Source organism: Micromonospora sp. AMSO31t (assembly GCF_008868175.1).
Lineage (GTDB): Bacteria > Actinomycetota > Actinomycetes > Mycobacteriales > Micromonosporaceae > Micromonospora.
This window is the reverse complement of sequence record NZ_WBKT01000032.1, coordinates 1-46,032: the sequence shown is the minus strand read 5'-3', so window position 1 is coordinate 46,032 and position 46,032 is coordinate 1. Positions and strand designations below refer to the sequence as shown.

Annotated in this window: 50 protein-coding genes and 5 pseudogenes; 25 read left to right on the top strand and 30 right to left on the bottom strand. The window is 72.2% G+C overall.

Annotated features, from left to right (window positions below):
- A pseudogene (locus F8274_RS10550) lies at nucleotides 1-228 on the bottom strand (hypothetical protein); the annotation flags it as partial.
- Nucleotides 225-734, bottom strand: a complete 510-nt coding sequence (locus F8274_RS10545) for a SigE family RNA polymerase sigma factor (protein WP_151462107.1) — start codon at nucleotides 732-734, stop codon at nucleotides 225-227. The pseudogene F8274_RS10550 and the gene F8274_RS10545, both read right to left, overlap by 4 nt.
- Before the next feature lie 174 nt (nucleotides 735-908).
- Here F8274_RS10545 and F8274_RS31875 point away from each other — a divergent pair, with 174 nt between their 5' ends.
- Nucleotides 909-1,373 (top strand): hypothetical protein, encoded by a 465-nt coding sequence (locus F8274_RS31875; protein WP_225853713.1) that lies wholly within the window; start codon nucleotides 909-911, stop codon nucleotides 1,371-1,373.
- 158 nt (nucleotides 1,374-1,531) lie between these two features.
- On the opposite strand, the pseudogene F8274_RS31870 reads toward F8274_RS31875, so the two are convergent.
- Both F8274_RS31870 and F8274_RS31865 read right to left on the bottom strand, forming a co-directional pair.
- Nucleotides 1,532-1,840, bottom strand: a pseudogene (locus F8274_RS31870) (EamA family transporter); the annotation flags it as partial.
- A gap of 166 nt (nucleotides 1,841-2,006) precedes the next feature.
- A pseudogene (locus tag F8274_RS31865) lies at nucleotides 2,007-2,306 on the bottom strand (EamA family transporter); the annotation flags it as partial.
- 95 nt (nucleotides 2,307-2,401) lie between these two features.
- Here F8274_RS31865 and F8274_RS10535 point away from each other — a divergent pair.
- The 3 genes from F8274_RS10535 to ychF are packed head-to-tail and all read left to right on the top strand — an operon-like array spanning nucleotide 2,402 to nucleotide 4,804.
- Nucleotides 2,402-2,905 (top strand): MarR family winged helix-turn-helix transcriptional regulator, encoded by a 504-nt coding sequence (locus F8274_RS10535; protein WP_151462106.1) that lies wholly within the window; start codon nucleotides 2,402-2,404, stop codon nucleotides 2,903-2,905.
- Nucleotides 2,906-2,935: 30 nt separating this feature from the next.
- Nucleotides 2,936-3,682: a peptidase E gene (locus tag F8274_RS10530; protein WP_151462105.1), complete on the top strand. Its 747-nt coding sequence runs from the start codon at nucleotides 2,936-2,938 to the stop codon at nucleotides 3,680-3,682.
- A 36-nt stretch (nucleotides 3,683-3,718) separates the two neighbouring features.
- On the top strand, nucleotides 3,719-4,804 hold the full coding sequence (gene ychF, locus F8274_RS10525; RefSeq protein WP_151462104.1) for a redox-regulated ATPase YchF: 1,086 nt from the start codon (nucleotides 3,719-3,721) through the stop codon (nucleotides 4,802-4,804).
- A gap of 20 nt (nucleotides 4,805-4,824) precedes the next feature.
- On the opposite strand, the gene F8274_RS10520 is transcribed toward ychF, so the two are convergent.
- Nucleotides 4,825-5,118, bottom strand: a complete 294-nt coding sequence (locus F8274_RS10520) for a tyrosine-type recombinase/integrase (RefSeq protein ID WP_225853712.1) — start codon at nucleotides 5,116-5,118, stop codon at nucleotides 4,825-4,827.
- 32 nt (nucleotides 5,119-5,150) lie between these two features.
- Between F8274_RS10520 and F8274_RS10515 the strand changes: the two genes are divergently transcribed.
- Entirely contained in the window at nucleotides 5,151-5,714 is a 564-nt protein-coding gene (locus F8274_RS10515; protein WP_151462103.1) for a hypothetical protein, read from the top strand.
- A gap of 375 nt (nucleotides 5,715-6,089) precedes the next feature.
- On the opposite strand, the gene F8274_RS10510 is transcribed toward F8274_RS10515, so the two are convergent.
- Nucleotides 6,090-6,692 carry a hypothetical protein gene (locus F8274_RS10510; protein WP_151462102.1) on the bottom strand — a complete coding sequence of 201 codons (603 nt, stop codon included), beginning with the start codon at nucleotides 6,690-6,692 and terminating at the stop codon, nucleotides 6,090-6,092.
- 1,456 nt (nucleotides 6,693-8,148) lie between these two features.
- On the opposite strand from F8274_RS10510, the gene F8274_RS10505 reads away from it, so the two are divergent.
- Complete coding sequence (locus F8274_RS10505) at nucleotides 8,149-8,385, top strand: hypothetical protein (RefSeq protein ID WP_151462101.1); 237 nt, start codon at nucleotides 8,149-8,151, stop codon at nucleotides 8,383-8,385.
- A gap of 240 nt (nucleotides 8,386-8,625) precedes the next feature.
- Here F8274_RS10505 and F8274_RS10500 read toward each other — a convergent pair whose 3' ends face one another.
- From F8274_RS10500 to F8274_RS10485, 4 genes and pseudogenes are all read right to left on the bottom strand, one after another.
- Complete coding sequence (locus tag F8274_RS10500; protein ID WP_151462100.1) at nucleotides 8,626-9,033, bottom strand: arsenate reductase ArsC; 408 nt, start codon at nucleotides 9,031-9,033, stop codon at nucleotides 8,626-8,628.
- A 13-nt stretch (nucleotides 9,034-9,046) separates the two neighbouring features.
- Nucleotides 9,047-9,562, bottom strand: coding sequence for a GNAT family N-acetyltransferase (locus F8274_RS10495; protein WP_151462099.1), 516 nt, complete (start codon nucleotides 9,560-9,562; stop codon nucleotides 9,047-9,049).
- A 20-nt stretch (nucleotides 9,563-9,582) separates the two neighbouring features.
- Nucleotides 9,583-10,290, bottom strand: a pseudogene (locus F8274_RS10490) (aquaporin); the annotation flags it as partial.
- The gene (locus F8274_RS10485) at nucleotides 10,287-10,655 is read right to left on the bottom strand and encodes a helix-turn-helix transcriptional regulator (protein ID WP_151462097.1); all 369 of its coding nucleotides are present in this window, start codon (nucleotides 10,653-10,655) and stop codon (nucleotides 10,287-10,289) included. The gene F8274_RS10485 and the pseudogene F8274_RS10490, both read right to left, overlap by 4 nt.
- A gap of 77 nt (nucleotides 10,656-10,732) precedes the next feature.
- Between F8274_RS10485 and F8274_RS31205 the strand changes: the two genes are divergently transcribed.
- The 4 genes from F8274_RS31205 to F8274_RS10470 all read left to right on the top strand — a co-directional run bounded on the left by F8274_RS31205 (nucleotide 10,733) and on the right by F8274_RS10470 (nucleotide 12,675).
- Entirely contained in the window at nucleotides 10,733-10,882 is a 150-nt protein-coding gene (locus tag F8274_RS31205; RefSeq protein ID WP_192579779.1) for a hypothetical protein, read from the top strand.
- A gap of 20 nt (nucleotides 10,883-10,902) precedes the next feature.
- Nucleotides 10,903-11,361 carry an ArsI/CadI family heavy metal resistance metalloenzyme gene (locus F8274_RS10480; RefSeq protein WP_151462096.1) on the top strand — a complete coding sequence of 153 codons (459 nt, stop codon included), beginning with the start codon at nucleotides 10,903-10,905 and terminating at the stop codon, nucleotides 11,359-11,361.
- A gap of 321 nt (nucleotides 11,362-11,682) precedes the next feature.
- On the top strand, nucleotides 11,683-12,177 hold the full coding sequence (locus tag F8274_RS32600; protein ID WP_370518217.1) for a HEAT repeat domain-containing protein: 495 nt from the start codon (nucleotides 11,683-11,685) through the stop codon (nucleotides 12,175-12,177).
- A 45-nt stretch (nucleotides 12,178-12,222) separates the two neighbouring features.
- A complete protein-coding gene (locus F8274_RS10470; protein WP_151462094.1) occupies nucleotides 12,223-12,675 on the top strand; it encodes a hypothetical protein in 453 nt (150 codons plus the stop codon).
- A gap of 24 nt (nucleotides 12,676-12,699) precedes the next feature.
- On the opposite strand, the gene F8274_RS10465 is transcribed toward F8274_RS10470, so the two are convergent.
- Together F8274_RS10465 and F8274_RS10460 are read right to left on the bottom strand one after the other, a co-directional pair.
- The gene (locus F8274_RS10465; protein ID WP_151462093.1) at nucleotides 12,700-13,461 is read right to left on the bottom strand and encodes a hypothetical protein; all 762 of its coding nucleotides are present in this window, start codon (nucleotides 13,459-13,461) and stop codon (nucleotides 12,700-12,702) included.
- A 142-nt stretch (nucleotides 13,462-13,603) separates the two neighbouring features.
- The gene (locus F8274_RS10460; protein WP_151462092.1) at nucleotides 13,604-14,569 is read right to left on the bottom strand and encodes a phosphotransferase enzyme family protein; all 966 of its coding nucleotides are present in this window, start codon (nucleotides 14,567-14,569) and stop codon (nucleotides 13,604-13,606) included.
- A 137-nt stretch (nucleotides 14,570-14,706) separates the two neighbouring features.
- Between F8274_RS10460 and F8274_RS10455 the strand changes: the two genes are divergently transcribed.
- Nucleotides 14,707-15,492: a DinB family protein gene (locus tag F8274_RS10455; protein ID WP_151462091.1), complete on the top strand. Its 786-nt coding sequence runs from the start codon at nucleotides 14,707-14,709 to the stop codon at nucleotides 15,490-15,492.
- Here the strand turns inward: F8274_RS10455 and F8274_RS10450 are convergent.
- The 4 genes from F8274_RS10450 to F8274_RS10435 form a co-directional block, all read right to left on the bottom strand.
- Nucleotides 15,484-16,257 carry a hypothetical protein gene (locus F8274_RS10450; RefSeq protein ID WP_151462090.1) on the bottom strand — a complete coding sequence of 258 codons (774 nt, stop codon included), beginning with the start codon at nucleotides 16,255-16,257 and terminating at the stop codon, nucleotides 15,484-15,486. The two genes, F8274_RS10455 and F8274_RS10450, sit on opposite strands and share 9 nt — an antisense overlap.
- Nucleotides 16,258-16,458: 201 nt before the next feature.
- A complete protein-coding gene (locus tag F8274_RS10445) occupies nucleotides 16,459-17,007 on the bottom strand; it encodes a GNAT family N-acetyltransferase (RefSeq protein WP_151462089.1) in 549 nt (182 codons plus the stop codon).
- A gap of 43 nt (nucleotides 17,008-17,050) precedes the next feature.
- The gene (locus F8274_RS31200) at nucleotides 17,051-17,419 is read right to left on the bottom strand and encodes a hypothetical protein (RefSeq protein ID WP_192579778.1); all 369 of its coding nucleotides are present in this window, start codon (nucleotides 17,417-17,419) and stop codon (nucleotides 17,051-17,053) included.
- Nucleotides 17,420-17,452: 33 nt separating this feature from the next.
- Nucleotides 17,453-18,169 (bottom strand): vancomycin high temperature exclusion protein, encoded by a 717-nt coding sequence (locus F8274_RS10435; protein WP_151462088.1) that lies wholly within the window; start codon nucleotides 18,167-18,169, stop codon nucleotides 17,453-17,455.
- A gap of 61 nt (nucleotides 18,170-18,230) precedes the next feature.
- Here F8274_RS10435 and F8274_RS10430 point away from each other — a divergent pair, with 61 nt between their 5' ends.
- Entirely contained in the window at nucleotides 18,231-18,689 is a 459-nt protein-coding gene (locus tag F8274_RS10430) for a hypothetical protein (protein ID WP_151462087.1), read from the top strand.
- A 12-nt stretch (nucleotides 18,690-18,701) separates the two neighbouring features.
- Here the strand turns inward: F8274_RS10430 and F8274_RS10425 are convergent, their stop codons facing one another.
- The 4 genes from F8274_RS10425 to F8274_RS10410 all read right to left on the bottom strand — a co-directional run bounded on the left by F8274_RS10425 (nucleotide 18,702) and on the right by F8274_RS10410 (nucleotide 20,643).
- Nucleotides 18,702-19,427, bottom strand: a complete 726-nt coding sequence (locus F8274_RS10425) for a bifunctional 2-polyprenyl-6-hydroxyphenol methylase/3-demethylubiquinol 3-O-methyltransferase UbiG (RefSeq protein WP_151462086.1) — start codon at nucleotides 19,425-19,427, stop codon at nucleotides 18,702-18,704.
- 1 nt (nucleotide 19,428) lies between these two features.
- Nucleotides 19,429-19,791: a PH domain-containing protein gene (locus F8274_RS10420; RefSeq protein ID WP_151462085.1), complete on the bottom strand. Its 363-nt coding sequence runs from the start codon at nucleotides 19,789-19,791 to the stop codon at nucleotides 19,429-19,431.
- 97 nt (nucleotides 19,792-19,888) lie between these two features.
- Entirely contained in the window at nucleotides 19,889-20,203 is a 315-nt protein-coding gene (locus F8274_RS10415) for a hypothetical protein (protein ID WP_192579777.1), read from the bottom strand.
- 131 nt (nucleotides 20,204-20,334) lie between these two features.
- Nucleotides 20,335-20,643, bottom strand: coding sequence for a 4a-hydroxytetrahydrobiopterin dehydratase (locus F8274_RS10410; protein ID WP_151462084.1), 309 nt, complete (start codon nucleotides 20,641-20,643; stop codon nucleotides 20,335-20,337).
- Nucleotides 20,644-20,827: 184 nt separating this feature from the next.
- Between F8274_RS10410 and F8274_RS10405 the strand changes: the two genes are divergently transcribed.
- Entirely contained in the window at nucleotides 20,828-21,265 is a 438-nt protein-coding gene (locus F8274_RS10405; RefSeq protein WP_151462083.1) for a (deoxy)nucleoside triphosphate pyrophosphohydrolase, read from the top strand.
- An 85-nt stretch (nucleotides 21,266-21,350) separates the two neighbouring features.
- Here F8274_RS10405 and F8274_RS10400 read toward each other — a convergent pair whose 3' ends face one another.
- The 6 genes from F8274_RS10400 to F8274_RS10375 all read right to left on the bottom strand — a co-directional run bounded on the left by F8274_RS10400 (nucleotide 21,351) and on the right by F8274_RS10375 (nucleotide 28,833).
- Complete coding sequence (locus F8274_RS10400) at nucleotides 21,351-22,454, bottom strand: succinate dehydrogenase/fumarate reductase iron-sulfur subunit (protein WP_151462082.1); 1,104 nt, start codon at nucleotides 22,452-22,454, stop codon at nucleotides 21,351-21,353.
- A 3-nt stretch (nucleotides 22,455-22,457) separates the two neighbouring features.
- Nucleotides 22,458-24,368 carry a fumarate reductase/succinate dehydrogenase flavoprotein subunit gene (locus F8274_RS10395; RefSeq protein WP_151462081.1) on the bottom strand — a complete coding sequence of 637 codons (1,911 nt, stop codon included), beginning with the start codon at nucleotides 24,366-24,368 and terminating at the stop codon, nucleotides 22,458-22,460.
- A gap of 10 nt (nucleotides 24,369-24,378) precedes the next feature.
- Entirely contained in the window at nucleotides 24,379-25,185 is an 807-nt protein-coding gene (locus F8274_RS10390) for a hypothetical protein (RefSeq protein WP_151462080.1), read from the bottom strand.
- A 238-nt stretch (nucleotides 25,186-25,423) separates the two neighbouring features.
- On the bottom strand, nucleotides 25,424-26,818 hold the full coding sequence (locus F8274_RS10385) for a TldD/PmbA family protein (RefSeq protein WP_151462079.1): 1,395 nt from the start codon (nucleotides 26,816-26,818) through the stop codon (nucleotides 25,424-25,426).
- The gene (locus F8274_RS10380; protein WP_151462078.1) at nucleotides 26,815-28,251 is read right to left on the bottom strand and encodes a TldD/PmbA family protein; all 1,437 of its coding nucleotides are present in this window, start codon (nucleotides 28,249-28,251) and stop codon (nucleotides 26,815-26,817) included. The genes F8274_RS10385 and F8274_RS10380 overlap by 4 nt, the downstream gene beginning before the upstream one ends.
- Nucleotides 28,252-28,284: 33 nt before the next feature.
- On the bottom strand, nucleotides 28,285-28,833 hold the full coding sequence (locus F8274_RS10375; protein ID WP_151462077.1) for a Uma2 family endonuclease: 549 nt from the start codon (nucleotides 28,831-28,833) through the stop codon (nucleotides 28,285-28,287).
- Nucleotides 28,834-29,069: 236 nt separating this feature from the next.
- Here F8274_RS10375 and F8274_RS10370 point away from each other — a divergent pair, with 236 nt between their 5' ends.
- The 5 genes from F8274_RS10370 to F8274_RS10350 all read left to right on the top strand — a co-directional run bounded on the left by F8274_RS10370 (nucleotide 29,070) and on the right by F8274_RS10350 (nucleotide 35,037).
- A complete protein-coding gene (locus F8274_RS10370; protein ID WP_151462076.1) occupies nucleotides 29,070-30,173 on the top strand; it encodes an ABC transporter ATP-binding protein in 1,104 nt (367 codons plus the stop codon).
- Nucleotides 30,170-31,192: an ABC transporter ATP-binding protein gene (locus tag F8274_RS10365; protein ID WP_151462075.1), complete on the top strand. Its 1,023-nt coding sequence runs from the start codon at nucleotides 30,170-30,172 to the stop codon at nucleotides 31,190-31,192. The genes F8274_RS10370 and F8274_RS10365 overlap by 4 nt, the downstream gene beginning before the upstream one ends.
- Nucleotides 31,189-32,196, top strand: coding sequence for an ABC transporter permease (locus F8274_RS10360; RefSeq protein WP_151462074.1), 1,008 nt, complete (start codon nucleotides 31,189-31,191; stop codon nucleotides 32,194-32,196). The genes F8274_RS10365 and F8274_RS10360 overlap by 4 nt, the downstream gene beginning before the upstream one ends.
- A 12-nt stretch (nucleotides 32,197-32,208) precedes the next feature.
- Nucleotides 32,209-33,195 (top strand): ABC transporter permease, encoded by a 987-nt coding sequence (locus tag F8274_RS10355; RefSeq protein ID WP_151462073.1) that lies wholly within the window; start codon nucleotides 32,209-32,211, stop codon nucleotides 33,193-33,195.
- Between the two features lie 105 nt (nucleotides 33,196-33,300).
- Complete coding sequence (locus F8274_RS10350; protein WP_151462072.1) at nucleotides 33,301-35,037, top strand: ABC transporter substrate-binding protein; 1,737 nt, start codon at nucleotides 33,301-33,303, stop codon at nucleotides 35,035-35,037.
- A 51-nt stretch (nucleotides 35,038-35,088) separates the two neighbouring features.
- On the opposite strand, the gene F8274_RS10345 is transcribed toward F8274_RS10350, so the two are convergent.
- Nucleotides 35,089-37,233, bottom strand: a complete 2,145-nt coding sequence (locus F8274_RS10345; RefSeq protein ID WP_151462071.1) for a prolyl oligopeptidase family serine peptidase — start codon at nucleotides 37,231-37,233, stop codon at nucleotides 35,089-35,091.
- Between the two features lie 87 nt (nucleotides 37,234-37,320).
- Between F8274_RS10345 and mshB the strand changes: the two genes are divergently transcribed.
- The 3 genes from mshB to F8274_RS10330 all read left to right on the top strand — a co-directional run bounded on the left by mshB (nucleotide 37,321) and on the right by F8274_RS10330 (nucleotide 39,289).
- On the top strand, nucleotides 37,321-38,247 hold the full coding sequence (gene mshB, locus F8274_RS10340; protein ID WP_192579776.1) for an N-acetyl-1-D-myo-inositol-2-amino-2-deoxy-alpha-D-glucopyranoside deacetylase: 927 nt from the start codon (nucleotides 37,321-37,323) through the stop codon (nucleotides 38,245-38,247).
- 17 nt (nucleotides 38,248-38,264) lie between these two features.
- Nucleotides 38,265-38,741, top strand: a complete 477-nt coding sequence (locus tag F8274_RS10335; RefSeq protein ID WP_225853711.1) for a hypothetical protein — start codon at nucleotides 38,265-38,267, stop codon at nucleotides 38,739-38,741.
- Nucleotides 38,742-38,824: 83 nt separating this feature from the next.
- Nucleotides 38,825-39,289, top strand: a complete 465-nt coding sequence (locus tag F8274_RS10330) for a hypothetical protein (RefSeq protein WP_151462068.1) — start codon at nucleotides 38,825-38,827, stop codon at nucleotides 39,287-39,289.
- Nucleotides 39,290-39,409: 120 nt separating this feature from the next.
- Here F8274_RS10330 and F8274_RS10325 read toward each other — a convergent pair whose 3' ends face one another.
- Nucleotides 39,410-40,243 (bottom strand): hypothetical protein, encoded by an 834-nt coding sequence (locus tag F8274_RS10325; RefSeq protein ID WP_151462067.1) that lies wholly within the window; start codon nucleotides 40,241-40,243, stop codon nucleotides 39,410-39,412.
- Nucleotides 40,244-40,310: 67 nt separating this feature from the next.
- Nucleotides 40,311-41,261: a GNAT family N-acetyltransferase gene (locus tag F8274_RS10320; RefSeq protein ID WP_151462066.1), complete on the bottom strand. Its 951-nt coding sequence runs from the start codon at nucleotides 41,259-41,261 to the stop codon at nucleotides 40,311-40,313.
- 79 nt (nucleotides 41,262-41,340) lie between these two features.
- Here F8274_RS10320 and fdxA point away from each other — a divergent pair, with 79 nt between their 5' ends.
- Both fdxA and dapC read left to right on the top strand, forming a co-directional pair.
- Complete coding sequence (gene fdxA, locus F8274_RS10315; protein WP_007464872.1) at nucleotides 41,341-41,667, top strand: ferredoxin; 327 nt, start codon at nucleotides 41,341-41,343, stop codon at nucleotides 41,665-41,667.
- Nucleotides 41,664-42,773 (top strand): succinyldiaminopimelate transaminase, encoded by a 1,110-nt coding sequence (gene dapC, locus F8274_RS10310; protein ID WP_151462108.1) that lies wholly within the window; start codon nucleotides 41,664-41,666, stop codon nucleotides 42,771-42,773. Before fdxA ends, dapC begins: the two co-directional genes overlap by 4 nt.
- A gap of 51 nt (nucleotides 42,774-42,824) precedes the next feature.
- Here dapC and F8274_RS10305 read toward each other — a convergent pair whose 3' ends face one another.
- Nucleotides 42,825-44,666 carry a M48 family metallopeptidase gene (locus F8274_RS10305; RefSeq protein WP_151462065.1) on the bottom strand — a complete coding sequence of 614 codons (1,842 nt, stop codon included), beginning with the start codon at nucleotides 44,664-44,666 and terminating at the stop codon, nucleotides 42,825-42,827.
- A 146-nt stretch (nucleotides 44,667-44,812) separates the two neighbouring features.
- Here F8274_RS10305 and F8274_RS10300 point away from each other — a divergent pair, with 146 nt between their 5' ends.
- A complete protein-coding gene (locus F8274_RS10300) occupies nucleotides 44,813-45,781 on the top strand; it encodes a DUF4034 domain-containing protein (protein ID WP_151462064.1) in 969 nt (322 codons plus the stop codon).
- Between the two features lie 78 nt (nucleotides 45,782-45,859).
- Nucleotides 45,860-46,032, top strand: a pseudogene (locus tag F8274_RS10295) (prephenate dehydrogenase/arogenate dehydrogenase family protein); the annotation flags it as partial.

The following is a 46,032-nucleotide window of genomic DNA, read 5'->3' as shown; positions in this document are numbered from 1 at the left end:
CGCCGACGGCGCGGCGGGGCGGGGAGCGTCCGCGCCGCCGGCCGCCAGCGCGATCGGCGCGCCGATCAGCACGGCGGCCACCACGCCCGCCGCGCCGAGCGTCACCGTGGTCCGCCGGCGGTTCCGGAACCGGCGCTCCGCCGGGGTCAACTGGTCCTGCACTCTGGGTGCCTCCTCGGCAAGGTCGGAGAGGGTGGTGCGGATGAGGTCCTCGAAGGGCGTGGTCACCGCCGTACCTCCAGGAGTTCGACGTCCGGCATGAGCTGGCGCAGCCGTGTCACCGCCCGGTGGGTCCGGCTGCGCACCGTGCCGACCGTGCAGCCCAGCGCCTCGGCGACCTGGGTCTCGGTGAGGTCCTCGTAGTAGCGCAGGACCAGCACCGTGCGCTGGGCCGGCGGCAGCAGCCGCAGCGCCGCCCGCATCGCCAGGCGTACGTCGATGCCGCCGCTGGGGTCCGGCTGGACCGCCTCGGCGGCCCCGGTGAGCGCCGTCTCCCGGCGTCGCCGCAGCCGCCGCCACCAGCTCACCTGCTCCCGGTACATGACCGTGCGGAGGTAGCCCTCCGGGTCGGCGTGCCGCAGCGTCCGCCACCTCGGGATGGTCTTGGCCAGCGCCGACTGGAACAGGTCCTCGGCCGCGTGCCGGTCGCCGGTGAGCAGGTACGCGACGCGCATCAGCGCCGGCGTGCGGCTGGTCACGAACTCGGCCAGCCGGGCCCGGTCGTCCTCGTCCACCCACCCTCCCGCTCGTCGTCGTCACCAATACAGACGCCCCAGCTCACGCCAGCTATCCCTGGCGTGGCAACGGATTCCGGCGACGAAAGTGTCGGTAGTGGTCGGTACCGTCGCGCCACCAACTCAAGAAAAGGTGCGGGGCATGGCGAGCGTGGCCGGGCGGGGTGTCCGCTGATGCGGTCGGGGCGGGCACGGCTGGACGCGGCGGTGGTGCAGGGCTTCTACGACCGGATGCGGGTGGTGGCCCCGGCCGCGTACGGGGCGATCGAGCGGGACCGGGCCGACGACCCGGGGCGGGCCTTCGCCGACACCGCGTGCGGCCGGTTGGTCAGCTCCCTCGACGCGCCCGGGCTGCGCGCGCTCGGCATGTGGGCCCACCACTGGTGCATGCGCTTCTACGACGACGACACGCGGGTCGGCCTGCGGCTGGTCCGGGAGCTCGCCGGCCGGGCCGGGCTGGGCTGGACGGTCGACGAGGTGCGCTGGCTGTTGGACCAGTCGCACGCGGCCGCGCCGTCCGCGGCGCACCGGTTCACCCTGCCGCTCGCGGCGGCGGCGGAACTGCCGTCCGGGGCGCTGCCCGAGGGCGTGGCCGCCGACGTCCCGCTCGACGACTGGCGCCGCCTGCGCGCCGGCTGACGGGCGCCTCCACCGGCCGCGGCCGCCCCGGTGAGCTGACCCGGCAGCGCCGGCTGGCCGCCCCGCTCGCCCGGCGTGGTCCGTCCGGAAAGCTGGCCGAGCACCATGGCGGCGACGGCCACCGCGAAGCCGGCGAGCTGGGTCGGGTTGAGCGCCTGCCCCAGCGCCAGCCAGCCGAGGGTCGCGGCGGTCAGCGGGCTGAGCGCGCCGAGCACCGACACCCGGGTCACCGGCAGCCGGGCCGCGCCCCGGAACCACAGCGCGTACGCCAGCGCGGTGCCGACCAGCCCGAGCCACGCGTACCCGAGCAGGGCCGGCCCGTCCGGCGCGGGCGGCGCGCCCTCGACGGCGGCAGCGACCGGCACGATCAGCAGGCCGCCGGCGACGAGCTGCCAGCTGGTCGCGGCGAGGGTGCCCACCCCGGGCGGCCGGCCCCAGCGGCGGGTGAGCACCAGGCCGGCGGCCATGGCCGCGGTGCCGGCCAGGCCGGCGGCGACGCCCAGGGGGTCGAGGCCGGCGCCGGGCCGCAGCACCACGAGGGCGACCCCGGCCGGGGCGGCCAGCGCGGGCGAGCAGCGCCGGCCGGCCGGGTCGGTCCCGGAGCAGGGCGACGGTGAGCGCGGCGACCAGCAGTGGCTGGGCGGCCCCGAGCACGGCCGCGGTGCCGCCGGGCAGCCGGTACGCGGCGACGAAGAGCAGTGGGAAGAACGCGCCGATGTTGAGCGCGCCGAGCAGGGCGGCCCGCCCCCACCAGATGCCGCGTGGCAGCCGGCGGGTCAGCGCGAGCAGCAGGAGGCCGGCTGGCAGGGCGCGGATCGTGCCGGACCAGAGCGGCCGGCCGGCGGGCAGCAGCTCGGCCGTGACCAGGTAGGTGGTGCCCCAGACGGTCGGGGCGACGGCGGTGAGCGCGATGTCGGTCCAGCGGCGGGTCACGACGGATCCCCTTTCCTCGGTGCTAAGTAGCTTAGCGCTAAGCTAGTCAGTGCCGAGGGAAAGCGGAAGTGCGAGGTGGGGCACAATCGACAGCCGTGGCAACGGACGACGTGGACCTGATCGTCGAGCAGTGGCGCCGGGAGCGGGCCGGCATGCGGCCCGAGCCGATGGCCGTCTTCGGCCGCATCTACCGGCTGGCCCGGCTGGTCGGCGACCGCCAGGAGAAGGTGTACGCCGGCTGGGGCATCGGCCGGGGCGACTTCGACGTGCTCGCCGCGCTGCGCCGGTCCGGCACGCCGTACACCCTGGCGCCGAAGGCGCTCGCGGCCGCGCTGATGCTCACCTCCGGCGGGATGACCGGCCGGCTCGACCGGTTGGAGCGGGCCGGGCTGGTCCGGCGCTCGCCCGACCCGGCCGACCGGCGGGCCCTGCGGGTCAGTCTCACCGACGCCGGCCGCCGGGTGGTCGAGGAGTCGGCCGAGGCCGGGCTGGAGGTGCAGCGGCGGGTCCTCGACGCGCTGCCCCCCGCTGACCAGGACCGGCTCGCCGATCTGCTGCGCACGCTGCTCGCCGCGGTCGAGGCGGATCGGGCAGGATGATCTCCATCAGCACCGACCGGAAGGACGGCCATGCCCGCCAGTGAACCGACCATCGTCGCCAGCAGCATGGGTTTCTTCAGCCGGCACCGCGGCCCGTGGGACGCCCGGCCCAGCCAGCTCTTCGACCTGATGGCCGAGCTGGCGCAGGCCGGCGAGGCGCCCCGGGTCTGCTACCTCAACCAGGCGGTCGGCGACCAGCCCACCTCGTTCACCGTCTTCTACGGCGCGTTCGCCGGCACCCGATTCCGCCCCTCCCACCTGGCGCTCTACCCGATGCCCAACGTCGAGGACATCCGCGCCCACCTGCTCGGCCAGGACATCATCTGGGTCGGCGGCGGCAGCGTGGCCAACCTCTGCGCGGTGTGGCGGGCGCACGGCCTGCCGGACATCCTGCGCGAGTGCTGGGAGGCCGGCGTGGTGCTGGGCGGGGTCTCCGCCGGGTCGATCTGCTGGCACCTCGGTGGCGCCACCGACAGCTACGGCCCCACCCTGCGCCCCTTCACGGACGGGCTCGGCTGGCTCCCGTACGGCAACGGCGTGCACTACGACAGCGAGGACCAGCGCCGGCCGCTCATGCACCGGCTCGTCGCCGACGGCACGCTGCCGACCAGCCACTGCACCGACGACGGGGTCGGGCTGATCTACCGGGGCACGCGGCTGGCCGAGGCCGTGGCCGACCGGGAGGGCGTGGCCGCGTACGAGCTGGCCCGCGCCGAGGACGGCACCGTGCGGGAGACCCGGATCGAGCCCCGGCTGCTGCCCGCCCGGCCCGCCTGACCGGTTCCCGCCGCCAACCGCGTAAGCTGGCTCGTCGTGAGTCTCACCATCGGCATCGTCGGCCTGCCCAACGTGGGCAAGAGCACCCTGTTCAACGCGCTGACCAAGAACGACGTGCTCGCGGCGAACTACCCGTTCGCCACCATCGAGCCGAACGTCGGCGTGGTCGGGCTCCCCGACGAGCGGCTCGCCACGCTCGCCGAGATCTTCTCCTCGCAGAAGGTGCTGCCGGCGCCGGTCTCGTTCGTCGACATCGCCGGCCTGGTCCGGGGCGCCTCCAAGGGGCAGGGCCGGGGCAACGCGTTCCTGGCCAACATCCGCGACGCCTCGGCGATCTGCCAGGTCGTGCGGGCCTTCTCCGACCCCAACGTGGTGCACGTCGACGGCAAGGTCTCCCCGGCCGACGACATCGAGACGATCAACACCGAGCTGATCCTGGCCGACATCCAGACGCTGGAGAAGGCGCTGCCCCGGCTGGAGAAGGAGGCCAAGCTCCGCAAGGACCGGGCCGCCGCCGTCGAGGCCGCCAAGAAGGCCGTCGAGGTCCTCGACGGCGGCACCACCCTGTACGCGGGCGCCGCCGCCGCCAAGATCGAGCTGGAACACCTTCGCGAGCTGCACCTGCTCACCACGAAGCCGTTCCTCTACGTCTTCAACGTCGACGAGGCCGAGCTGGGCAACGCCGAGTTCCTCGACGAGCTGCGCGGCCTGGTCGCCCCGGCCGAGGCGGTCTTCATGGACGCCAAGATCGAGTCGGAGCTGGTGGACCTGCCCGAGGAGGAGGCCCGCGAGCTGCTGGAGTCGATCGGGCAGTCCGAGCCGGGGCTGGACCAGCTCGTCCGGGTGGGCTTCCGCACGCTGGGGCTCCAGACGTACCTGACGGCCGGCCCGAAGGAGGCGCGGGCCTGGACCGTCCCGGTCGGCGCCACCGCGCCGGAGGCCGCCGGGGTCATCCACAGCGACTTCCAGCGCGGCTTCATCAAGGCCGAGGTGGTCTCCTACGCCGACCTGGTCGAGGCCGGATCGATGGCGGCGGCGAAGGCCGCCGGCAAGGTCCGGATCGAGGGCAAGGAGTACGTCATGCAGGACGGCGACGTGGTGGAGTTCCGCTTCAACGTCTGAATCCGGCGCGTTCCCGCAGGTCAGAAGAGTGTGCCCTCGCTCTGGGGCACACCGGGGGCACAACCCCACGCCTCATCGACCGCCCGACGGGTGCGCTCCTCCGAGTCCGGCATCAGGTGCCCGTACGTTGACAGGACCAGGGTCGCGTTCTCGTGCCCCAGCCGTTCGGCGACCGTGATGACCGACTCGCCCTGCATCAGCAGGACCGAGGCGTAGTGGTGGCGCAGGTCGTGGGTCGTGATGCTGTCCGGCAGGCCGGCTTTCCGGACGGCCGCGCCGAACGTGAGACGAGGACGTGGCGCTGGCGAGGGCACGGCAAGTAGGTGCGGCAGGGCGCGCGGCGGGTGTGGGCGCGCTGGCCCTCGCGGCCCTCATGATGGCGGGCGGCTGCTCGGGAGCGGCAAACACTGCGGAAGAGGCGTCGCGGCCACGCACAGCGTCGCCGTCTCCAGCTGCGGCGATACGTGTCGTTAAGCCGGAGAAGCTGCTCAGCGGCTGGCCGGAGTCGACAAGCGGGACGTTGCGCGATCAGGCCCAGCACAACACAGACACCTTCAAGCCGTTCCTCGACGGTGAGGCAACCAGCGAGGTCGGCGCCGCCTACGCCCTCCTCGATAACAGCACCACCATCCTTGTCAGCGGGGTGTCCGGCAAGGTCACGGATCCCAAGGGAAGCCTGGACAAGATCTTCGCCGCTCTGCCGAAACTGTCCGATATCCAGCCCATCCGACCAGGGCCGATGGGCGGCGAGGCTCGCTGCGGCAAGGGTGAGACCCAGGACGTCAAGGTCCACGTCTGTGCATGGGCAGACAACCGCACCATCGGCATGGTGACCCAACTCGGCTCGTCAGCTTTTTCACCGAACAAATTCGTGCAGGCTCGATCCCAGATCGAGCGGCCACTCACCTAGCGAGTCTGGCGGTTGGACTCCTGCCGAAGCGCCTCCGTGAGGTCCCGCCACGTGCCGGCCGAGGTCTTCATCATCCGGTCGACCATCGACCGGGCAGATGCTTCGTCGCGGAAGTCGTACGACACCTCTTGCCCTTCGTCGCCGCCGATGCGGCCGCGGACTCGCCAGAGCCGGCCGTCGGAGAGCAGTCAGATGTCACGCTGGGCCATGCGGCCCCAAGACCCGTTCCACCAGCGCCCGTGTACCTCCACCAGGGCAGCCTACTCGTACAGGTGTACGACCGGCCGGCTGTCGGCGATGTCGAGTCTCAGGACCTGCGTGACAGATCGATCTCAGGACCCGGTTTACACCGCGCTAGGCGATCTTGCGGTTCTGTTACGAGGTCTTCGTCTCGGCGTGAGGCAGCGGTAGGTCGATCTTCGCCGGCGCCCCGTCCGGAGACGTGAAGTCGAGTGTCAGGCGACGCGCCGTCGCTGGCGGTGGTGGCCGAAACCCCCAGTGCAGCGCCCACTCAGTCCCCATGCCTCCAAGCTGACCGGAGATCAGGCGATAGGGCGTGCCGACATCATCGGAGACCGCGAGAGAGATCCTCTTGAACTGTTCGGCGGGCCACGGCGGCGGCGGGGCGCCGTGCTCGGCTCGCTCCTCCCACTGCTGATACGAGGCCAGATAGTGTCTGAGCGCTGTCTCCCGAGGTGGGCCGGGCTCAGCGTCGAGCCTCACCTCGATGTGGTTGGCCACGCTCACCTGAACAAGTTCTGCGCGCACCCCAGCGACCCGACCCACGAGCACCGGGCGCGCAAGTGGCAACCGGATTCGCGGGACCTGGCGAACCGTCACGAGGTAGACGTGGTCAGAATCGTGGTAGTCGACATGGAAGGTCCCGTTGTCAAGCCGGTCGACAGAGCCAGCGCGAGGCACGGACTCCGAACCAGGTGGCCGGAAGAGCGCTCTGATCACGTCTTCGAGGTCCGTCATGCCCGACACGTTAGCCACCGTCATTCCCGGAGACTCTGCGGAACGCTTGTCACGCAGGTCCCGATACCGATCTGTCACGCAGGCCCCGAGACTGGGCAGCCGGCTGCCGGCGAGGTTGTTTAAATTTCTGTACGTCTCCAAGGCGGCCCGTAACGGGCCGCACGCGCCGCCGCCTGGGCGCGCGCCGGCCGCTGCCGCTGTCGCTCTGCGGCCGTCACGCCTGACGCCCGGCGGCTGGCGCGGAGGGCGGGAAGCCCGGTGGGCCGCCGCAGAACGACAGGACCGTTGATTGGTGAGGAGTGGGCCGGCAGCCGGCCGGGCCGCGCGGCCACGAGCCCGCGCGGCGTAGGGGAGCGCACGCCGGCCGCGTAGGCGAGCTGGCGGCGATCGCGGGGTTGCGGCTACTGCGCCTCCGGCGGGGGCGCTCGGGCTCCGAGATGGCTGCAAGCCCGTCGGCGAGTTGCGGTCCGTGGGTGGTTGCGCAAACCATCCCGCCAGCCGACGACCCGGGCGAGCCGAGCACACCACCGCCCGACCCGCCAGCGTCCGTCCGTGCGTCAAGGCCGCCTTGACATGGCGGGGCGGGCGGCGGCCCGCTCCCAGGAGGGCGGGTCGACGGCAGACGGGATGGCAACACCGCTCCGGGCTGCTGCCGCCGGTTAAAGCAGGGTGGCTGTGTCTGTCAAAGGCAGGACTGTTCTTGTGAATGTTGCAGAGACCTCCACCAGTGGCATTACCGCAGCGCTGGCCATTCTTCTTCCGGGCACCGCACTGCACTGCGGGATCGTGGACGTGGCACAGCCCCGACGGGCGCGGGTTGATGGGACATGGCTCGCCGCTGCGGGTGGTTGCGCGGCAGTGGGAAGCCGCAGGTGGTTCGGGTGCCGCCGCAGCAACGGCCGCGTCTCCCTCGGCGCGGGAATAAAGGAGACGGCCGGCGACGCGGCGGCGGGTGGTGGAGATGTCGACCAGGGCGACCGGATGGGGCACGATCCAGGTTCGAGGGCTACCCCAACGAACCCAGACTGCGACAGCTCCCGCGTCGGCTTCGCAAAGCAGTTTGCGCGACGACCACTGCTTGTCGGATCTGTCGATCTCGACGGCGATCGGTGGGGCTCCTAGGCGCTCACAGACAACGTCGAGGTAGCCGGGCCGATCTGGATGGGAACCGGGCAGGCCCGCGATGCTCGGTACTTCCCGTCGGACGCGCCAACCGTGTGCAACGCCCCAGTCCACGACGCCTCTCATCAGTGCCGCGGTCACTCGTGGTGCTGACCAGTCAGTGAAGGCGAGGGGCCTGAGCCACTTGGTCAGGGATTCGGCTGCCCGTGACGAGCGAAGCGCCAGATCCATAGAAAGAGACTAGCGTCTCTGTGTGACGGAACGGCTACTGCCGGATCTACCCTGTGACTGGGCATAGCCGGTGGCAACGCGAGGGGGTCCAGTGGTGGGATGGATGCAGTGGTTGATCGCGGTGGGGCTGGTCATTTTCGTTGGTTGGGGCATCGTCTTCTGGATCATGCAGCGTCGTGCGGGGAGCCACAAGGCACATTACTCAGATGGTTGCGCGAAGCCCCTGGTTGAGCAGGGGTACCGCACCGACGGGTCTCGGAAGAACATCCTTCCGCGACCCGGGGATGGCGAGGTCGACGACCTGGAGCACCTTCTCGAACATCGGAGGGAGCGCGGGTGAGTCACTAGGCCGCTAGGAAGTCCGATTCCCTCCCCTAGAACGTCGGCATGGCTTAGATTTTTGACGACCTTGTGCTGAACAGCAACAAGCAACGACGAGCGTGGGGCACACGACGCTGTCAACGTCGTTAACCAGCCGCGAACGGCTGGCAGGCTGAGACACCGCATGAGCAGGCGCTGAGGGTTGTTTCGCTGATGGCGGGACAGCAGCTCTTAGTTCCGCCAGAACGTCTGACGACGTTCAGCCCTGGGCCGCCAGGTCGGCGAGGAGCGCGGTAACCCTGCTCTTGATGTCGTCGCGGACTTGGCGGACGACGTCGATGGGTTGGCCGGCGGGGTCGGTGAGTTTCCAGTCTTCGTAGCGTTTGCCGGGGAAGACGGGGCAGGCGTCGCCGCAGCCCATGGTGATGATGACGTCGCTGGCTTCGGCGGTGTCCCAGGTGAGTCGGGCCGGGGTCTGGTCGGTGATGTCGATGCCGACTTCGCGCATGGCCTCGACGGCGACGGGGTTGATTTGGTCGGCGGGTTCGGAGCCTGCGGAGCGGACTTCGATGGTGTCGCCGGCGAGGTGGCGTAGCCAGCCGGCGGCCATTTGGGAGCGGCCGGCGTTGTGGACGCAGACGAACAGGACGGTGGGCTTGTCGCTCATCGGTGGGTTCCTGTCAGGTGATGGTGGGGCTGCGGCGTTCGATGAGGGTGACGTCGCGCCAGGTGCCGTGGTGGCGGCCGATGCGTTCGCGGGTGCCGACGGTGCGGAAGCCGCAGGCGGTGTGCAGGGCCAGGCTGGCGGTGTTGTCGGGGAACACGCCGGACTGGATGGTCCAGATGCCGGCCTGCTCCGTGGAGGCGATCAGGGCGTCGAGCAGGAGTCGACCGACTCCCAAGCCGCGGGCGTCGGGGTGGACGTAGACGGAGTGCTCCACCACCCCGGCGTAGACGCACCGGTCGGAGACAGCGGAGCAGGCGACCCAACCGAGGACGCGGCCGGTGGCGTCGACGGCCACCCAGCGGTGGTCAGGCAGCCGGGTCGACGCGAACTGCTCCCAGGTGGGCGGCTCGGTTTCGAAGGTGGCGTGGCCCGTAGCGATACCGAGCCGGTAGATGTCCAGCACGGCGTCAGCGTGCTGCTCGCCCATTGCGGTGATGGTGACGCCGCTGGTCGGGGCGGGAGCGGTCATCGCTTCTCCTCGGCAAGCTGCGGCACGACCACGGCGTCGGCGGTGTCGGCGGCGTGCGGGTACCAGGCGGCGAGGGCGGCGACGGCGACCACGCCGCCGACGAGCTGGGCGGCGACGAAGCCGGGCACCGAGGTGGGGGCGATGCCGGCGAAGGTGTCGGTGAAAGCCCGGCCGATGGTGACGGCAGGGTTGGCGAACGAGGTCGACGAGGTGAACCAGTAGGCCGCGCCGATGTAGGCGCCCACGGCGGCGGGGGCGGCGGCGGTGCGGCCGGAGCGGGCGAGGGCGAAGACCAGGACGACCAGGCCGGCGGTGGCGACCACCTCAGCCAGCCACAGGTTCCCCCCGGTCCTGCCGGTGCGGGACCAGGCAACAGCCGGGAGGCCGAACATCAGATCGGCCAGGACAGCCCCGGTGATGGCTCCGCCGGTCTGGGCGGCGGTGTAGGCGGCGAGGTCGCGGCCGGTCAGGCCGGTGCCGGAGCGACGACCGAGCCACCAGTCGACGCCGGAGACGACGGGGTTGAAGTGCGCGCCGGATACCGGCCCGAAGGTCAGGATCAGCGCGCCCAGCGCGAGGGCCGTAGCGATCGCGTTTTCCAGCAGTTGCAGGCCGACGTCGGTGGGGGAGAGCCGGGCGGCGGCGATGCCGGAGCCGACCACGGCGGCGACCAGGAGGGCGGTGCCGGCGAACTCCGCCGAGGCCCGCCGGGGCAGGGCGAGGCTCACGCGGCGGCGGCCGGAGCGGCCGAGATGTCCAGCAGAGCCCCGAGCTGGCGAAACGCTTCCGGCTTGACCCGGTACCAGACCCAGGTGCCGCGCCGCTCCGAGTCGACCAGGCCAGCCTCGCGCAGCACCTTGAGGTGGTGGGAGATGGTCGGCCCGGACAGGTCGAACGCCGGGGTCAGGTCGCAGACGCACATCTCCGGTACCGAGGCGATCATCGACATCAGCCGCAGCCGGACCGGGTCACCCAGGGCCTTGAACAGCGGCGCGACCACCGCAGCCTGCTCGGGGTCCATCGGGCGGACCGCGATGGGGGAGCAGCAGGCGACCGCGTTGAGGTCCACCACCGGCAGCTCTTGTTTCGACATGCCTCTAGCTTGACAGAACTCAAAACAGGGTGCAACGTAGGTCTTGCTTCGAAGAACATCTAGGCAAGGGCGAAGCCATGATCAAGCTGTTCCGGCAGCGTCGTACCACGCGGAACCAGGGCGTCACGTTCTGCGAGCCCTGCGGCCAGGTGTGCACCGCGGCATGCCGCGCCGACGCCCGCTACGAGCGCAACCGCATCGCCGCTCTCACCTACATCGTCCGCTGAACCTGTCAGGAGGAATGACCATGTCCCGTGTCCAGCTCGCCCTGCGCGTGTCCGACCTCGAAGGCTCCGTGGCCTTCTACTCGAAGCTGTTCAACGTCGAGCCGGCCAAGCGTCGCCCCGGCTACGCCAACTTCGCCGTCGAGAATCCGCCGCTGAAGCTCGTGCTCCTAGAGGGTGAGGCCGACCAGCCCACCGTGATGGACCACCTGGGCGTCGAGGTGTTCAGCGCCGACGAGGTCAACGCCGCGACCAAGCGCCTCACGGACTCCGGCCTCATCACCCTGGAGGAGAACGACACCGAGTGCTGCTACGCACTCCAGGACAAGGTCTGGGTGCGCGGCCCCGGCAACGAGCCGTGGGAGGTCTACACCGTCAAGGCCGACTCCGGGCGGCTCCAGAAGGCCACCGAGAGTGCCTGCTGCACCCCGGCCGCCGAGAAGGAGCCGGCCACCAGCGGGGCGGCCGCGAGCTGCTGCTGATCGTTACGCCCTCGCGCGCCCGTCCTCGATCCAGAAGGCGGGCGCGCGGTACTGGGGGCACAACGGGGGCACAAGACGGTGTGAAACGTCGGTCACCAGCGCGAGGCGACGAGGACCGAGATTGCGCCCCGAGCACTGCACTGGCAGCGTTGCCGGAGGTCACGGAAATGCCGCTCTATGTTCCGCTTCAACGTCTGAAACCGGCCTGGGCGCGCGCCGGCCGCCCCTTGGGCCGTGCAGCATCAGGACGTACCCAGCACTTGAGAATCAGGTGGCCGAGGCGTGGTGGACTTTGACCTGACATCGGCGGATGTCATCCACATGCTGGAGTGCGAAACCGCCGATCGACGTCCTGTTGTTGACAGACTTCGACGTCAGGCTCCCGTTCGTGTCCTTGCTCAGGCGCTCAGAGTTGCTGAACGTCCTTTGACGCGCCAGTTGCTGTGCGACCTGCTTGGTTTCCGTGCCGCGAGGTCGGCTCTGCCCGAGTTGCTGGAGGCCCTTGAGGATGACAACCGGGCCGTCCGCGGCTCCGCTGGTGACGCAATTACCAAGGCCCTGGGATATGGCCGGATGCAGCCCCCTCCAGGTCGTCTCATTCGGCGCATCCTCCCGGCGCTCTTGACCTACTGGGAAAGGGAGCCCACGCCTCACGTGCGCAGTGTTCTCGCCACCGCGCTCGGTGTCGCTGGTGACACCTCGGTTCAACCTCTGCTCCGGGCTGCGCTTGGCGATCCTCATGAGCAGGTTCGTCTTGCTGCGGAGTGGTCGCTTGGGCGGTTAGGCGAAGCGTCTTCCTGCCCGAGGCCGTCCTGACCCCGGCGTCGGCTAGTCTGTGCCCGATCTTGGAGAGGGTGGGCGATGCGCCGCTGGCTTGTGACGCCTGCTGTCGTGGTTCTCGGGTTGATCCCCGCCGGGTGCGGCACATCATCCGTGGGTGCCCCGGACCCGGTCGACAACACAGCGCAGGTCTGTAGCGACTTCCGCACGGTCTTCGACCGTTACTCGAACGGCGATTCTCCGGAGCGGCTCGCCTATGTGCAGGCGGTGCAAGCGGACTACGCGGGCAACGGGAAGCCAGGCGCCGCAAGCGCGGCGAAGGTGGCCTACTTTCAGGCGTGGGCTCGTGACCTTCGTCCGGTCGCCGCCCGCGCGAGTAGCCGGGAGCTGGAAGCAGCTCTGAACCGGGCAGCCGATGCCCTCGTCGCGGTCGCCGATGGGCGGGCATCGGCCACGGCGGAGCTAACCAACACCTGGCAGCCGCTCCTCGACACCTGCCCGGAGTCGTCGCCCGGTGTCTCACCCACCCGCTAGACGCACCGCCTGGGCGGACGCCCGTCACACCGCCGGAGCGGGATCGTGCGCGGTGCCGTCCGGTGTGGTCTCGCCGTCCGGCTTCCGCCGCTTCAGCCGGGCCAGGCCGACGATGTTCAGACCGACACCCCAGATCAGGAGTACGACGAGCCACTGGGCCCAGTTCGCTGCGCTCATCCGGCCCGAGAGCAGGTTCCGGACCGTGGCGTAGGGGGTGAAGGCCTGCGCGGGCTGGAGGACGTCGATCCCGCCCAGCACGGCCCAGAGGCCCAGCGGCAGCACGATGGTGGCGAGGCATGCGAGGACAGCGGGCCGCAGTAGCAAGCCGAGCCCGGTCCCCACCAGTTGGGCGACGATCTGCACGAGCACGCCGCCCAGCGCGATGGTTGCGGCGTGGCGCCAGGGGGCCGGGGCGGTGCCCGACGATGCCAGCGCGAGAGCTGCGGCGCACACCAGGACGCCGAAGAGTCCGACGGCGGCGGCCAGGAGCGTCGCCGCCAGCAGGGTCGGTGCCGGCCGGGTGGTGCGGGGTGCCCGGCGCAGGTCGTGAGCCAGCAGGACGCCGAGGAACGGCACCGTCACCGACATCAGGCTCTGCACCATGTCCGAGAGGGTGGCAAAGGTGCGGTCCTCGGGTTGCCCTGCCGTGGCCATCGCCACGGCGGCCAGCAGGCCCAGCAGCAGAGTGATTGTGATCAGCCATCGCCGGGGCCGCGTCCCGACGGAACGCCGGAGCGCGTCGAGGGTCGCCCCACCAAAGGCGCCCGGCTGCTCGTCGATGTGCACGGTGTACTTTTCCACGTCCCTGCCCCCGTTCTGCCCTTTCCGTCAGACTCTCCTGTCCGGACCGGTCGGCGTTGTCCCGGACGCGGGATCGTGCTCGAACTGTGGCTGCTCCCGGCCCCCTCGCCGTCTGATGGGGTGCGGGTCAGGGCGCGTAGCCGGGGTCGGCGACGGTCTCGGCGATGCGGGTGAGCCAGTGCAGGTCGTTCGCGCGGGATTCCGCGCTGGCCTCGGAGTTGAGGATGCTCTCCAGGAAGACGGCGACATCGTCGAGGTGCCGTTCGCTGCGGTAGTAGCTCAGCAGGGTCTGGTCCGGCTCCAGCGGCCCGTAGCCTCGGCGGAAGAGTTCGGCGCGGTGCGCGTCGATCGGGTGGTCGCCGAAGTCCTGGCTGAAGACGAACATCAGGTCCCGCTCGCGCGGTGCGAGGATCGGCGCATCCCAGTCCACGACGTGCAGCGGACCGTCCCCGTCGGCGATCAGATTGCCGGGGTGGATGTCGGCGTGGCACACGACGTGTCGACCGTGCGTCACGCGGGAGGCGAGGTCGTCGACCGTCGCGGACAACCGCCGCAGCGCGGCGCCGTACCGGTCCCAGAAGGCGCCGAGAACCTGGCTCGCCGCGGCCCGCTCGCCGAGGGCCCGTAGCCGCTCGCCGGCGCTCGATCGCCAGGTCTCGACGGGCAGGACGGCGGCGAGGTCGGCGCTCGGCGTGACCGCGTGCAGCCGACCCAGGAACTCGCCGTACTCGATCCACTGGCTTTCGGTGAGGCCGCGGCCCCACAGGCTGCCGCCGTCGTGGAACGGGTAGAGCAGCAGCCGGTGGTTTCCGAAGCCGTGGCCGGCCCCGCCGTCCGGCAGGTCGATCGGCGCGACGACCTGCCGGACGCCGTGCGCGCGGAGGAGACCGGGCAGCAGGACGGCGGCGGGGGTGTACTCGCCGCGGCGCAGCTTCAGGAAGTAGCGCTCGCCGTCGGACGTGTCCACCCGGTACGCCCACGCGTTCCCGTCGAGTCCGACGGGCATGAAGACGAGGTCGGCGATGTCCACGCCCCAGGCGGCGGCCACCTCGGCCGCCAGCAACCGCTCGTCGACGTCCGGCTTGTCGAGCACGTCCGGAGCGTCGCAGCCGCTCGACCGGCCGGCAAGGCCATTTCGCCCGCCGATCGGGCCAGCGCCGGGACCGTGGTGCGTGCGCCGCCGCGTTCTGCGGGACGCGAAGTGTCGGGCGTCGCGGTTAGCCTGCTGGCGTGGCTGAATTCACCGACGCCGATCTGCGGGGCTCCCGGTTCGAGCACGTCGACCTCAGCGGCGCCGAGCTCCGCGCCGTCGACCTGTCCGGCGCCCGGTTCCGTGGCGTCGACCTGAGCGGGGTCGCCATGCGGGGGGTCGAGCTGGTCGGCGTCGACATCCACGGCGAGATCGAGAACCTGACGATCAACGGCGTCGACGTCGGGCCGCTGATCCAGGCGGAGCTGGACCGGCGGCACCCGGACCGGGCCAGGATGCGCCCGACCGATCCGGCCGGCTTCCGCGAGGCGTGGGACATCCTGGAGCGGCTCTGGGGCGCGACCGTCGACCGGGCCCGCCGGCTGCGGCCCGCGCTGCTGCACGAGTCGGTCGACGGTGAGTGGTCGTTCATCGAGACGTTGCGGCACCTGGTCTTCGCGACCGACTCCTGGGTCGGGCGGGCGATGCTCGGCGACCCGTCGCCGTGGGATCCGCTGGGCCTGCCGTGGGACGAGATGCCGGACACGCCGGGTGTGCCGCGCGACCGGGGCGCGCGACCCTCGCTCGACACGGTGCTCGCGCTGCGCCGCGACCGGATGTCCACCGTGCGCCAGGTCATCGAGGGGCTGACCCACGAGTCGCTGGACGGCCACACCGAGCCGGTGGAGGGCCCGGGCTGGCCGCGACCTCGCAGCTACCCGGTCCGGGAGTGCCTGCTGGTCGTCCTCAACGAGGAGTGGGAGCACCGGCTCTACGCGGAGCGTGACCTGGACGCGCTGGAGGCACGCGGGGCGGGTTCAGGCTGACCCGTTCACCAGCTTGCGGAGCGCGGCCACGGCGGCCCGGTCGCTGACCTCGGCGTAGATCTTCTTGTCCGGGCCGGCCAGGACCACGTACGGGCATGCCTGGTCGTCGCCGGTCATGGCCTTCTCGAGCAGCTTGCGGCCCGTCGACACCTCGTACACCCGAAGTCGCCAGCTCGCCCGCAGCAGCGTCAAGGTCAGCGGCTTCGGGTCGTCGTACTTGCAGCGGCGGATCGTCGTGCCGGTGCTGACCCGGTCCAGGCAGGCGACCATCTGCACCTTCGTGGGTGACTCCGGCGCCCAGGTCTGCTCCACCTTCTTCGACAGGCCCTGCGAGAAGTAGTAGGTGCCGTTCTGGTAGCGCAGGCCCGAGCCGTTCCCGATGAGCAGCACGACCGGGTGCGGCGCCTTGCCGGCGCGTTTCGGCGACTGCGGGTAGAAGACCCCGTCGTCGCACACCCGGTTCAGGTCGGAGATCTCCTCGGCCGGGTACGCGCTGGCCTCGGGCCCCTGCTGCACCGGCTCCTCACTGGCCTCCGGTTCGGCGGTCGCGCCGGGGCTGTGGTCGGTGGTGGGCGCCGGGGGCGCCTCCCGGGCCGGTCCGGAGGTGGTGGTCGTCGCGGAGCGCAGCAGGAGCACGCCGCCGGTCAGGCCGAGGCAGCCCACCAGCAGCACCACACCCACGATGACGGCGGCGACGACGAGGGTGCGGTTGCGCGGGCCGGGCGGCGGCGCCCACGGCACCGGCGGCTGCGGCGCGAACGGCACCGGCTGCTCTCCCGCCGGCGGCGCCCACTGCGGCGGCCCGTAGCTCGACGGCGGCTGCCCGAGTGGGTGAGGTGGGGAAGGATCGGCTGCTCCGGTGCCGGGCACCGGCTCCATCGCCGGTCCCGCGCCCGATTCGGCCCCCGTGCCGGTCATGCGCAGTTCCTCTTTCGATCGAGGCGAAGCGCGAATGTACCAGGACATTCAGCCCGGGTGGGGGCGCGTGCGTGGCGTGTGGAGCGTGATCCAGTAGCGCCGGGCGGCGCCCAGCCCGGTGTCCCGGATGTCCTCGAGGACGCCACCCTGGCGCTCGATGGTGCGTGCCGAGGCGGTGTTGCCGTCGGCGCAGACGAGCAGCACCCGCTCCAGGCCGAGCGCACGGGCCTCGTCGAGCATCCGGCCCAGCGCCCAGGTGGCCAGGCCCCGTCGCCGGGCCGAGGGCCGGATGCCGTAACCGATGTGGCCGGCGACCCGCAGCAGGACGTCGTCGAGTTCGTGCCGCAGCGCGATCCCGCCGAGCACCGTCTCGTCCTCGACGATCCACCGGTACGTGCACCGCACCCCGGCCGGGCCCGGAGTCCGGTCCGACTCGTCGGTCAACCGGGCGACCCAGGCCGCGAACCCGGCCGGGGAGACCACCTCGTCGGTGGGACGGAGCCCGAAACCGTCCTCGTGAGGGCCGGGACCCCACTCTCGACGGGCCGCCAGCCAGGCGGAGTGCAGCCGGACGGTGGGCGCGATCAGCGCGGGCATCCGACGACGATAGCGCCGGCGAGCGACCGGGGTGAAGGCCCGGCTAGTCGATCCCCTGTGGAGCGAGGATCCGGTCGTGCAGCACGTCCCGGCAGCGCAGCAGCCGCGCGGTGATCTCGTCGAACAGCGCCGGATCGGTCCGGCCGCCGCGCCACACGGCCCGCAGCGCGGCCTGGCCCACGGCCAGCTGGGTGGCCGCCCCCTCGACCAGGCTGGCGCACTCCACGCGGATCGCCGGGGGCGCGGACCGCGCCGCCTCGCGGGCCGCGCGCAGCGGCGCTCCGACCCGCGCGAAGATCTCGTCGGCGTCCGCCTCACCCGCGCCGAGCCGGGACAGCACGTGCTCCAGCTCGGTCGCCGCGACGGTCATCCGACCGACCGCCGCGAGGGTCCCCTCGGCCAGCTTCACCACGCCGCGACAGTACCGCCGGCGGGCGGCCGCATGTCACCCCGCGCGCAGGGCGTCGTCCACCCCGGTCTCGCGGCGGCCCAGGTGGACGGGATCGCGGCCGGAGACCACGTCCACCGTGGCCTTGACGCAGGCGCCGTACTCCCGGGTGGCGCTGACCCGCCAGCGTTCCGCGTACCGGCGGGCGGTGTCGTCGCCCACGCCGTTGGCGGCCACGCCGAGGTGCCGGCAGACCGACACGGCGCGGGGCAGGTGGAAGGACTGGGTCACCACGGTCGCCCGCTCCACGCCGAAGATGCGCCGGGCCCGGGCGCAGGAGTCGTAGGTGTCGAAGCCGGCGTGGTCGAGCACCACTTTCTCCGCCGGCACGCCCCGGTCGACCAGCCAGCGGCGCATGGCGTCGGGCTCGTCGTAGTCGTCGTTCATGTGGTCGCCGGAGACCAGGATGACCCGGACCTTGCCGGCGGCGAGGAGCCGCTGCGCGATCTCCAGCCGGGCGGCGAGGAACGGCGACGGGGTGCCGTCGGCCTCCACCTTGGTGCCCAGGACCAGGGCGACCGGGGCCTCCGGCACGTCGGCCTCGGTGAACACGTGGCCCTCCGCGCCGGCCCGGACCCAGGCCACGCTCGCCCCGGTGCCGGCGGCCAGCAGCGCCGCGCCGGCCACGACCGCCACCACGGTACGGCGGATCCGGCGTACGGTCGGTCTGCGGTCGGCGCACCATCCCCTGACCCTGACGAACAGCCCCCGCATGCGGGCGATTCTGTCAGGCAGCGGCGCCCACCGGGTTCCCGGCGGCAGGAGGAGGGACGACATGGCGACGAAGCGGCACCCGGCGCTCGCACGGCTCGATGTGCTGGTCGGCCGGTGGACCGTGCAGCCGGAGGTCGAGGGTCTCGGTGCCGGCTGGACGGAGTTCAGCTGGGTGGAGGAGGGCCGGTTCCTCCGCCAGCACAGCGACGCCGGTCCGGTGCCGGAGACGGCGCCGGCCGCCTGGCGGGAGAACAACCCGCTCCCGGCCACCCAGCTGATCGGCCTGGACGATTCGGACGAGGAGTTCGCGGTGCTCTACGCCGATGCCCGCGGCGTGCACCGGGTCTACCGGATGACGTTCGCCGGCGGCGTGTGGCGGATGTGGCGGGAGGCGTCCGGCTTCCACCAGCGGTTCATCGGCACCCTGGGCGAGGACGGCGCCGCCATCGACGGCCGCTGGGAGCGGTCCGCCGACGGCACCGACTGGGCGCTCGATTTCAAGCTCGCGTACCGGCGCTGACTCCCGCCCGGGTCACCGTGCCGCGCGGGCGAGCACGATCAGCTCTCCGTCGTCGCCCGCGCCGACCGGCTCCCCGGCCCAGCCGCCGAGCACCCGCTCGACGGTGAAGCCGGCCCCGGCGACGGCGGTCCGCAGCTCCGCCTCGGTGCGGAAGCGCAGCGTGCCGGGGTTGCGCAGCTCCGCGCCGTCGGGCAGCAGGTAGTGGTGCAGGAAGCTCACCAGGCCGTCGCGCACGGCGGTCAGCTCGGTCCAGGCGTCCACCGTCGTGCCGTCAGGCAGGGTGCGCCGGCGGAGTGTGTCGGTGGGGTTCCAGCGCTCCCAGCGCCGCGCGGCCGGGTCGCGCGAGTCGAACGCCAGCCGGCCGCCGTCGACCAGGGCCCGCCGCAGGTGGCGGAGGGTCTCCGCCCACGTCCCGTCGTCGAGGATCTCCTGCGCCACGTGGCTGGTCAGCACGGCCACGTCGTACGTCGCGTCGGGCAGGTCGGCGGCGGTGCCGGCGAGCCAGGTGACCCGGTCACCGCCGGGTTTGGCCCGGGCGGCGGCGAGCGACCCCGGCTCCGGGTCGACGCCGGTCACCCGGTGGCCGGCGGCGGCCAGGGCCAGGGTGAGCCGCCCGGTGCCGCACCCCAGGTCGAGGACCCGGGTCGGCGCCCGCCCGACGAAGCGCAGGAAGAACTCGTCGTCGCGCCCCCACGCGTTGTCCGCGTCGTAGAGCGCGGCAGACAGGTCGACCGGCACGTCAGGAGATGTGGTGGAGGATGACGTTGTGCACGTGGTGGCTCTTCTGCGCGCCCCGGAACTCCACCTCGTAGGTGTGCGTGCCGACGTGGATGGCGATGGCCCCGGTGGAGAAGAACGAGCCGCCCCACGACTTGTTGCTCACCACGCTCACGCTGGTGATCTTCGCATACGGGATGCTGGTGATGGCGTACCGCTTTCCGACGAAGGAGCGGTCCTGGATGACGACCCTCCGGTCGGTCAGGCCGATGAACCCGGTGCCCGTGCCGACGGCGTCGTAGACGGCGATGATCTGCTCGCCGGGCAGGAGCCCGCTCTGGATCTGCTGGAACTGTTCCTTGCGGTCGTACGTCGGATCGGCCATGCCCCGACGGTAGGCGGGGCCCGCCAGCCGGCCGGCGGCCCGGTGGAACGGCGGCAGCCCCCGTCCTCGCTGGACGGGGGCTGCCGGGGTCCGGGGGTCAGTGGTCGACGCGCGGGTCGTGGTCGCGGCTGCGGCTGCCGGCCTTGGCCAGGCCCCGGCTGATCAGGTAGCCGACGGTCAGCAGGGTGATGTACCACCAGGCCTTGTCGGCGGCGAAGTAGTCGCCGCCGTTGTTCGCGGCGCCGTCGCCGACGGCGTTCGAGGCGATCAGGACGCCGATGACGGCGAGCAGGTAGACCGCCAGCTCGGTGGTCTTCCACGCCGGCTTGGTCTCCTCGCCGTGCCGGTGCAGGTGCCGGACGTCGCGTTCGACGTGGTCCGTGGTCCGGTCGGTGGTGGCGGGGGTCGTCATGGTCAGCTCCTCAAAGGGGTTTGGCACATTCCGTCGTCTTCGGGAGCCTTTGCGGTTCCCTGTGCCGGAAGTCCTACCCCGGAGGAATTAGTTGCTAACCAGAAACTTTCAGGGATCTTTCAGGAGAGCGCTCAGAGATCGGTGACCGCGCGGACCGCGTCCTCGATGCGCGCCGCCAGCAGGACCTCGCCCTCGGTGAGCGGCTCGCCGTCGCCGTGGCCCACCCTGATCTGGGTGCGGTCGGCCCGGCGGCTGATCTCCGGACGCAGCCGCAGCGCGTCGGCGACTACCGCGACGCGCTCGGTGAGCGCGGCGTGCTGGGTGTCGTCGATGACGAGCGTGCGGCGGATCTGTTCACCCTCCCGGGTCCAACCGGACAGCAGGGCGAGCGCATCGCTGAGGTAGTCGTGTTTCGCCCGGCCGTTGAACAGCACGCGCATCACCGCACCTCCCAGGCGTCGTTGCCGGCTTGTGGCCAAATCGTCGCCATCCCGTGTCCCTGTCGACGCCCTCCAGTCTGTCGTCGCACAGATGGTGTGTCCACGCCCACACTTCCGTGTTCTGCTGACCTGACGGTCGACTCAGCTACCCAAACCGCCGATTGATCTGGCACGCTGGACGCCCGTGCGGACCGAACGGGTTAGCGGGAACGGGCAGGACCGGCGGGAGCCGAGGGTTGTCGTCGGCGCGGCCATCATCGTGGACGGCAGGGTCCTGGCCTGTGCGCGGTCCGCGCCGCCGGAGGTGGCCGGGCGCTGGGAGTTCCCCGGCGGCAAGGTGGAGCCGGGGGAGACCGAAACCGACGCGTTGATCCGCGAGTGCGCCGAGGAACTCGGCGTCCGCGTGGAGATCGGCGCGCGGGTCGGCCGCGACGTCCGGATGGCCCACGGCCGTTCCGTCCTCCGGGTGTACGTGGCCCGCCTCCTCCACGGTGACCAGCCGAAGGCCCTGGAGCACCTGGAGCTGCGCTGGCTCGCGGCCGGCGAACTCGACAGCGTCCCCTGGCTGCCGGCCGACGTGCCGATCGTCGCCGCCCTGCGCCCGCTGCTCGCCGGCTCCTGACCGGCGGAACCGGACGCCGGGACGGAAACGGGACGGGGGCCGGCGGCATGTGCCGCGGCCCCCGTCATCGTTGTCGGCGTGCTGCTCAGTGCTTCGGCTCGTCCTGCTGCGGGTGGGCGAAGTTGAGGTGCTCCGGGGGCAGCGGGAAGGTCACGTCGTCACCGAACGGCGACGGCGCGGCGGCCCGGTCGAAGGTCAGTTCGGTCAGCGGCAGCTTGCCGTTGACGTCGACCGCGGGGGCGGTCGGGTGCGGCACCTCGCGGTGCCAGTTGACGCCCTGCTGCGCCTGCCGTTCGGCCGCCGTGTCGTGCGAGCCGCCGGCGTGCGAGTGCGCCCCGCCGTGGGCCCCGCTGGCGGTCACGGCGCCACTCGAATGCCCGCTGGTCACGCTGGTCTGAGGCACCTGACCCCTCCGGAAGATCTTGCTACCAAGCCACACAAGGGGATCGTACCTGCGGTCGACGACCCGCTCCTTCATGGGGATGATCCCGTTGTCGGTGATCTTGATGTGCTCGGGGCAGACCTCGGTGCAGCACTTGGTGATGTTGCAGAAGCCGAGTCCCATCTCGGACTGCGCGTACTCCTTGCGGTCGGTCTTCGCGTCGAGCGGGTGCATGTCCAGCTCGGCCGCCCGGATGAAGAACCGGGGACCGGAGAACGCCTGCTTGTTCTCCTCGTGGTCGCGGATCACGTGGCAGACGTTCTGGCAGAGGAAGCACTCGATGCACTTGCGGAACTCCTGCGAGCGCTCGACGTCGACCTGCTGCATCCGGTAGTCGCCCGGGGCCACGTCGGCCGGCGGCGCGAACGCCGGGGTCTCCCGCGCCTTCTCGTAGTTGAACGAGACGTCGGTGACCAGGTCCCGGATGACCGGGAAGGTGCGCAGCGGGGTGACCGTGACGGTCTCCCCCTCCTCGAAGGTCGACATCCGGGTCATGCAGCTCAGCCGGGGCTTGCCGTTGATCTCCATGGAGCAGGAGCCACACTTGCCGGCCTTGCAGTTCCACCGGCACGCCAGGTCCGGCGCGTCGGTGGCCTGGAGACGGTGGATCACGTCGAGGACGACCTCGCCCTCGTTCACCTCGACCGTGTAGTCGCGCAGCTCGCCGCCGTTCTCATCGCCCCGCCAGATGCGGAAGGGCCGCTTCGCGCCCGGCTTGCCGGCCGCCTGCGTGTTGTCAGTTCCCATTCCTCAGCGCTCCTCCTCGGTGAGGGCGTCGAACTCGGCGAGTTCCTCGTCGGTCAGGTACTTGGCCAGCTCGCCCCGGTCGAACAGCGAGATCAGCTCGGAGCGCATCTTCGGCAGCGGCTTCCGGGTCAGCCGGACCGTGTCGCCGTCCAGCGCGCAGACGAGGTTCACCCGGCGCCACTTCGGGTCCATGGCAGGGTGGTCCTCCCGGGTGTGCCCACCGCGCGACTCCTGCCGCTCCAGGGCGGCCTTCGCGGTGCACTCCGAGACGACCAGCATGTTGCGCAGGTCGAGGGCGAGGTGCCAGCCCGGGTTGTAGCGCCGGCCGCCGGCCGCGCTCACCTTCGCCACCCGCTCCCGCAGCTCGGCCAGCCGGCGCAGCGCGTCGACCAGCTCGCCCTCCCGCCGGATGATGCCGACCAGGTCGCCCATGACGGCCTGGAGGTCCTGCTGGAGGACGTACGGGCTCTCGCCGGTGTCCCGCTGCAGCGGGGCCAGCGCCGTCTCCACCGCGGCTTCCACGGCCGCCACCGACACCGCCGGGCGCGAGGTGAGCTGGTCGGCGTACGAGGCGGCGTGGCCCCCCGCCCGCTTGCCGAAGACCAGCAGGTCCGACAGGGAGTTGCCGCCGAGCCGGTTGGAGCCGTGCATGCCGCCGGAGACCTCACCGGCGGCGAAGAGCCCGCGCACCGTGCCGTACGCGGCACCGGAGTCGGGGTCCACCTCGACGCCACCCATCACGTAGTGGCAGGTCGGGCCGACCTCCATGGGCTCCTTGGTGATGTCGACGTCGGCCAGCTCCTTGAACTGGTGGTACATCGAGGGCAGCCGGCGGCGGATCTCCTCGGCCGGCAGCCGGGAGGCGATGTCCAGGAAGACGCCGCCCGCCGGCGTGCCCCGACCGGCCTTGACCTCGCTGTTGATGGCGCGGGCGACCTCGTCGCGGGGGAGCAGCTCCGGCGGGCGCCGGTTGTTGTCGGGGTCCTTGTACCAGCGGTCCGCCTCGTCCTCGTTGTCCGCGTACTGCTTGCGGAACACGTCCGGGACGTAGTCGAACATGAACCGCGTGCCCTCGGAGTTCTTGAGGACGCCGCCGTCGCCGCGGACCGACTCGGTGACCAGGATGCCCTTCACCGAGGGCGGCCAGACCATGCCGGTCGGGTGGAACTGGAGGAACTCCATGTTGATGAGGGTCGCCCCGGCGCGCAGCGCGAGCGCGTGACCGTCCCCCGTGTACTCCCAGGAGTTCGAGGTGACCTTGTAGGAGCGGCCGACGCCGCCGGTCGCGAGGACCACCGCGGGGGCCTCGAAGAGGACGAAGTCGCCGGACTCACGGAAGTAGCCGAATGCGCCGGCGACCCGGTCGCCGTCGAGCAGCAGCTCCGTGATGGTGGTCTCGGAAAAGACCTTGATGCGGGCCTCGTAGTCGCCGTGGTCCCGCTTGTCCTCCTGCTGGAGGGAGACGATCTTCTGCTGGAGGGTGCGGATCAGCTCCAGGCCGGTCCGGTCGCCCACGTGCGCGAGGCGCGGGTACTCGTGGCCGCCGAAGTTGCGCTGGGAGATCTTCCCGTCCTTGGTCCGGTCGAAGAGCGCCCCGTACGTCTCCAGCTCCCAGATCCGCTGCGGCGACTCCTTCGCGTGCAGCTCGGCCATCCGGAAGTTGTTGAGGAACTTGCCGCCGCGCATGGTGTCCCGGAAGTGCACCTGCCAGTTGTCCCGGGAGTTCACGTTGCCCATGGCGGCCGCGGCGCCGCCCTCGGCCATCACCGTGTGGGCCTTGCCGAACAGCGACTTCGAGATGATCGCGGTCTTCTTGCCGGCCAGCCGGGCCTCGATCGCCGCGCGCAGGCCGGCGCCGCCGGCCCCGATCACGACGACGTCGTAGTGGTGTCGTTCGATTCGCGTCTCAGTCATGTCCAGGCTCTCAGTTGATGAACCGCAGGTCGTTGAACCAGCCGGCCGCCACCGCCATGACGTAGAAGTCGGTCAGCGCCAGGGTGCCGAGGGTGATCCAGGCGAGCTGCATGTGCCGGACGTTCAGCCAGGACACGCCGGTCCACGCCCGGTAGCGCAGCGGGTGCTTGGAGAAGTGCTTGAGCCGCCCGCCGATGATGTGCCGGCAGGAGTGGCAGGAGATCGTGTACGCCCAGAGCATCACCACGTTGAGCAGCAGGACGAGGTTGCCCAGGCCGAAACCGAAGCCCTTGGGCGAGTGAAACGCGTAGATCGCGTCGTAGGTGTTGATCAGCGAGATGATCGCGGCGGCGTAGAAGAAGTAGCGGTGCAGGTTCTGGCCGAGCAGCGGGACCCGGGTCTCACCGCTGTACGCCTGGTGCCCGTCGGGCACGGCGCAGGCCGGCGGCGACAGCCAGAACGACCGGTAGTAGGCCTTGCGGTAGTAGTAGCAGGTGAGCCGGAACAGCAGCAGGAACGGCAGGGTCAGCGCCGCGTCCGGGATGATCCACCAGCCGGGCAGGAAGCTGCCGAAGTGCGAGGACCCCTCGACGCACCGCTCGGTGACACAGGGGGAGTAGAACGGCGTCAGGTAGTGGTACTGGTCCACCCAGTACCACTTGTGCATGAAGACCCGGACCGTCGCGTAGATGACCCAGGCGCTGAGCCCGACGACGGTGATCAGTGGCGCGAACCACCAGCGGTCCGTTCGCAACGTCTTCGCCGCGATGGCGGCGCGCCCCCGCGCTCCCCGCGGCCTCGTTGCCGTTGATGTCATTCGAGTCGTCTCCCTGACGGCGCCCTCGCGGGGCGGCGGATCACACCTTTCGTACCGGTCAGCGGACCGGCGAGACCGCGTCCACTGCCACGTCTTGCGCACGCACAGACCGCACCGGCGAACCGGTGCAGCTAAATGACACACGTTACGCCGATCTTCGCGGCCCGGCCGCGCAACGCAGTGTCCCGTGTGTCCGGGAGGTTGGAAAGACCCGCACCAAGATCAATATCTTGGACCGTCAGCCGGAAGCGCCCCCGGTGAAGTTCCAGGACGCCAGCCGCAGCGCCGGAGCCTCCCACCAGGAGCCGTCCATCCGGTCCGGTTGGCGGACCGGCGCCCGGCCCACGCCGAGCACCCGCCCGGGCCCCATCGCGCGGGGGTAGGACTCGGTGAACCGGAAGTCGCGCACCGCGCGGGTGGGCACCCCGTCCTCCACCAGCCAGACGCCGTTGCGGGTCAGCCCGGTGACCACCAGTTGCTTCGGGTCGAGCACCCGCGTGTACCAGAAGTCGCTGACCAGCAGGCCCCGCGCCATCCCGGCGACCAGGGCGGCGGTGTCCGGGTCGGCCACCGCGCCGGTCACCCCGGCGCTGAACTGCCCGGTGGCCACCTCCGCCGGGCCGCCCGTGGGCAGCAGGCGAAGGTTGCGCGGGAGCGGACCGAACGTGGACGCGCCGAGCATCCCGTGGCCGGTGGACCCGGTGCCCGCCTCGGCGCCGCTGCGCCGGTCGTGCGCCACCGCCGCCGTGGTGCCCGCCTCGACCAGGGTCAGCGAGCGCCGGGGCGTGCCCTCCAGGTCGAACGGCAGCCCGGAGGCGTGCAGCGGATCGTCCACGAGGGTCACGGCCGGGTCGAACTGGGCCCTGCCCGGCTCGGCGAAGGACTGCCGCTCGGCGTGCCGCTTGCCGTTGAAGCCGTACCAGGAAAGGTTCTGCAGGAGGTCGGCCCCGGCGGCCGGTTCGAGCACCACCTCGTAGCGCCCCGGGGGCAGCTCGACGGGGTCGGCCGCGGCCCGCGCCTTCGCCGCGGCCCGCGCGCCCAGGGCCCCCCCGTCCAGGTCGGCCAGGCGGTCGGCCGCGTGCCGGGCCACCCCGTCCGCGCCGCCGGTGCGGGCGATGCCGTCCATGGCCGCCTCGACCGACCGCCCCACCGCCGACTGCCCGGCCGAGTTGGCGAACGCCCCGGACCGGTGCGCCGTCCGGCAGTAGCCGGCGGCCTCCAGCCCCTCGACCGCGTCCACGAAGGCGCGTACGCGGGCGGCCCGCTCGTCAGGTGAGGCGGCCGCGGTGGCCTCGTCGACGTGCGGGCCGGACGGGACCGGCGCCGGCGGGGCGAGCCCCGGCCAGGCCGGGTCGGGCGGGGCGAGCCGGGTCGCGGCCAGGGTCCGCTCGACCAGCGCGGTCAACCCGTCGGGGTCGACCAGGCTGCCGCTGCCCGCGGCCGTCCGCCCGTCGGCGTGCAGCCGGAGCCGGACCGAGGTGCCCGACTCGGCGACGTTCTGGTGGATGAACGAGTTGGCGAACCGGGTCAACGCCAGGTCGGCGCGGGTCACGACCACCTCGACCTCGGCGCCCGGCCCGGCCAGCCGCCGGACCAGCTCCACCACCCGGCCGGCGAGGTCCAGCTCGCTCATGCCCGCACCCCCACCCGGACGTTGCGGAAGCGGGCCGGCGCGGCCGGGTGGCCGGTGTGCCCGGTCTGGCCCGGCTGCCCCTTGCCGCAGTTCGGCGTGCCCCACGGCACGATCTCGGACGAGAGCATGTCCATCGAACGCCAGAAGACCGGCCCGATCCCCGTGTAGGTGGGGTTGCGCAGCATCCGCCCCCGGCGGCCCTTCTTCACCTCCCAGCCGACCTCGCAGCCGAACTGGAAGTTGAGCCGCTTGTCGTCGATGGACCAGGAGCGGTTGAGGTCCATGAGCACCCCGTCGTCGGTTTCCGCGATGATCTCGTCGAGCGTGTGCGGGCCCGGCTCCAGGCCCACGTTGGTCATCCGCACCATGGGCAGCCGCGCCCAGCCGTCCGCCCGTACGCTGCCGCCGTGGTCCAGGCCCGCGACGGCGGCCGAGTCCCGGCCGGCGAGCACGCCCACCCAGCGCCCCTCGCGGACCGCGTCCCGCTTCACCGCCGGGGAGCCCTCGTCGTCGAAGCCGAAGCTGCCCAGCGCGCCGGGGATGGTCGGGTCGATGGTGACGTTCATGAGCTCGGAGCCGTAGCGCAGCGCGCCGAGCCGGCTCAGGTCCAGCCAGGACGTGCCGGCGAAGGCGGCCTCCCAGCCCAGGATCCGGTCCAGCTCGATGGCGTGCCCGACCGATTCGTGGATCTGGAGGGCGAGCTGCTCGCCGCCGAGGATCAGGTCGGTCTCGCCGGACGGGCACTCCGGGGCGGTGAGCAGCTCCCGGGACTCCTCGGCGATCCGGGCGGCGTGCGCGGCCAGGTCCAGCGAGGTGACCAGCTCCCAGCCGGTGGTGCCGTACTGGCCGCGGTAGCTCGGATAGGAGCGGCGCTGGGTCTCGCCGGCGCCGATCGAGGTGGCCGAGATGCCGCCGCCGCACTCGCGGATGCGCTGGTCGATGCGGTGCCCCTCGCTGGAGACGAACCACTTGGCGGTGTCCCAGATCTGGTAGAGCCCCTCGGCCAGGTCGGCGCCGTGCTCCCGCATCGTCGCGGTGGCGCGGGTCAGCAGGTCGCCCTTGTCGGAGAGCGGCACGCCGAGCGGGTCGACCTCGCAGGCCGAGGCCCAGCTCGCCACCGTCGCCGCCACCGGGACCAGGTCGATGGCCGGGCCCGGGACCCGCGCGCTCGCGGTGGCGATCGCCGCGGCGCGCCGGCCGGCGTCGCGGGCCGCGGCGTCGGACAGCTCGGGTACGGCGTGGAAGCCCCAACTCGACCCGACCAGGGCGCGGACGCCCAGCCCGATGCTCTCGTCCTGGGTCAGCTCCTCGATGTCGCCGTTGCGGGCCGACATCGACTCGTAGCGGCGGTGCATCACCCGGGCGTCCGCGTACCGGGCTCCCGCGTCGAGGGCGGCCTGGACGGCGGCGGTGGCCGCGTCGAACTCCGTCATGCGCCCGACCCTAGGCGAGCGGACCGACATCCGTCAGGGGACGAGATCCTCCGGCCGGATCGTCGCCCGGACGGGCTCGGTCAGCTCCAGCGAGTCGCCGGGTTTGGTCACCGAGTGTTCGCTGTAGTGCCGGCCGTGCCGGCGGTAGAGGTGCAGGGTTCCGTTCTCCTGCTCCACCAGCAGATACCACTCGATGCCCGCGGCGGCGTAGTAGTGCATTTTGAGCACCTTGTCGGTGGCCGCGTTGCTCGGCGAGATTATCTCGCAGACCAGCCGGACGTCCGGTGCCTCGATCGTCGGATCGTCGAAGTCGATCGGCTCGGTGACGACCAGGTCAGGGATGGGGATCCGGCCCGGCTTGAGCCGGACGTTGACCGTCTCCAGCAGTTCCAGCCCGGCGTTCCGCGCCGCATCCTCAAGGAGGTTGCCGAGGTTTCGTTGGATGCGCTGGTGCCGCGGGGTGGGCGCTGGCGTCACGTGGAGGCTCCCGTCGAAGAGTTCGACGCGTTGCTGCGTCTCGCCGAGGGCGAGGTACTCCTCTTCGGTCCACGGGCCGTCGTGGCCGAACACCGCCGCGGTCATGGTCACCTCCACCTCGTGTCGGCGGGAATCCTCCGTTGGTAGCCGCGTCCATGGTCGCACCTCGTGTGCGGCGACGACGCGGCGTTGCCCAGTCGCAACCATGAATGTCCTGGTGAGGGCTGTTCAGGTTGGAAACTCAGTCGTTACGCTCGGGCCGCTGACAGGCTGCGTTCTGTAGCTTATTTTCGCCTCCAGAAGTTTGTTGTAAGTTCTCTTCGTCACTGAGGGAGGCGGTCATGGGCAGGTCGGAGACGGTGCCGTCCGGGGAGCCGGACCGCCCCGAGGTGCCGGAGCAGCGCACCGGCGAAGGCCCCTATCTGCAGGTCCGGGACCTGCGGGTGCGGTTCGACACCGAGGACGGCGTGGTGAAGGCCGTCGACGGGGTCTCGTTCGCCGTCGAGCGCGGTCGCACGCTGGGCATCGTGGGCGAGTCGGGCTCGGGGAAGAGCGTCACGTCGCTGGCGGTCCTCGGCCTGCACAACGCGAAGCGGGCCACCATCACCGGGGAGATCTCGGTGGGTGGTCGTCAGCTGATCGGGCTGCCCGAGGAGGAGGTGCGGCGGCTCCGGGGCCGGGACATGGCGATGATCTTCCAGGATCCGCTGTCGGCGCTGCACCCCTACTACACGGTCGGCAAGCAGATCGCCGAGGCGTACCGGGTGCACCATCCGAGGGCCGGGAAGCGGGAGGCGCGCACCCGGGCCGTGGACATGCTGGGCCGGGTCGGCATCCCGCAGCCGGCGAAGCGGTTCGACCAGTACCCGCACGAGTTCTCCGGTGGCATGCGGCAGCGGGCGATGATCGCCATGGCCCTGGTCAACGACCCGGACCTGCTGATCGCCGACGAGCCGACCACCGCGCTGGACGTGACCGTGCAGGCGCAGATCCTCGACCTGCTCAGCGACCTCCAGGACGAGTTCCGGTCGGCGATCATCCTGATCACCCACGACCTGGGCGTGGTCAGCCAGGTGGCCGACGACGTCCTCGTCATGTACGGAGGCCGGGCCGTCGAGCACGGCAGCGTGGAGCAGGTGTTGCGGCGGCCGCAGCATCCGTACACCTGGGGGTTGTTGTCGAGCGTGCCGTCGCTGCACGGTGACGCGGACGCGGACCTCGTGCCGATCAAGGGCAACCCGCCGTCGTTGATCAACCTGCCGTCGGGGTGCGCGTTCCACCCGCGCTGCCGTTACGCCGACCGCAACGGCGACCGCTCCCGCACGGAGGTGCCCGAACTCCGGGCGGCCGGGGAGGCGGGCCATCTGGTCGCCTGCCACCTGCCGGCCGAGGAGCGCACCCGGCTCTACCAGCAGGACATCGCCCAGGTGGGAGTGGCCCGATGAGCACCGAGACCGAGTCGCTGCTGCGCGTGCGGGGGCTGACCAAGCACTTCCCGGTGCGGGAGGGCTTCCGCGCCCGGGGCGCCGTCCGGGCCGTCGACGGCCTGGACTTCGACGTGCGGCCGGGGGAGACCCTGGGCCTGGTCGGGGAGTCCGGGTGCGGCAAGACCACCACCGGCCGGATGCTGGTGCGGCTGCTGGAGCCCACGTCCGGCACCATCGAGTTCGCGGGGCGGGACATCACCCACGCCCGCCGGGGGGCGCTGCGGCCGCTGCGGCAGGACCTCCAGATCATCTTCCAGGATCCCTACGCCTCGCTGAACCCCCGGCACACCGTGGGGCGGATCGTGGCCATGCCGTTGCAGGTCAACGGCATCAACCCGCCGGGTGGCATCCGCAAGCGCGTGCAGGAACTGCTCGAACTGGTCGGGTTGAACCCGGAGCACTACAACCGCTACCCGCACGAGTTCTCCGGCGGGCAGCGCCAGCGCATCGGCATCGCCCGCGCCCTCGCGCTGCGCCCGAAGCTGATCGTCGCCGACGAACCCGTCTCCGCGCTGGACGTCTCGATCCAGGCCCAGGTCATCAACCTGCTGCGCGACCTGCAACGCGACCTCGACCTGGCGTTCGTCTTCATCGCCCACGACCTCGCCGTCGTGCGGCACTTCTGCCACCGCGTCGCCGTCATGTACCTCGGCAAGATCGTCGAGATCGGTGACCGCGACGACATCTACCAGCGGCCGCAGCACCCCTACACCCGGGCGCTGCTGTCGGCCATCCCCGACGTCACGGCGCTCGGCCCGGCCGGACGGATCCGGCTCACCGGCGACGTGCCCACCCCGCTCAACCCGCCGTCGGGCTGCCGCTTCCGCACTCGCTGCTGGAAGGCGCAGGAGCGGTGCGCCACCGAGGAGCCGGCGCTGGTCCCCCGGGACGGCGGAGCCCAGCTCGCCGCCTGCCACTATCCCGAGAACGGGCCGATCGGCGTCGTCACCAGCGAGCCTGTGGAGGTGTCGCAATGAGCCTGTCCCCGGTCGAGGGCGCGGCGCGGGCCGAGATGGAGCCGGCCGCCGACCCCGTCAAGCCCGACGAGCAGGGCATCGTGGGCCGGTCGCCCGGCCAGCTCGCCTGGGCGCGGCTGCGCCGGGACCGCACGGCCATGGTCAGCGGCGTCGTGCTGGTGCTCTTCGTCGTGCTGGCGCTCGCCGCGCCGCTGATCGCCAAGCTGTACGGGGTCGGCCCGAACGAGCAGTTCCAGCAGCTGCTGGACGGCAACGGCATGCCGTTGGGTTACGTCGGCGGCATCACCGGCGACCACTGGTTCGGGCTGGAGCCGCGGCTCGGCCGGGACATCTTCATCCGCATGATCTACGGCATGCGGACGTCGCTGTTCATCGCGTTCGCGGCCGCCCTGGTGACCACCGCGATCGGGGTGGCGGCCGGCATCCTCGCCGGCTTCCTCGGCGGGATCGTCGACACGGTGATCAGCTGGATCACCGACGTGGCGCTGGCCCTGCCCTTCCTCATCTTCGCCCTCGCCGTGGTGCCCACCGTGGGGCTGCGCTTCTACGGCCCGCGGGAGGAGGTGCCGCCGGCGTTCCAGGTGATCGTCCTCATCGGCATCTTCGCCGCGTTCGGCTGGACGAGCACCGCCCGGCTGGTCCGCGGTCAGGTGATCTCGCTGCGCGAACGGGAGTTCGTGGAGGCCGCCAGGGCCAGCGGCGCCGGGTTGGGGCACATGCTGTTCCGGCAGCTCCTGCCCAACCTCTGGGCGCCGATCCTGGTCGCGTTCTCGCTGGCCGTGCCGTCGTACATCACCGGTGAGGCGGCGCTGTCCTTCCTCGGCATCGGCATCCTCGAACCCACCGCCGACTTCGGCCGGATGATCTTCCAGAGCATCCCGTACCTGCAGACCGACCCGGCGTACGTGTTCTTCCCCGGCGTCACGATCTTCATCCTCGTGCTCGCCTTCAACCTGCTCGGCGACGCGCTGCGTGACGCGCTCGACCCGAAGTCGTCCCGGTAGGGGTGGAGCCTCATGACCCGATTCCTGGTACGCCGGCTGCTCACCGCGGTCCTCACCCTCTTCGCGGTGAGCGTGCTCAGCTTCCTGATGTTCTTCGGCCTACCGCGCGACCCGGTCAGCGGCATGTGCCCGAAGAACTGCAACGCCGAACGGTTGGAGCGGGTCCGCGAGGAACTGGGCCTGCGTGACCCGCTGCCCGAGCAGTACGCCAACTACATGAAGGGCATCGTCACCGGGCGGGACCTGGGCAGCTCCCAGGGCGGCCGGTGCGACGCCCCATGCCTGGGCTACTCCTACGTCAACAGCGAGGCGGTCACCGACACTCTGACCCGCGTGGTACCGGTGACGTTGAGCATCGTTATCCCGGCGGCGGTGCTCTGGCTGGTGCTCGGCGTCGGGCTCGGCATGATCTCGGCGCTACGGCGGGGCACCCTGCTGGACCGGCTGGCGATCGGCTTCTCGCTGGCCGGCGCCTCGATGCAGCTCTACTTCGTCGGCGCGGTGCTGCTGCTGATCTTCACGTACAACCTGCGGATCACCCCGACACCCTCCTACACCTCCATCTTCGACAATCCGGTGAAGTGGGCCAGCGGGCTCGTCCTCGCCTGGATCTGCCTGGCCTTCCTCTTCTCCGCCATCTACGCCCGGCTGTCCCGGGCCCAGATGCTGGAGACGCTCTCCGAGGACTTCGTCCGCACCGCTCGGGCCAAGGGCGTGGTGAAGCGCAAGGTGTACGGACGGCACGCGCTGCGCGCGGCGATCACCCCGATCGTCACCATCGCCGGCCTGGACGTGGGCAGTGCGCTCGGCGGCACCGTGATCACCGAGACCACCTTCGGCATTCAGGGACTCGGTCGGACCGCCGTGGACGCGGTCCGCGCCGGCGACCTGCCGACCATCATGGCCACCGTGTTGATCTCGGCGGTCTTCATCGTCGTCGCCAACATCGTCGTCGACCTGCTCTATGCCGCCATCGACCCCCGGGTCCGGTTGCGATAGCGCAACGGCACCGGGCAGGGCGTGGAGAAATCCACCGCTCTCTGTTACACACACCGTAGTTTTCCTACGTCGTCTGACGAGGCTCCGGATAGGGAGGAGGCGCAGATGCGCTTGAAGAGGGCAGCCGCCACGGGCGGCGCGCTCGCACTGCTCGTGGTGATGGGGGCGTGCAGCGAGAACAAGGGCACCGACGGCGACTCCGGCGAGAACCGGGTGCAGAGCGGCTCTATCGCCACCGACCCGAAGGACTCGATGGGTCCGGCCGCCGAGGTGGCCGGCGCCGCCAAGGGCGGGACCTTCCGGGTGATCCGGGAGACCAAGATCTCGCACCTCGACCCGCAGCGGGTCTACTCGTTCGCCGGTCTGATGAACGCCCCGCTCTACAGCCGCTTCCTGACCACGTTCAAGGACGACGGCTCGGGCAAGGTGACCCTGGTCGGCGACCTGGCCGAGACCCCCGGCACCGACGTCAACAAGGACTGCAAGGTCTGGGAATTCAAGATCAAGGACGGGGTGAAGTTCGAGGACGGCAGCGCGATCACCTCCAAGGAGATCGCCTACGGCATCGCCCGCTCCTTCGACCCGGACCTGACCGGCGGCCCGACCTACCTGCAGGAGTGGCTCGCCAACGACCCGCAGTACGACACCAAGTGGAACTTCAAGGCGAACAAGACCGCGCTGCCGCCGGGTCTGACCACGCCGGACGCCAAGACGCTCAAGTTCGAGTTCGCCAAGCCGCACTGTGACCTGCCGTTCGCGGCGTCGCTGCCGTACACCGCTCCGCTGAAGGCGGACAAGGACACCGGCGTCAACCTGGACAACCGACCGTTCTCCTCCGGCCCCTACAAGATCACCAAGAACACCGCAGGTGTCGAGCTGGTGATGGAGCGGAACGAGAACTGGGACCCGAAGACCGACCCGGTGCGGCACGCGTACCCGGACAAGATCGTCTGGAACTACGGCCCGGACGCCGAGGCGGGCGCAAACCGGGTGATCTCCGACAACGGCGACGATCAGGCGGCGCTGGCCTGGAACGGCGTCCCGTCGGCACTGGTCGCCCGGGTCACCGGCGATGCGTCGCTGAAGGACCGCTCGGTGCGCGGCCAGACCCCCAGCCTGTGGCGACTGACCATCAACACCCAGCGGGTCACCGACCTGTCGGTGCGCCAGGCGCTCAACTACGCGATCGACCGGGACGGCTTCGTCAAGGCGTACGGCGGTGAGGCGTCCGCCAAGGCCGTCACCACGCTGATGCCGCCCTCGACGATCGGCTGGGAGAGCTACGACGCCTACCCGGCCGGCCCGAGCGGCAACGTCGAGAAGGCCAAGGAGCTGCTCGCCGGCAAGACCCCGGAGCTGGTGCTCGGCATCAGCGACGACTCGCCGGAACTGGCCACCCAGCTCAAGACCAACCTGGAGAAGGCCGGCTTCAAGATCACGGTGAAGACCATCCCGACCGACGCCAAGCTCGACGAGGTCGGCAAGAAGAACAACCCGTACGACCTCTGGACCGACCAGTGGGCCGCCGACTGGCCCAGTGGTGCGGCGATCCTGCCGGTGCTGTTCGACGGCCGCAGCATAAAGGCCGAGAACAACAGCAACACCTCGTACGTGAACAGCGACGAGATCAACAAGGAGTTCGACCGGATCCTCGCCATGCCCGCCGGTGACCAGGGCAAGGAGTGGGCCAAGCTCGACAAGCGGATCATGACCGAGCTGGCCCCGGCCGTGCCGCTCTTCGTCGAGCAGGGCTACTACCTGCACGGCTCCAAGGTGGGCGGGATCTACCTGTCCAGCATCTTCGGCTACCCGGCCTTGACGAACGCCTACGTCAAGCAGTGACAGCCTGACCCGCGGCGGCCCCGGTCCGATCCGGCCGGGGCCCTCGCGCGTTCACAGGTGGTGGCGGAGGAAGTCCAGCTCCAGCCGGAGCAGCCGCTCGGCCACCCCGCCGGCGGCCATGTGGCTGGCACCGGTGAGCGGCAGCACCGCGTGCGGCCGGCCGGCGGCCAGCAGCGCCGCCGAGAGCCGCAGCGTGTGCGCGGCCAGCACGTTGTCGTCGACCAGGCCGTGCACCAGCAGCATGGGCCGGGCCTGCGCCGGGTCGCCGACCGGCTCGGCGGCCAGCTCGACCAGCGAGTGGTGGGCGTAGACGTCCATCCCGTCGTCCGGCATCCCCAGGTAGCGCTCGCTGTACGCGGTGTCGTACAGCGTCCAGTCGGTGACCGGGGCGCCGACGATCGCGCACCGGAACAGCTCCGGGTGGCGCAGCACCGCCAGCCCCGCCAGCCAGCCGCCGAACGACCAGCCGCGCACCGCCACCCGGTCCAGGTCCAGGTCCGGATGCTTGCCGGCCAGAGCGGTCAGCGCATCCACCTGGTCGGTCAGGATCACGTCCGCCACCCGCCGGTGGATCGCCTTCTCGAAGGAGGGGGCGATGCCGGGGGTGCCCCGGTTGTCGATGGTCACCACGGCGAAGCCCTGCTCGGCCCACCACTGCCGCTCCAGCCAGGCCGACCGGGCGGCGATCACCTCCTGGTGGCCCGGGCCGCCGTAGACGTCCAGCAGCACCGGCAGCTTCGTGCCCTTCACGTGCTCGCCGGGGTAGAGCACCGCGCTCGGCAGGCGCCGGTCGGTCACCCGGACCAGCGTCGGCCGCGGCGCGTACGGCGGGGTCGCGGCCCGGGAGGCCAGCTCACCCACCTCGCGGTCGTCGTGCCAGACCCGCCAGCGGGTGCCCGGGTGCTCCAGCGAGGCCACCCCCACGGCCAGCGTGTTGCCGCCGATCGCCGCGGTGTGCCAGCCGGGATCGCTGCCCATCCGGCGGGCGTCCACCCCACCGCCGATCGCCGTACGCACCCGGTAGAGGTGACGCTGGCTCGGCTCGCCCTCGCTCGCCTCGACCAGCAGGTCCGCCGCCGAGTTCGGCCCGGCCGGCAGCCGGCCCACCACCCGCCGCACGTAGAGCGAGGGCGGGGTGAGCAGGGTGCCGTCGGCGAACAGGCAGCGCGCGTCGTACCCGTCGTGGGCCAGCTCGCCGCCGACCAGCACCCGCCCGTCGGGCAGGTGCGCCGGGGTGCCCGGGACCGGCTCCACCCAGCGCGGGTCGGCCAGCTCCGCGTGCACCTGCGTCTCCCCGGTCCGCGGGTCGACGGCCAGCACCAGGCCGTGCTGCTGCGACCGGCGCAGCACCGTGATCAGCGGGCCGCCGTCCGCCCAGTCCACCGACGTCAGGTACGGGTAGGTCTCCCGGTCCCAGTGCACGTCGACCCAGCCGCCGTCGAGGTCCAGCAGGTGCAGGCTGACCTCCGCGTTGGGCCCGCCGGCCCGGGGGTACGCGATGGACGTCGGCGGGCTCGCCGGGTCGGCCGGGTCGTGCAGGTGCCAGCGGTCCAGCCGGGACTCGTCGACCCGGGCGGCCAGCACCGAGCGCCCGTCCGGGGACCACCAGTAGCCCCGGAACCGGCCGAACTCCTCCGCCGCGATGTGCTCGGCCAGCCCCCACGTCACCCCGCTGTCCTCGCCGGCCAGCAGGTTGTCGGTGCCGTCCGGCTCGACCACCCGCAACTGCCCCCGGCGCACCCCCTCGGCGGCGTCGGTGACGTAGGCAAGCCGTTCGCCGGTCGGGTCGGGACGCGGGTCGATCACCGGGCCGACGGCGGCCACCTCGACCACGTCGCCGTGCACCAGGTCGGCCCGGAACAGCCGGCCGGCCAGCGCGAACGCGGCCACCCGCCCGGCGGCGTCCAGGGCGTACGAGCCGATGCCGGCGGCGCTGAGCCGCAGCCGCTCCCGCAGCGCCCGCTCGCCCGGCGCGAGCGTGGCCGGTTCGCCGTCCGCGCCGAGCAGCACCGCCGGGTCGGCGACGAGGTGCTCCTCGCCGGAGGCGACGTCGAGCAGCCAGAGCGCGTCGGCCGGGTCCTCCGGTCCCGACGAGCGCAGGAAGATGACCCGGGAGCCGTCGTCGGCGACGGAAACGGAGCGCGGCGCCCCGTGGCTGAACCGACGGGTGCGGGCGGCCAGCTCGGGAAAGTCCACGCCTGTAGAGAGTAGGCGCGGGCCGGGCGTGATGTGGCCGACCTGGGCGGACGCGTAAGCATCGGGCGGGCAGGACCGCCGGTTAGAGTGACGGGCGTGACGACGCTGCCCGACCGACGCCTGCTGCTGGTCCACGCGCACCCCGACGACGAGTCCATCGGCACCGGCGCGACGATGGCGCACTACGCCGCCGCGGGCGCCCACGTCACCCTGGTGACCTGCACGCTGGGCGAGGAGGGCGAGATCCACGTGCCGGCGCTGGCCCAGCTCGCCGCGGCCGAGGCCGACCAGCTCGGCGGCTACCGGATCGGCGAGCTGGCGGCCGCCTGCGCCGCGCTCGGCGTCACCGACCACCGCTTCCTCGGCGGCGCGGGCCGCTACCGCGACTCCGGGATGATGGGGTTGGCCACCAACGAGCACCCCCGCGCGTTCTGGCAGGCCGACCTCGACGAGGCCGCCGGGCACCTGCTGGAGGTCATCCGCGAGGTCCGCCCGCAGGTGATGATCACGTACGACCCGAACGGCTTCTACGGCCATCCCGACCACATCCAGGCGCACCGGGTCGCCATGCGCGGCGTGGAACTCGCCGCGGCCGAGGGGATCGCCCCGGCGAAGGTCTACTGGACGGCGATGCCGCGCGGCGTGCTGGAGGCCGGCCTGGACGCGTTCACCGAGTCGTCGGACAACCCCTTCGCCGGCATCGACAGCATCGACGAGCTGCCCTTCGGCACCCCCGACGAGGGGATCGCCGCGCGCATCGACGGCACCGACCGGCACGCCGCCAAGGAGGCGGCCATGCGCGCCCACGCCACCCAGATCCCGGCCACCTCCTGGCTCTACTCGATCGCCGGCAACTTCGGCGCCGAGTTCATGGGGGTCGAGTTCTTCACCCTCGCCGTCGGCGAAAAGGGCCCCGGCAGCGGCCCGTACGGCTGGGAGGACGACCTGTTCGCCGGGTTGGCGCCGGGCGGGCCGGACCGGTCCCCGGTCACGGCGGCGGCCGGCCTCCGGTGACGGTGCCCACCGCATCCATGTCGGTCGCCCCCGAGCAGGAGCCAGCCGCGCCGCCCGAGCCGTCGGGCCGGGCGGTCGACCTCGCGCTGCGCGTCGCCGGCGGGGCGGTGGCGGTCTGGGCCGGCGTGCTCGCCGCGGTGCTCGACCTGCTCTACGCCACGTGGGCCTGGGAGGTGGTAAAGGGCCGTCCCGGCGGTGCCGGCAAGGCCCTGGTCGGCATCGCGCTCGCGCTGGTCGGGATCGCCGCGGTGGTGCTGCTGACGGTGCTGGTGAGCGGGTTCGCCCACCGGGCCGTGGGCGCCCGCTGGGCGGCCGCGCTGGCCGCCCTGCCCTGGTTCGTGGTGATCGTCGCGGGCGGCTTCCGCACGGTCGAGGGCGATCTCGCGCTCAGCGGCAACAACGTGCTCGGCCTCGGGTTGATCGTCGCCGGCGCGATCACCTTCGCGGTGCTGGGCTTCCGGCAGCTCGTGGTGCCGCCGCCCGCCGTCCGCTGAGGGTGCAGACGCCGCACAGGTTGCGGTGGTAGATATTCCTGCCAGGAGCCCGTGACGGCGGGCGGTACGGCGGGAGGCGTGCGATGTTCCAGCGGTGGCGTGCGGTCGGTGTGCTGGCGGCCGCGCTGTTCGCGGTCAACGTGGTGGCCCGGTTGGTCATCAAGCTGGCCTATCCGGACGACGACACCGCCGCGGGCCGGGTCTCGCTGGTGATGTTCCTGGCCATCGGGCTGATCCTGGCCGGCACGGCGTTCCGCTGGGGCGCGGACCGGCCGGCCGGCCACTGGACCGGCGACCTGGCCGTCGCGGTGGTCGTGGCGCTGGCGCTGACCGTCTTCGTGGGCCCGCTGCTGGTCGGCGAGAACCCGTTCGAGGGCGGCGCCGGCCTCTTCTTCGCCCAGATCTGGCTCTACCTCGCGGCCACCGTGGCCGGTGTGCTGGCCGGCTACCTGATCCTCACCGCGCTGGGCCGCGACCACCGCTCCCGGCAGCTCAAGCGCTACGCCGAGTTGAAGGCCGCGAAGCCCCGCAAGATCGTTCGCCGCTGAGGCGGCTCGCGACCTCGCGGCGTGCCGTGGGGCGAGTGATCCCGCCGGGGCACCGCCCCTTTCGGGAACGGCGCCCCGGCGCGACCGGCCTCGCTCGCGGTGGGCGCGGCCCTTTCGCGCTCAGTCCCGGCCGGACAGCTGCCCGGTGGCGGGCAGGGGCGGCGTGTCGACCGATTCGGCCCCTCCGCTGATCCTGGTGCCCTCCGGAGTGACCACCTCGTCCACCTGCGGCGGCACCATGGCGGCCACCACCCGGTCCGCCCGGTCGATGGTGAGCGTGCTGCCGGCGCGGGACTCCTCGGCGACCCGGACGGGCTGCGGGCCACCGGCCTTGCCGGCGCCGGCCTTCCCGACGCCGGCCTGGGCGCCGGACCGCTGCCGCGGGACCGTACCGCCGTCCGCTTCGGCCCCCGGCGTCGGAGCGGCCGGCAGCGCGGGGGCCGTCGCGCCCGTGTCCCCGTCCGGCCGGGCTGGCGCCGCCGGCAGGGCGGGCACCTCGGTCGCCTCCGTACCCGGCGCCTCCAGCTCGGCGGCCCGGCGCTCGACCTCCTCGACCTCCGGGGCCTGCGGTGCGACGTCGGCCAGTTCCGCGGCCCGTCGTTCCAGGTCCGCCAGCTCCGTCGACTCCGTCGCGGCGGCCTGCCGGCCGGTTGCCGATCGTGAGCCGGCGGACCGGCCACGCCCGGAGCCGGAGCCAGAGCCGGAGCCGCCGCGCGACCGGGTCGTCTTCCGGCCTTCGCGCAGGGCCTGGATGAGGGCGTCGACCAGTTCGGGCTTGCGCATGTCCGCGGTGCCGGTGACGCCACGCCGGCGGAGGCGGTCGCGGAGCTGGTCGACCTTCAGGCGGGCGATCTCGCTCTCGTTGATGTCGGGGGTGTCCGGCGTCTGGTTGCCGGGCTCGTTCTTCGTCACCGCCGCGCCGCTCCCGCGCCGCGCCGTGTGCTGCTTGGCCATCGAGCAGGTCCTTCCTCACCGGGGTACGGGTACTCCGTACCCCGGACGACCTGCCGGAATCCTTCGATCAGGCCGGGGCGACCCGGGTCAGGTAGGTGTGGTGGGTGGTGAAGCCGAGCCGCTGGTAGAGGGCCACCGCGGGGGCGTTGCGCTGCTCCACCTGGAGGAAGGCGTGTGTGGCGCCCTCCGCGTGGCCCCAGTCGGCCAGCGCCTGGATGACCGCGCCGGCGAACCCGCGCCGGCGGGCCTCCGGCAGCACCTCGATGAGCGTGAGGCCGAGCCAGCGCCCCTCGCCGGTGACCGTGCCCCGGCCCACCGCGAGCAGCCGCCCGTCGGCGTGCAGGTGGGCGAAGCGGATCCGGTCCACGGCGGTGAGCACGTGCCGGGCCGCGTCCGGCAGCCCGCCCTTGCGGCCGGCGGCCACCGCCAGCCACTCCGCCGAGGGGGTGGCCGAGAGGCCGACCGGGGGCAGGCCGGGCCGCCCCGCCGGCAGCGCCGTGAGCGGGGCGGTCTGCACCAGCACCGGTGGCCGGGCGGTCCAGCCCCGCGCGTCCAGTTCGGCGCCCACCGGCGCGGCCAGCGGCAGTGGGGTGTTCACCATGGCGGGCTGGCCGCGGTCGGCGTACCAGCGCTCCACGGCGTCGAGCGCGGCGGGCAGCGGGCGGTCCGGGTCGCCGATCGGCAGCGCGCTGTTCGCCCGGCCGGTCCAGCCCTCGGCGCCGCGCAGCAGCCAGTCGCCGAGCCGCCCACGCACCGGGGCGGGCCACGCCTCGTCGGCGGCCAGTTCCAGGGCGACCACGGCGGCGGCGGTCGGCCGGCGGGCCGGCGGCACGCGCTTCGCGCGGTGCACCTCGTCCACCGGCACCTGCAGCCGGCCCCGGTCGGTGGACAGCGTGATGTGGGTCTCGCTCAGTTCGACCAGCTCCCCGAGGGCGTCGGAGAAGAGCGGCCGGCCTTCGCGAATCCCCACAATCCGCCGGACCACGATCCGGTGTCCTACGTCCTGCTGTCGGAGCACGATCGACCCCCTCCCCGGCGAGATACTAGGCTCTTACCGTCGCGGATGATCGCGACGAGTCTTGCGGAGGAGAAGACCGGTGACCTACATCATCGCCGAGCCGTGCGTGGATGTGCTCGACAAGGCATGCATCGAGGAGTGCCCGGTCGACTGCATCTACGAGGGCAATCGGATGCTCTACATCCACCCCGACGAGTGCGTCGACTGTGGTGCCTGTGAGCCGGTCTGCCCGGTCGAAGCGATCTTCTACGAGGACGACGTCCCGGAGCAGTGGAAGGACTACACCGGGGCGAACTACGAGTTCTTCGAGGACCTGGGCTCGCCGGGCGGCGCTTCCAAGATCGGCAAGGTGGAGAAGGACGCGACCTTCGTGGCCGCGCAGCCGCCGCGCGGAGAGGGCCACTGAACCGGCCCGCGCCGGTCTCGTCGCGGCTGCCCGAGTTCACCTGGGACACCCTGGACGCCGCGGCCGCGACGGCCGCGGCGCACCCGGACGGTCTCATCAACCTCTCGATGGGTACGCCGGTCGACCCGGTGCCGGCGCTGATCCGGCAGGCGCTGGCCGACGCGTCGGACGCGCCGGGCTACCCGCTGACCGCGGGCACGCCCGCGCTGCGGGCCGCCATCGCGGCCTGGGTGGCGCGCGCCTGCGGGGCGGGCGTCGACGGGCTCGGGGTGCTGCCGACCATCGGCTCCAAGGAACTGGTCGCCTGGCTGCCCACGCTGCTCGGCGTCAGCCCCGGTGACGTGGTCGTGGTGCCGTCCATCGCCTACCCGACGTACGAGGACGGGGCCCGGCTGGCCGGCGCCACCACGGTGCGCACCGACTCGCTGACCGCCCTCGGCCCCGACCCGCGGGTGCGGCTCGTGTGGGTGAACTCGCCCGGCAACCCGACCGGTCGGGTGCTGCCCGCCGGCCACCTGCGCAAGGTGGTCGACTGGGCGCGGGAGCGCGGCGCGGTGGTCGCCAGCGACGAGTGCTACCTGCCGCTGGGCTGGGACGCCGAGCCCGTCTCGGTCCTCTCGCCCGAGGTCTGCGGCGGGTCGTACGAGGGTGTGCTGGCGGTGCACTCGCTCTCCAAGCGCTCCAACCTGGCCGGCTACCGGGCCGGTTTCGTGGCCGGTGACCCGGCGCTGGTGGCCGAGTTGCTCAAGGTCCGCAAGCACGCCGGCATGATCGTGCCCGCCCCGGTGCAGGCGGCCATGGTGGCGGCCCTGGGCGACCAGGCGCACGCCGACGCGCAGCGGGAGCGCTACCGGGCCCGGCGGGAGAAGCTCCACGCCGCGTTCACCGGTGCCGGCTTCACCGTCGAGCACTCCGAGGCGGGGCTCTACCTCTGGATGACCCGGGACGAGGACTGCTGGGACACCGTCGAGTGGCTGGCCCGCCGGGGCATCCTGGTCGCGGCCGGCGTCTTCTACGGCCCGGCCGGCGCCCGGCACGTCCGGGCGGCGCTCACCGAGTCAGACGAGCACGTCGACGCGGTCGCCGGCCGGCTCGCCCAGCCCTGACCGTGGTGCCGCGGCGGCCGGGCCCCAGGGGGCTCGGCCGCCGCGTACGCGTCAGTCGTTGATCCGTTGGAACACCCGCAGCAGGGTGTCCCGGCTGCGCTTCTCCAGGAACTCGCTGGCCATCAGCTCCTGCACCGACACGGTCCGGCCGTCGAAGAGGGTGAGGGTGGCCTTCAGCGGCACCTCGCGCTTGACCTCGACCGAGGTGATCTCCTCATACGGCAGGTACGGGTGCCGGGTGGCCAGGTCGGCGACCGGCACCGCGCCGACGAGCGAGACGAGCCGCTTCTCGCCCTCGCTCGACTTGCCCGGGTCCGGGATCAGGATCAGGCCGTTGTCGAGCACGAGCACGTCGTGCTCCCGGCCGTCGATCTTGATGTTGGCGAGCCCGCCGATCAGGTCGGCGTTGCGGGCCGAGGCCCGGGCCTGCACCACGGTGGCGTGGGCGGCGTCGACGCCCAGCTCGGCGAGGCGCGTCAGCGCCTCGTCCAGGGTCTCCGGCGCGACCGCCAGCTTGGCGATGCCGGCCAGGTCCAGCGGCTCGCCCGCCGGGCCGACCAGCTGGGCCGGGCCGGACCAGGAGAGCTGCCAGCGCGCCCGCCCCGAGCGGACCGCCGCGTTGTCCAGCAGGGTCTCCATCGGCCCGGCGAAGGCGGCGGCGGCCTCCTTGCGGGTGGCGCCGCTGAAGAACTGCTCGGCGAACTCGCCGAGCCGGCCGGCGCGGACCAGGTCCAGCAGGGTCGGCAGGCCCGGCGCGGGCGTGCCGGTGAACCGCCCGACCGCCCGGTAGATGCCGTCCGCCTGCCGCTGCACCGAGGCGGCCACCGACTCGGCCACGAACTCCGCCCAGGGCAGCAGCCGACGGCCGCCGTGCTCGACCACCAGGCCCTGGAGGTGCCGCCCGGCGCCGGCCACGTCGGCCAGCAGGGTCCAGGCCGGCCGGTCGTCCGGCGCCACCACCGAGGGTGGCGTGGCGGTCATCGCGGCGACGCGTACGCCGATCGGTGGGTGCGTGTCCCAGCGGGACGGCTCGTCCTCCGGCGCGTTCTCCCGCAGCTCGTCGATCTCCTCCCGGCGGGCCTGGAGCAGCAGGGCGAACCCGCCGAAGAGGTCGTCCGGCGCGAGCCCGGCGGACCAGCCCGGCTCGACGTAGCGGCGCATGTAGAAGCCCCAGGCCGCGTCGAGCGCGGGCAGCGTACGCAGCGCCGAGGTGGCCGCCTCGGTGCCGGCGAGCGCCACCGACGACAGGTCCGCCTCCAGCTCCTGGCGGCGCGAGGCCGCGTTGTCGACCATCAGGTAGAGCTTCGCGTAGCCCTTGAAGACCCAGCCGACCGGGTTGCGCGGGCTGATCCGCTCGACGGTCTCGGAGATGGCCAGCCGTCCCCGGTAGGCGACGCCGCCCAGCCGGGTGTGCCGGCCCGAGTAGTGGCCCAGCTCGTGCGCCAGCACCGAGCGGAGCTGGTCGATCCGCATGGCCTGGAGCAGCGGCAGTCCGACGTAGAGGGTCCGCCGGCCGCCGATCAGGCCGAGCAGCCTGCTCTGCTCGCCGACCGCCGCGTTCACCTCGGGCACCAGGCGGATCTCGTCGGGCGCGCGGGTGCCGACCGCGGTGGCCAGCTCCCGCACCGTGGCCCAGAGCCACGGCGCCGCCCGCTCGTCCAGGATGAGGCCGGGCGCCGGCTCGTTCTTCGTGCGGATCGCCTTCCACAGCCCGACCCCGACGGCGCCGAGGGCGACGACCAGCGGCAGCAGCAGCTTGCCGGTGATCACGCCGCTGGTGTGACTGAACAGCCAGACGCCGAGCGCGGCCACGGCGGCGAGCTGGAGCAGCGCGACGACGTAGAAACCGATCAACATGGCCACCGAGGCGAGAGCCCGGTACGTGGCGGACATGTGCTTCCTTTCCCCCGTTGAGATCGGCCCGTCCGGTCGGGCCGCCGGGGGACCGTACGACGCGAGCGCGCCTCGGACAACCCCCTTCCGTGCCCATCCGGTCGCACCTACGATCTCCGTCGACAGGCACGGGGGAGGACGAGGACATGTGGCCGTTCCGGCGGAGGACGAAGCAGGAGAGTGGACCGGCGCTGCCGGTCGACCCGACGATGGGTGACCCCGCCGCCGGGGCGCTCTCCGAGGCGCTGGCCCGGCGGGACTGGCGGGCCGCCCGGGACGTGCTGGTCACCGTCACGGACCCCGACCACCAGGCGTTCTGCCTCTCCGTCGCCGGCCGGGTGCCGGGCGTGCAGGAGTGGATCGGCGAGTGGGCCGACGCGGAGCCGCGCGCCACCCTCCCGCTGCTGGTCCGGGGAACGCACGCGGTGCACTGGGCCTGGGAGGCCCGCGGCGGTGCCTCCTCCTCGCTGACCAGCCAGGAGCAGTTCCGCGAGTTCCGCAAGCGGCTCACCTTCGCGGAGAACCTGCTCGACGAGGTGGCCGCGCGGGACCCGGACGACACCACGGCGCGGGCCTTCCTGGTCACCTCGGCGCGGGGTCGCCAGGTGGACCGGGACGAGGCGGCGCGGCGCTTCGGCGAGGTGATCGCCCGGCACCCCTGGCACCGGCTGGCGCACGTCCAGATGCTCCAGTACCGGTGCGCCAAGTGGTTCGGCAGCGACGAGGAGATGTTCGACTTCGCCCGGTCCGCGGCGGCGAAGGCGCCGGCCGCCAGCGGCCTGGCCCATCTGGTCGCGGCGGCCCACCTGGAGATGTGGCTCAAGCTGCCCTCCGGCGAGGACGACGCCCACCTCCGCGACCCCGAGGTGCTCGCCGAGCTGCGCGCGGCGGCCGACCAGTCGGTGCGCCACCCGGAGCACGGCCACTACCCGGGTTGGCCGCAGCCGCACAACAACTTCGCGATGTGCTTCGCCGTGGGCGGCGACCACGCCGCCGCGGCGGAGCGCTTCCAGGTGCTCGGTGACCTGGTGACCGAGCTGCCGTGGACGTACTTCGGCGACCCGGGCCGGGCGTTCACCGGGTGGCGGCGGACGGTGACGCAACGCCAGGGCTGAGCCGCGGACGCTATCCTCGGCGGGACTTCCAGCGGGGCCGGGTCCGGCTCCGGACGACGGGACGCCGAGGTGGGGCCGATGGTGGGCGGGGCCGGCGGGCAGGCACGCGCGGCGGTGGTCGGCACCGGCCTGATCGGCGGGTCGGTGCTGCTCCGGCTCCGCGACGCCGGGCTCGACGTGGCCGGCTGGGACCCGGACCCGGCGACCCGGCGGCGGGTCCGTGAGCAGGGCGTCGCCGCGCCGCACACGGT

Excerpts from the sequence above, each read along its gene's own strand:
- F8274_RS31875 (WP_225853713.1), top strand. The coding sequence starts at position 909 with ATGCGGTCGGGGCGGGCACGGCTGGACGCGGCGGTGGTGCAGGGCTTC.
- F8274_RS10530 (WP_151462105.1), top strand. The coding sequence starts at position 2,936 with ATGCCCGCCAGTGAACCGACCATCGTCGCCAGCAGCATGGGTTTCTTC.
- F8274_RS10510 (WP_151462102.1), bottom strand. The coding sequence starts at position 6,692 with ATGACGGACCTCGAAGACGTGATCAGAGCGCTCTTCCGGCCACCTGGT.
- F8274_RS10505 (WP_151462101.1), top strand. The coding sequence starts at position 8,149 with ATGCAGTGGTTGATCGCGGTGGGGCTGGTCATTTTCGTTGGTTGGGGC.
- F8274_RS10500 (WP_151462100.1), bottom strand. The coding sequence starts at position 9,033 with ATGAGCGACAAGCCCACCGTCCTGTTCGTCTGCGTCCACAACGCCGGC.
- F8274_RS10495 (WP_151462099.1), bottom strand. The coding sequence starts at position 9,562 with ATGACCGCTCCCGCCCCGACCAGCGGCGTCACCATCACCGCAATGGGC.
- F8274_RS10485 (WP_151462097.1), bottom strand. The coding sequence starts at position 10,655 with ATGTCGAAACAAGAGCTGCCGGTGGTGGACCTCAACGCGGTCGCCTGC.
- F8274_RS31205 (WP_192579779.1), top strand. The coding sequence starts at position 10,733 with ATGATCAAGCTGTTCCGGCAGCGTCGTACCACGCGGAACCAGGGCGTC.
- F8274_RS10480 (WP_151462096.1), top strand. The coding sequence starts at position 10,903 with ATGTCCCGTGTCCAGCTCGCCCTGCGCGTGTCCGACCTCGAAGGCTCC.
- F8274_RS32600 (WP_370518217.1), top strand. The coding sequence starts at position 11,683 with ATGCTGGAGTGCGAAACCGCCGATCGACGTCCTGTTGTTGACAGACTT.
- F8274_RS10470 (WP_151462094.1), top strand. The coding sequence starts at position 12,223 with ATGCGCCGCTGGCTTGTGACGCCTGCTGTCGTGGTTCTCGGGTTGATC.
- F8274_RS10445 (WP_151462089.1), bottom strand. The coding sequence starts at position 17,007 with ATGCCCGCGCTGATCGCGCCCACCGTCCGGCTGCACTCCGCCTGGCTG.
- F8274_RS10435 (WP_151462088.1), bottom strand. The coding sequence starts at position 18,169 with ATGCGGGGGCTGTTCGTCAGGGTCAGGGGATGGTGCGCCGACCGCAGA.
- F8274_RS10430 (WP_151462087.1), top strand. The coding sequence starts at position 18,231 with ATGGCGACGAAGCGGCACCCGGCGCTCGCACGGCTCGATGTGCTGGTC.
- F8274_RS10420 (WP_151462085.1), bottom strand. The coding sequence starts at position 19,791 with ATGGCCGATCCGACGTACGACCGCAAGGAACAGTTCCAGCAGATCCAG.
- F8274_RS10415 (WP_192579777.1), bottom strand. The coding sequence starts at position 20,203 with ATGACGACCCCCGCCACCACCGACCGGACCACGGACCACGTCGAACGC.
- F8274_RS10410 (WP_151462084.1), bottom strand. The coding sequence starts at position 20,643 with ATGCGCGTGCTGTTCAACGGCCGGGCGAAACACGACTACCTCAGCGAT.
- F8274_RS10400 (WP_151462082.1), bottom strand. The coding sequence starts at position 22,454 with ATGGGAACTGACAACACGCAGGCGGCCGGCAAGCCGGGCGCGAAGCGG.
- F8274_RS10395 (WP_151462081.1), bottom strand. The coding sequence starts at position 24,368 with ATGACTGAGACGCGAATCGAACGACACCACTACGACGTCGTCGTGATC.
- F8274_RS10390 (WP_151462080.1), bottom strand. The coding sequence starts at position 25,185 with ATGACATCAACGGCAACGAGGCCGCGGGGAGCGCGGGGGCGCGCCGCC.
- F8274_RS10385 (WP_151462079.1), bottom strand. The coding sequence starts at position 26,818 with ATGAGCGAGCTGGACCTCGCCGGCCGGGTGGTGGAGCTGGTCCGGCGG.
- F8274_RS10380 (WP_151462078.1), bottom strand. The coding sequence starts at position 28,251 with ATGACGGAGTTCGACGCGGCCACCGCCGCCGTCCAGGCCGCCCTCGAC.
- F8274_RS10375 (WP_151462077.1), bottom strand. The coding sequence starts at position 28,833 with ATGACCGCGGCGGTGTTCGGCCACGACGGCCCGTGGACCGAAGAGGAG.
- F8274_RS10370 (WP_151462076.1), top strand. The coding sequence starts at position 29,070 with ATGGGCAGGTCGGAGACGGTGCCGTCCGGGGAGCCGGACCGCCCCGAG.
- F8274_RS10365 (WP_151462075.1), top strand. The coding sequence starts at position 30,170 with ATGAGCACCGAGACCGAGTCGCTGCTGCGCGTGCGGGGGCTGACCAAG.
- F8274_RS10360 (WP_151462074.1), top strand. The coding sequence starts at position 31,189 with ATGAGCCTGTCCCCGGTCGAGGGCGCGGCGCGGGCCGAGATGGAGCCG.
- F8274_RS10355 (WP_151462073.1), top strand. The coding sequence starts at position 32,209 with ATGACCCGATTCCTGGTACGCCGGCTGCTCACCGCGGTCCTCACCCTC.
- F8274_RS10350 (WP_151462072.1), top strand. The coding sequence starts at position 33,301 with ATGCGCTTGAAGAGGGCAGCCGCCACGGGCGGCGCGCTCGCACTGCTC.
- F8274_RS10335 (WP_225853711.1), top strand. The coding sequence starts at position 38,265 with ATGTCGGTCGCCCCCGAGCAGGAGCCAGCCGCGCCGCCCGAGCCGTCG.
- F8274_RS10330 (WP_151462068.1), top strand. The coding sequence starts at position 38,825 with ATGTTCCAGCGGTGGCGTGCGGTCGGTGTGCTGGCGGCCGCGCTGTTC.
- F8274_RS10325 (WP_151462067.1), bottom strand. The coding sequence starts at position 40,243 with ATGGCCAAGCAGCACACGGCGCGGCGCGGGAGCGGCGCGGCGGTGACG.
- F8274_RS10305 (WP_151462065.1), bottom strand. The coding sequence starts at position 44,666 with ATGTCCGCCACGTACCGGGCTCTCGCCTCGGTGGCCATGTTGATCGGT.
- F8274_RS10300 (WP_151462064.1), top strand. The coding sequence starts at position 44,813 with ATGTGGCCGTTCCGGCGGAGGACGAAGCAGGAGAGTGGACCGGCGCTG.